Below are 52,003 nucleotides of genomic sequence, written 5' to 3' on the forward strand. Positions count from 1 at the left end.
TGGCTGCTGGAGTAGAAGCCGCAGAAAACGTTTATGGCGGTACTCTAGAGTCTTGGGTAATTATTGCTCGTCCCCATGAGAACGTTGAGGCGGTTCTGCCCATCGCTTACACCGCAGATGTTCAACAGTATCGGGAATCGGTAGAAAATCCGATTATCAGATCATCGAATTAAAGATAAATTCGGTGAATCACTAAGTTATCGGTTAGCGACAACTTATTAATTTGCTGAAATTTAGAAATCTAGAGTCCACAGTCATGACCGAAGAGGACGCGGAGAGTGGGAGACGCACAGACGCGGAGAGTCGCCCGTGTCCGACGTTTGAAGCAAATTGTTTCAAGCCCCCGACTACAGTCGTGGAGAAGAAAAAAGACATTCCTTGCTGGAATCCCCTGGCTTTAAACATGGGGTGTAAGAGCGTCCCCGTGTCCCCGTGTCTTCTTCAATAGGGACTCTAAATTCGTTGCCTAATTTAACAAATGTATAGTTTTGTAACTAGTGCAACCCTAAAGAATTACTTAAATACAGTGATCTGGATCACAATACACTAACGTCCTACTTATAGTAATATTCATATACTGAATTGATAAGGAGCTTCCTTGTTTCACCCAAATGACTTCTCACTATTATCGAGTGATTTATTGGATTCAAAAATCTAGAATTTTAGGTGTTGCTGAATCAGGGTATGATTTTACCTCACGCAGAGAGTAAGAGTTTGAGATATTGAATTTTGCAATTTCATACTTCAATTCAGCAAAGCCGAATTTTATTTAATTGCACTACTCAAGATCACTCTTCATGTTTATATCCAATTGTCAATCACATTGATACAGTCAATGCTTTGATAATTGTACTTTAACTTGCCAAATAATTTTTTTGAATAGTTGGTTTATATTGCCAAACAACTTCAGTTTCTTTATTGTCTACTAAATCTCAAAAAGTGTAAAGACATTCAATAAACAACTACAAAAACTTGAAACTTATATAGGTGAATGTGCGTCTGAGATTGTGTTGTATCCTTTTTACCTCCTGCTCAAACCTATGCTCTGTCAACATAGATCCTGATCTACTTTCAACACAATTCTATTCTTAATTACTCAAACATAAATTAAGAAAATTTGCAAGTTGACAAAACTAATGAAAATCCTGAAGAGAGGACGATGAGCAATAACTGGATGGGAAAGCAAAATACCTAAACAAGAAAAACCTGCATAAATTCAGTGTCCCAAGACGTAATTACACAGGGAACCTCAAAATTTCCAGATCAAGATTGTGAAATCAGAGACAACTATCAGTTAATAATTTAAGTCATTATAGGGGTTGTGATGCAGACTTTAAAACAGAGTTTCGAGGAATGCAATCTCATTATGAAAGAAGATGCGACAAACCTGGCAGAATATTGGCAACAACGACTGGCCAAGGAATGTCCAGAACAAAGTGAGGCTGCTAGACATAGTATTGTGCTTTGGCTTTTGGGAGTAGACTTAAATCGGTTTGATTTACTCAACCCCAAAGAATTGGAAATTGCCAAGCAAGCAATGGAATATAGATGGCGTATTTTACATCAGCGCTACTTAGGCATGGGACGAGAACGGGCTTATCGTCACCTTATTACCCGCTTAGGAAGTGTAATGACACTGAGAAATAAAATTCAGACTTGGGTTTCCCTGAGTCGTGATCGTCAGCGTAGTGTCATTGATGTATTGCAAGAAATACTACAAGAACTACTGCAAAATGATTCATATATGCAGCAGCAAATGTCTTGTATTGCAGAATTTACAACTGATAGAAGATTACAGGATACATTGCTCTTTGCTTCTATAGAAGAGTATTGTTTGCGACCAGTACGGAATCAACCCCTTTTAGTTTATCGCTTTGTCAACTATCTCCGTCGCACCCAGCGAGGTGGGTTAACACAAGTTCCAAGCAGTGACTTAATTAGACTAGTTTCAGACGAAGTTCTCACAGAAGATACTGATAATCCCCTGAACTTAGTCGATAGTCAAGCGATCGCCCAATATCAAGAAGCACAAAAATTAGAAGAACAACAGACACTACGTCAAGCTGTATACCAAGAATTTGAAAAATACTTGCTCCAAAATTTAGGAAAACAGGCAGTAGACTGGCTGCAACTGTATCTACAAGGCAAATCTCAAGAAGAGATTGCCAAAACACTGAATAAGCCGATTAAGGAAGTATATCGACTGCGTGAAAAAATTAGCTACCATGCTGTACGTGTTTTTGCTATCAAAGGTAAACCGGAACTTGTAGATAACTGGCTCTCAATTTCCTTGCCAGAAAACAACTTAGGGCTAACACAACACCAATGGCAACAACTGGATGAAAAATTAACTCCTCTGGAGAAGCAGATTCTGAATTTGCGGAGAGCAGGTAACTCTATAGAAGCCACAGCCCAACAGTTACAACTCAAAACTCATCAAGTCATGGGTGAATGGACTAAAGTCTATCTTGCAGCCCAAACTTTAAGAACTCAAGATTAGCTAAACACAGAACCACCAAGTAAACAAATAATGCCTATTCCAACATAAATGATGGGTATTACATTTGTAATAGATACAGATAAGCTATGACGAACAAGATGCAGTTATAAACTTGAGCTATCTGAAATTAACTAAGTGCAAATCTAGACCAAAAGCTAAACAGACTGACAAACCATAGTCATTTACCACAAAATAATTAATAATATATCTGTCAGTAAAAGTAGTGTTTTCGATCCAAATACATAATTGTTATGTTCTAATTAAGGCATTGAGAGCAAATAGTCATTTGTGTGCCAGCTTTGCTGCCTAAGTGAGCTTAAGTATGACACACTGCCAAAAATTGAAAAGTTACAGACTCAATTTTCCGCTTTTGAATTCATTCCTTGTGAATATTTCATGCAAACCGAGGTTTTTAGCGATATTTTCCCCTTGCTGAGTACAGCCAATCCACAAACATTGGAATGGTTACTCAACACCGCAGTTGAACATGAATACCCCTCTGGAAGAGCCGTTTTGATGGAAGATGCTTGGGGTAATGCAGTCTACTTCTTGGTTTCTGGTTGGGTAAAAATCCGGCGTACCAACGGCGATAATTCGGTGACAATAGCAATTTTAGGCCGGGGCGATTTCTTTGGAGAAATGGCGGTTTTAGATGAATCACCGCGCTCAACCGATGTTATTGCTCTTTCACCTGTAACATTACTAACTGTCTCCAGAGAACGTTTTATCCAAATTTTGTTTAAAGATCCACAGTTACATCATCGAATGCTGCAACTGATGGTAAGACGACTACGGCAAATTAATATACGCTTGCAAATGCGCTCTTCACCACCAGCGGTCAAACTCGCCCATACTTTAGTTCACTTGGGTGATAACTATGGTCAGAATTCGCCCGAAGGTAAAGAAATTTTTGACATTCCCTTGAAAGATTTGGCAGAAGTAACCGAAATAGGCATTGAAGAAACCACCAAAATTATGGAAAAGCTCCATGAAAAAGGATGGATAAAAATTGATCCTGTTAATAACTTTATTTATCTAGTCAACTTCAAACAACTACAGAATTTAGCTAATAAATTATAACCAGTACTGAATATTGAGGAGCCAGTATGTTAATTGACTTATTGACCATACCAATTTTAGATTTTATAGCAGGAGTCAGGAGTCAGGAGTCAGGAGTCAGGAGTCAGGAGTCAGGAGTCAGGAGTCAGGAGTCAGGAGTCAGGAGTCAGGAGTCAGGAGTCAGGAGTCAGGAGTCAGGAGTCAGGAGTCAGGAGTCAGGAGTCAGGAGTCAGGAGTCAGGAGTCAGGAGTCAGGAGTCAGGAGTCAGGAGTCAGGAGTCAGGAGTCAGGAGTCAGGAGTCAGGAGTCAGGAGTCAGGAGTCAGGAGTCAGGAGTCAGGAGTCAGGAGTCAGGAGTCAGGAGTCAGGAGTCAGGAGTCAGGAGTCAGGAGTCAGGAGTCAGGAGTCAGGAGTCAGGAGTCAGGAGTAAAACCCTCTTGTAGTGGGAGTTTCATTATCAATTGATGTCCTAACCACCCTGTCCACGGCTATAGATTTTAGATTTTAGATTAGTTTTTTCGGTATTCCTGCATTTAAGCAAGCTACAAGCCTCGCCGCAGTGAAAGCCGAAGAAATCTAAAATCGTCAATTTAAAATCCAAAATTGATTGACTAATAACTCAGGATTAGGCAGATAAAATGACTGAAGTAATAGCACCTCTTATCAGTACTCAAGTTCAGCAAGTGGGTAGGCAAATTCATTACTGGGTGGCAATGTCCCAACCAGAAAATCATTTATTTGAGGTGACTTTGCACGTTGTAGGCTACTCATCCCCAATTCTCGATTTGAAAATGCCAGTTTGGACACCAGGTTCTTATTTGGTGCGGGAATATGCCAAGAATTTACAAGATTTTGCTGCGTTTGCAGGACATCAACCTTTGCCGTGGCGCAAAATTAGTAAAAATCATTGGCAGATAGAAAAAGGTGATATTTCAGAAGTAACAGTGCGTTACCGCGTTTTTGCAAATGAGTTATCGGTACGCACAAATCACTTGGATGCTACTCACGGTTATTTCAATGGTGCAGCCCTGTTTTTGAGAATTCCTGGTTGGGAGGAGCTACCAATTTACGTTACTATTGTGCCACCACATCCAGAGTGGCAGGTAAGCACTGGTTTACCAACAATTGCTGAGGAAGCTAATACTTTTTTAGCTGCTGATTTTGATACTCTTGTTGATAGTCCTTTTGAGATTGGTAGCCATCAGTTATTTCACTTTCAGGTATTAGATAAACCTCATGAATTGGCAATCTGGGGAAAGGGAAATTTTAACCTACAGCAGATGGTTTCAGACTTTCAAAAAATTATTGAAGTCGAAGCCAAAATGTTTGGTGGTTTGCCATATGAACGATTTGTATTTTTACTACATTTATTTAACCAAGCTTATGGCGGTTTGGAACATAAAAATTCCTGCTCATTAATTTACCACCGCTTTGGTTTTCGCAATCAAGATAAATATGAGCGCTTTATTCAATTAGTTGCCCACGAATTCTTTCATTTGTGGAATGTGAAGCGAATTCGCCCCAAAGCATTAGAGGTTTTTGATTACGATCAAGAAAGTTATACACCTAGTTTGTGGTTTTGTGAAGGAACTACAAGTTACTATGATTTGGTGATTCCATTGCGGGCAGGAATTTATGATGTTAAATCATATTTAAATCATTTAAATCAGGAAATTACTAAATATTTAAAAATCCCAGGGCGGAAAGTACAACCTCTATCTGAGTCGAGTTTTGATGCTTGGATTAAACTTTACCGTCCAGATGCCAATAGTGGGAATTCCCAAATTTCATACTATTTAAAAGGAGAAATGGTATCGCTGTTGCTGGATTTGTTAATTCGTGATCTTCATCATAATCAGCTTTCTCTTGATGATGTCATGATGACAATGTGGGAGAAATTTGGCAAAGCAGAAATGGGTTATACTCCAGAACAATTACAGACTGTGATTGAATCTGTAGCCGGAATTGATTTATCTGATTTTTTTAAATCCTACATCGACGGATTGGATGATTTGCCATTTAATCAATATTTGCAGCCTTTTGGTTTGCAATTGATAGAAGAAAAAGATGACGAACCTTATTTTGGTGTGAAAATAACCACTGAAAATGGACGGGAAATTATTAAATTTGTTGAAATGGGTTCACCTGCAAATGTAGCGGGAATTGATGCTGGTGATGAGTTATTGGCGATTGATGGAATTAAGCTAGGTGCAAGTCAATTGAGCGAACGTCTCGCAGATTACCAAGCCAACGACACTCTTCAAGTTACAATTTTCCACCAAGATGAATTGCGTACCTATTCAGTGATTTTAGAACCAACACATTCTACTCGTTATCATTTGGTAGCTGTACAAAATTCTGATACTACTCAGCAAGCAAATTTTGTAGGTTGGTTAGGTGTACCTTTGACAAATATTCGGTAATATCAAAGAGAAAAATGTCTGAATCAGGATGATCTGGATGAAAGGATTAACAGGATAAAAAAATACAGATCATGAACTTAAATCTTATAAATCCTCAAATCTTATAAATCCTGATTCAGATGATTAATGCTCCAGAAAAAAGAATTTTTTGGTTATTTAATTTGACTTTTTAAAACACCTGGCTCGTGCTGAATAGGCAAAACATCTAAAATATCGGTTTGGGAACAATATTTGAGATCTTCTAAACATTGCAGACGTAACAATCGCTTACCGTGACTAGCTTGGTGAAATAATGCCAATAAGTCATTTTGCCACTGAGAATAAAGAGCGATCGCACTCGTGACTTCATCATTACCCGTTATTTCCTCTAGAGAAGAATTACTTTGTTGCCAAATGCTATGTGCGATCGCACCAGCACAAACTGTATCTTCTAAAGAAAAAGTACCTTCCCAACCAGAACCGACAATCCAGACTGTTTCCGGTTGCTTTTCTAGGAGAAATTGCACCACTGCGGCTCGGTTAATTAAAGCTGCTGCGAGAACAATCGGCGCATCTTGTATCCTTTTTAAGGCACGAGTACCATTAGTAGTACTAATAAACAAGCGCCTCCCTGCCACTAGTTCTGCTGTGCAATCTAAGGGTGAATTACCCAATTCAAAGCCAGCTACTTTCGCACCGCCACGTTCTCCAGCACGTAATCGTTTTTCGGCTGGCCATTTTTCGCTAACTTCCACCAGTTGGTCTAAATCGCTGAAGACTTGCACCGCTTCGCCTCCAGCCGCTAAAACTGTCGCCATCGTACTGGTAGCTCGCAGGACATCGACAGCGATCGCGCATTCTGGCGCTTCATCAGTTGGGGTTAATTCTGGAGTATGATATACAAATATCTTCACGCGCTGGATATACCTGCTTTATAAATACTGCGGTTATATTTTACCCGCTTGATGTCACCAAGTGTTTATACTAAACTTTATCTTTCCATCAATACATAAGTACTATAAAATTCCAAAAAGCCTATTTATCAAGGTTTTAGGCTTGGTATTGCATATTTTAATCTCAAAGATAGAAAAAACTAGAGGTTGTCTGATAGCTAACACCAAGCGCAAGCCAAATCATGATTTCCAGGATTTAGGGATGAACAGGATTTCCGGTTAATTACTAGTCAGTGTGAGCTTTTAACCATTGTTCCAAGTCGCTAATGTCCACAAAGTCTAATAATGCTTCTCCCAGGTCTTCTAGTTGTTCTATGGTGAGTTTGTTGATATTTTCGATGTAATTACTACTCAATTTTCCAAATCGCTTGGATAACTGACGTACCAGTAAGTTTGTTGCTTCTTCTTGCTTTGCTTCTTGATATACCCTTGTTTGCTTGATATCACTGACTAAAAACATCGCTTCAATCTCCTGACGGCTTAATTGCGAAAATTTGGACAATAAAACAGTCTCTAACAACTCTATAATACCTTGTCTCTCTCTGTCGTTGCTAATCTCTGTTTTTGTTCTTTGCATCAAGTTTTGAACTAATTCTGGTGCTTGGGTTTCTTTACTTACAATTAACTCAATTAATCCCATACCAATTGAACCTGATGGTATTTCATCTAAATAAATGCGTTTGATGCGACCACTATTTATTAACTCTTGCTGGTAAGTAGTTAATACTTCTACATCCAAACTGCGTTTCGCAAAAAGAGCTACTGCTTGCCAATCTTGCGCGGGTTTATATTGATTGAGATAAATGTTGATTTCTGTAATTAATTCCCAATAAAATTCTGGTTTATTTTGAAATTGCACTTCTACAAAATAGATGGGTTTTTCCAAACTATCTGGCATGAAAATCCCATCAAATCGAAAGGCTTTTTCTTTGACTTCTACAGATGTGAAATTATAGCCTTCAGCATTTTCTGTTGGTTGACCGAGTAGTTCAAATAAAAGGGTGTGGAAGGTGAGGAAGATTTGGTAGAATATCGTGTCTGTGTGCATTCTTTATAATTTGGATATTCCCTTATAAGTAGCTTGGCGCAATTAAATTAAATATAAAACCTCTCTCCAAACCTCTCCCCTACAAGGGGAGAGGCTTTGACGCCCACTTCCCTGGTAGGGAAGGGGGCTGGGGGGTTAGGTCTATCTTATATTTTTTAACGCCCACCTACTTAGCGGTTCTCGGTTGAGTGAGATACAAGAACCCCACCCCCAAACCCCCTCCCCGCAAGCGAGGTGGGGGCTATGATGTTTTATCTTATTCAAGTAAAAACTGCTATAATTACTTATTAGTCTGGGGTTTTAGGCGTATTCACAAATATAATAAAATAAATTATTTGAGCCAGTCAAGTCTTCGGTTTCCCTACCAAGCTAACTGGCTCGGTTTTATATTTGGATGCAGTCACCTACATCACTGGAATTGAGTCTGGACTCTCTGATGTACGCTCGATAAAATCCCTTTTATCAATTCTGACTGTAGAGAGTACTGGCGAGGAAGACCCGAACACAACACGAAAACCTATATCATGGTCTGAATCCTTAGCGCGATACCAGCAACGATTGGTAGAACGGCAATCGAAAGCATCGTAACACCAAGAACCGCCCCGTACGCTATGAGGAAGATTATCATGTTCATCTACGTTAGTTTCTCCCCAAACCTCATTACCATTGCTTTTTAAACGCTTTGGCTTTTGACTATAACTATCATGCCATCTATCTAAACACCACTCCCAGACATTACCGTGCATTTGATATAAATGCCATGAATTGGGGCTAAAGCTATTGACATCCACAGTGCATTCCCGATATTTGCCCTTTGGTGCGTCATCGTAGGAATTATTGCCGTCATAGTTGACTTGATTGGTGGTAATGTTATTCCCAAAGGCAAAGGGTGTGGTTGTACCTGCACGACAGGCATATTCCCATTCGGCTTCTGTAGGCAATCTGACGGCGCGTTTTGTTTGCTCAGATAGTTTTTGACAGAATGCCCGCGCTTCATACCAGGAAATGCCAACCACAGGCTGCATATCACCTTGAAACTTTCGGTCATATTTCTCCGAGGGGTTAGTTTTCATCACTGCTCGCCATTGGGCATTGGTGACGGTATATTTTCCCATCAAGAACTCTTGCAGATGGATTTCATGCTGTGGTGTAGACCAGTCTAACCATCGTTGCAAATTCTCAGGATCTACTCCATTTTTCAAGCCATTTTCTAGGGCTATTTCGCGCTCTTGTGGTGGTATTCCCATAGTAAACTTCCCTGCTGGCACACGCACCAGTTCTAGGGTTAGACCTTGACCTAAATCTACAGTCAATTCACGGGTTTTTGCTATTGCTGCTTTACGTCCCTGTTCGCCTTCTGAAGAACCTCTCTCCAAACCTCTCTCCTGCAAGGAGAGAGGCTTTGAATTCTCCCCATTCCCTTGTAGGGAAGGGGGTTGGGGGGTTAGGTTTTGCTTTGCTAATCGCTCAATTGCATTAAGTGCATCATCATCATCTCCAACTGCAGCTATAACACGCCTCCAATATTGACGAGCTAGAGAAAAATCTTTTATTACGAATTCAGCATTCAAGGCATCTTTTTTCAGAACATCAATATCAGTGAGGTTAGCAAACTTGGGCAGTAAAATATAATGCAGTTTTGTTGCAGGTTCTATGGCAGCATAGGGAGTCTGCGGATAGTTTTTATGCTTTTGGGTCAATTGGCGAACTTGATGGCACAAATAGTTATATAGTCGTTCAACAGTTGCACAGTTGCTTTCACCTTGAATTTGCAAACCATTGAGTAAAACATGGGTAAAAGCACCTTGTTGAATTTCTTCAATTTCGTAGGAAACCTGACTGGGACTACAGGAATAGAAGGTAATTACACCTTGCTGTTTTTCTTCACCAATTCCCAAACCACCACTTTTTTGACCTGTGCTGCGACAGGCATCAATAAACAATACGATATTTATTATCCGCACCACTCCGTCGCAAGCGTTCGGTTATGTAGTGTATGGGAATAGCTAAATTGGGAACAGTGCGAGGATTTCCATCTATCGGTAATAAATAATCTCGTCCTTCGTGGGGCATTCCGTGACCGCTAAAGTAAAACCAGAGGGTGTCTCCAGAGTTTAAAAAAGGTTCTGCAAAGCGATCGCCTAAAAACGAAATTAATGTACCGTAAGTTGGTTGAGTATCGAGTCCATGCTTGTCAGGTGGGGAATCATCAGAGAAAAAATATAAATTTTCTGGTTGTACACCTAAATCATGGGCAAAATAATTAGACACTCGTTCAGCATCACTTTTTGCGTACTGAAGGCGCTGAATTCGATTATATTTGTTAATACCAATGACAACGGCGCAATTTTTAGCCATATTGCGGTCAATTTTCTGGGGATTGGGGGGTTTGGGGCGATCGCTTAAATTTTAACTCTATTGCACCTTTACCAGCGGCTTTTACACCCGTACCCAGCAATTTAATTTCTCCTTCACTACTAATTTCTACTGTGAGGGTAATTTCGTCTAATTGGATTCCGGCTTGGGGTTGGACTTGCTTCTCGACATGGTTAAATAAATGACTGACGACACCCACAAATTGCGACATTTGCGTGGCTAACTTTCCGGCTTTTACACGATTTTCTTTGATCTCCTCATCCGCCACCTTAGGACTACCATAAGGATTACCATTGCCTGTAACAGCTTTCATCCCTTCTTTTGAGCGATCGTCAGAAGTGCTTGCGGTTACAATCCATAGCTCTTCGTCTTGCCAGTTTTTGTCTGTCATCTTACTTCCTCACACCTGCTTTGACAATTCTGGCACACAAGTGTGATTCGTCTAGCAAGTATCAATATTTTTCATGTCGGGATTTCCCCGCCCTCTATTCCCAAAAGTCCGCATTTAGCATTGCTTCAATATCGCGGCTAAACGGCCATGTATCAGGGAATTCACACTGTGGATAACTCCTGCGAACAATTTTGAGAGTATTTGCGTAAGCCTTATCAAATACTAGGGAAAAATAAGGTTTTAGGCTTGGTGATTCTGCTAATAAATCTTCTAAAGCAATTCTTTGCTTATCAATAGATTCCACCCATCCACGATAACAATCAGGCATATTTACATAATTCCGCTTCAGAATATGCTCCAAAAGTTCTCTAAGTCTACTTTCCAGTTCACGTTTGTCAGATCGCCCCAAATCCTCTATCTCCTCAATCAGATTCTCAAAATCTAACCCCTCAATGTCCTTATTCCGTAACTTATTGACTATATCTTCAATCCACAGTAAATAATCTTGTTCATATAAAGATACTGCAATCTGCGTCTGTGTCATTGCTTTATCTCCTTTGAGTGACCTAATTCAAACTTACAGCGATTTTAATCTCTCTGCACCTGGAGCGCCTTTGGTTGAGAAAAATGTGAAAATATAAAAGCAGATTCCCCCAAAATCATCAACATGGCTCCCTTACCCGATTATCGTCCTAAACAACTGTCTGTTGGTCCTTTAGAAGCAGAAATTCTCAGCATCGTCTGGGAACTGACTTCAGCAACAGTCAAAGATGTACACGATCGCATTCTGACAGATCCTAACCGCGAATTAGCTTATACTTCTGTAACTACTGTTCTGCGTCGCCTCACCGAAAAAGGCTGGCTGGCCTGTGATAAAAAAGGAAAAGCATTCTATTGGCGGCCATTGTTGACACAGCAACAGGCACAGATGATTAAAGCCCATGATCAATTACAGCGATTTTTGGCAGTGGGAAATCCTGATGTTGTTGCGGCCTTTGCTGATAGTTTAGATGAAGCTGCTAGTGAGCAAATAGAAGCGATCGCAAAACGCATTCAAGCAGCACGGGAAGCCAGAGGAGGAAAATAAAATTATGCATCTACTGATGATTGTTACTGCTGTAACCGTTGCTTGCTGCTTAAGATACTCTGGCCATATACCCCAAGGTAATTGGAATTTGCGGTGGGAGCGATCGCTATTTTTATTCCTATTTCCCCCCTTACTCATTTTCATGACAGCAATATCTGTAGTCTGCATGGGTACTCAAGGGACAATGGGCGGAATTTATACTGGTTCCTTCAGCTATCTACTGGCATTAATTTTTCTGGGATTTTTTAACATTTTGGGGATCAAATTGGCTTTCCTAGGTTGGAAATCTATTAAATCTGCCCGTGAATGTCCACAAGTAAATATAGCTGGTAAACAAGCCCGACTCCTGCAAACTAAGGCATTATTTGCCGGACAAATGGGTTTTTGGCAACCTGAATTAGTAGTTAGTCAGGGATTGCTACAAACACTCTCACCTGCCCATTTAGAAAGCGTCTTGGCACACGAGCAAGGACATTATCAGTACAGGGATACATTCTGGTTCTTTTGGCTGGGTTGGGTGCGTTCCTGCACCACTTGGTTGCCCAATACAGAACCTTTATGGCAGGAATTATTAGTTTTGCGAGAATTACGGGCTGATAGTTACGCCGCATCTCAAGTAGATCCCTTGGTATTAGCGGAATCATTGCTATTAGTGGTAAGTAACAACCCCGTAGGAGAAGAAGTTTGCTGTGCCGCTTTGGGTGCTTCAGATCGCTTAGAACAGAGAATAGAGGCTTTATTAACACCAGCAGAGGGAACTTCAGAAGCTCAATTACAATCCTGGCATATTTTTCTATTTGCTTTCCTACCCTTACTCACAGTAGTTTTTCATACTTGAAATACTTCTACTCTATTCTGTAGTAAACGTAATGGAGATGACTAAGCACTTTTCAGTCTATTCATCTTCATCCCCTGGAGGCCGTTCACTTAGACTTTGTTGCGCGTGCCACTCCAAAACAATGCGCTCCAACATTTCAGCTTGTGTACAGTTATTAACAGCTGCATAAAGCTTTATCAACTGTCTAACTTCAGGACTAATATGGTTTATCACTAATTGGTCGTCTTTTTTCATGTTTATCTGACTCCCATCGCGTCAGAATTGTAAATAATTCGTTATACTTATTAACATAACTTCGTAAAATCTAAAATTCATGCGCTACACCCCTCAATAAGGGAATGCCCTCAAACTCAATGGGTGTATGACTGCTTAAAAGTTAGATAGCCAGTATTGACCCCTTATTTTTCAGCCCAATTGGGCATAGGAGCCAGCGATGAATCAGCCCATAAAATTATCTTTAGAACAAGAATTTAGCCTCAGAATTTTTGCTGACCAAGTACACCAGATGTCTCGTGAACAAGCTCAGGCATTTCTACTCAAGCTGTACGAACAGATGATGATTCAGGAAACAAGCTACCAGCAATTGCTTAAGCATGAATGGAAACTCGATTCAGGAAGCATTTCTGGTTAGGGAACACCAAAAAATAAATTACCCAAAAATCAATCGTAGGGTGGGTTAGGACGGTAGTCCGTAACCCACCATTTCACTTCATAAATTGGGGAGAAGGTGGGAGTGACCCTCCCCAATCTCAAGCATTAATTACTTCTTGTTACTATTTGGTTACTGGTGCTTCAGTTGCTGACTTACCAACTAGCTTTTCAGTATTTTCGTCGCTTTCAAGAATACCGAACTCAATCAACAACTCTTCTAGTTCTTCCATTTCAATAGGTGTAGGAATAGTCAGATTTTTGTTGTTGATGATCTTTTTAGCCAATGTCCGATATTCATTACCCTGATCACTATCAGGTGCGTACTCGTTAACTGTCATCCGACGCAATTCTGCGTGTTGAACGATATTGTCACGAGGTACAAAGTGAATCATGTGGGTGTTCAAGCGTTTTGCCAGGGTTTCGATTAATTCGACTTCCCGGTCAACGTTACGGCTGTTACAAATCAAGCCACCTAAACGCACACCACCAGTGTGAGCATATTTTAAAACACCACGAGCAATGTTGTTAGCAGCGTACATCGCCATCATTTCACCAGATGTCACGATGTATATTTCTTGTGCTTTTCCCTCGCGAATGGGCATGGCGAAACCACCGCAAACAACGTCACCTAATACGTCGTAAGATACGAAATCTAAATCTTGGTAAGCACCGTTTTCTTCTAGGAAGTTAATAGCGGTGATAATACCACGACCAGCACAACCTACACCGGGTTCTGGACCACCAGATTCTACGCACTTAACACCACGGAAACCAGTCAATAGTACTTCACTAAGTTCTAAATCTTCAACAGCACCTCTTTCAGCAGCCAAGGAAAGAACGGTGGTTTGAGCCTTGGAGTGAAGCATCAAACGGGTAGAGTCAGCTTTAGGATCGCAACCTACGATCATGATGCGTTGACCCATTTCTGCCATAGCAGCAAGGGTGTTTTGAGAAGTGGTAGATTTACCAATACCACCTTTACCGTAGAAAGCAATTTGTCTAATATTGGAGTCAGTAGTCATGATGAGTTTATTCCTACAATTAGTTTTTTGATAGGTCTGAAGCTGGATTTGAGATATTTTTCAATTGCGTAACAGAAACTTTATAGCGATAGTTCAAGGAATATACTGCAAGTACTACCAAACGCAGATTCAGTTCCTTATTTTTAGAGAAAATCATGCTATTTGTAGCAGAATTTTCCTCAAACATAGGTGCTAGGAATTGATTGAGGAGAAATTTACATCTCCCAATTTAAAAGTCTTTAACAGCTTGAATTAAGCATGATCAGTTGTTGTCACAGCATCCTCATAGATTGCTCAAATCCGGAGATGTAGTTACAATAGGGATTCACCTTTATGCAGATTTTCCCCCTAAACCAACCAACCAACATTGCACTTTACTCTCAATGGTTGCTACAACTTCCACGATTTTGCCTGTTTCATCGCTACCAAAAACTTCTAATTCCCAAGTACTGAAAAACTGCTTTATTGGTACAGCTTTTAGATATTCCTTGACAATCACTAAATCTCACCGTGATTAATACAGGGGAATAAATCCCATTGTTGTACTAGTTCACAGTTAAAAATGCTTGTTCCTGCTGGCATTGAGTCGCTTACATTTCTGATTCCTATACATTTACCAGACATCCTCTAAGAGTCTTTCTTCCCAAACTCCAAGGCTAATCCCATCTGGTAGATAATGTTATCTAGTTAGCCAATTCTTATTGGCACATACTCAAAGGAATTCTGATTTACTTCAAGTTGTTACGAGGGTAACTTTTCTAATTCATCTGTTCTGATCTTTTCGGGCAGAAAAGATATATCGATTGAAGTGGATTTACCAGAACAAAAGAACTTGATTGAGTTAGACCTCAATTTCTACTTGAAGCTTTTTTGAACTTTGATTTTTTTGATTCCTATCCTCACAATAACATAGATATCGATATTTTATGAAACTAAAAATAAATTATTTTTCTAGGATATAAATATTCTCCTTAACACCTTTAATAATCATGACTTGGCATTTATAAAGTGCAAATTTTGCAAACATTTGATTAAATATAATTTGTGAAATCAGCTACTTTTACAATCAAGGTTTATTTAAAATAATAGAAACTAAGGTTTAAAAAAATTATATAATTCTGTTATTTTTGCATTCTCAAAAATTCATCTTCATCTCTCCTCCGTTCCCACAGCGTGCTGAAATACAGAGAGAAGCTTTGATTTTCTCTCCTTCCCTTGTGGGGGAATGTGGTTCAAATACATAAAAACTGCTGTAAAACAGTAAAGCTAGTACGGCTTTCTGGGAATTAAAAATTAAAAAAGCATAATATGTTTTTCAGGAATTTTGAATGGTTGGTTGACTTACGTCGTTGTGTTATAGCAACCGCCAAGGTGCTTAGGAAATTAACTGATAGCCCTACGCTGGGCTAAAGCCATTGATAAAACTTAGACACAAAAAGACTTTCAACCCTGTTACCTGTCACCTCTTATATAATAAAAACGGTTAATATCTCGACTTTATGAGAATAACAAAATTCAAAGCGAAAACTTCAATAAAAACTCTGCGTCACTGGTAAGTAACAACCCCGTAGGAGAAGAAGTTTGCTGTGCCGCTTTGGGTGCTTCAGATCGCTTAGAACAGAGAATAGAGGCTTTATTAACACCAGCAGAGGGAACTTCAGAAGCTCAATTACAATCCTGGCATATTTTTCTATTTGCTTTCCTACCCTTACTCACAGTAGTTTTTCATACTTGAAATACTTCTACTCTATTCTGTAGTAAACGTAATGGAGATGACTAAGCACTTTTCAGTCTATTCATCTTCATCCCCTGGAGGCCGTTCACTTAGACTTTGTTGCGCGTGCCACTCCAAAACAATGCGCTCCAACATTTCAGCTTGTGTACAGTTATTAACAGCTGCATAAAGCTTTATCAACTGTCTAACTTCAGGACTAATATGGTTTATCACTAATTGGTCGTCTTTTTTCATGTTTATCTGACTCCCATCGCGTCAGAATTGTAAATAATTCGTTATACTTATTAACATAACTTCGTAAAATCTAAAATTCATGCGCTACACCCCTCAATAAGGGAATGCCCTCAAACTCAATGGGTGTATGACTGCTTAAAAGTTAGATAGCCAGTATTGACCCCTTATTTTTCAGCCCAATTGGGCATAGGAGCCACTATCTATCTGAATAAAATTCAAAGACACGAAGTTGGAAATTTATGCTTTCTCCCTTCATGCCTTATCTTTTTATTCGTTTAAACTCCCCAGGCCGGATTCGAACCAGCGACCAATCGATTAACAGTCGATCGCTCTACCACTGAGCTACTGAGGAACGCTCTCAACGTTTTCTATATTAAACCCAAATTCAAATTAATGCAATAGGTTTTAGCAAAATTTTTTTGATTTTGTTGTGTGGTTGCTGAAATCCCTAATTTTTTACAGCCTGAAGTCGCTCCAGGAGAGCAATTGATAGATTTATAGAATAATCTTGTTTATAATCCCATCCGCAACTGAGCCAGACGCTCCCTTGCCTTAGCATCAATAGCATTGGCTAAAAATCGGCTCTTTGACTGTTTGCGTGTTTGGTACTTATGGCGCATCCGACAAACAGTCGTTTCTACTTCGCCACATAGTTGGTGTGCAGATAACCATTCAGCACCATACCCCTGTACCATTAACTGCTGCGCCCGATCTGATGTAGCAACAATTACGCGAGAAATTAAACACTGCGCTATTTGATGGCGCAAGGACGCACAGGATTTTTCAATATATGTGTCTGCGGTCTGCCCAAAATCCGTGTAATGAACTGTTAAAAAGTCTGTAATAGTTTCTCTGTTGCTGGCGGCATTTTGATATTGAGCATCAAATACTATTTGAGTTTCATAACCTTGAAAAGCGCTGTAATTTGTTATTGCTTCCACTAATTCCCCACGTGCTGCCTCCAGTCCGGCACCATCACGGGTTTTTTTTAAGCAAGGCCAAGCGCCTATAATGTTGTAGCCATCCACTAACAAAATGGATGGAATGATAGAACGGGGCATGGTTTTTAATCACAATTATCTAGAGTTAACAAAAATCATTCATAAGACTTATAGTAATTGAAGCATTCGATGTAACACTATGTTACACAAGATAAAAAATGCAGATTTATAGCAAAACTACACCTTAAGACAGAAGGCACAAATTATAACTTGCCTTTAAAAATCGGGCTTTTGAGAGTTTTTGAGTAGGGAATAAATAATTTTTACTCTTCTTCAACATCTCAGATGAAAAAACCCGATACCTTGACAGCAAGCTGTTTTCTGGCATCGAGTCATTCCTGATGATGGAGTTTGGGGTAAATATTATCAGAAAATATTGATATTAAGAACTTGCCAATAAAAAATTCGGACAATATTATTGTCAGAACCGTTATCCTAGCGGATGATTAACTATTTAGCTGTGATATTAAGCAGCTTGGTTGTCTGCTTTCATGAGACGCTGTTTGAGACGCTCGGCTTCACCAGAATCTACTAGAGAACCTTTTTCTAATAAGAAAGCACCATCACAGTAGTTCAACTCGTCTAAGCGATGAGTGACCCACAAAGCCGTAATTCCTCGACTTTTAACCAGACGACGAACACTAGCCACCAAGTCTAGTTGACTATCTGGATCTAGTAAAGCAGTGGGTTCATCTAATAATAGGACTTCACAGTGACGAGCGATCGCACCAGCAATTGCCACACGCTGTTTTTGTCCTCCAGAAAGAGCATAGATAGGACGACGTTGTAGAGACAGCAAATTTACCGCCTCTAAAGCCTCCTCAACCCTATTCCTCACCACAGCAGGAGGTAATTTTTCTTCCACCAATCCAAAAGCAACATCAGCACCAACAGTTGGCATAACTAATTGATGATCAGGATTTTGGAACACAAAGCCCACGGGAGGTAAAATACCAATTACACCAGACTGAGGAGCCAATAGACCGGCTATCAATCTCAGGAGAGTTGATTTACCACTACCATTTGTACCCAACAGCATCCAAAATTCTCCTTTGGGTACTTTGAGAGAGCAAGATGTAATTACTTGCTCCCCATTAGGCCAAATGAAGTTTAAATCCTTAACTTCGATGCCTACTGCCGACATTTGTACACCTTGCTTACTCAGTAGCTAGGGCAAAAAAGCCAGGCGCTCTAGTACCACCAACGGCTGTACCATCTTTCTGCACAATCTGTACCCCTGAAATTTCACTGGCACGGACAGCAATTTTCTTCTCTGTTTTGCCTTCGCACTTGAGTTCCACAATATCAGGGTTGCCAGAGCGCATAGCTGCCAAAATCAGCTGATAGACAGCTTCAGCATCCTCAGTAGACTTGCGTTGTACGGATATCGGGAAAGCAGTATTTTTGATGCTTAAGTCGATGGTAAACATTTAGAATTAATCACATTTCACTGTAGGACTAATTCTAGCGTCAGTTATCAATTATCAGCTATTATTCTGCAACCTACCCCCTCTGCTTCCCCACCTCTCAAATGGCAAATATTAATTTTTATGAAAAATACCCTGGAAAAATTAGAGATTTGCACCTATTATGATTAGAGAGCGTAAAAAATTGTAAACTGGATTAACAACCCAGTTAACTTTCTGCTTATAGGCGGTTATGACATAGCCCTCTATATACAGATAAAAACTCGTACTTATAAACTTTTGGAGATTCCTCTAATGACCATCGCAGTTGGACGCGCCCCGTCGAGAGGGTGGTTTGACGTATTAGACGACTGGTTAAAGCGCGATCGCTTCGTATTCGTAGGTTGGTCAGGAATATTATTATTCCCCTGCGCCTTCCTCGCACTAGGCGGTTGGCTAACCGGTACAACCTTCGTCACATCCTGGTATACCCACGGATTGGCATCCTCCTCCAACCGTTTTTAGTCTATCTATCTGAATAAAATTCAAAGACACGAAGTTGGAAATTTATGCTTTCTCCCTTCATGCCTTATCTTTTTATTCGTTTAAACTCCCCAGGCCGGATTCGAACCAGCGACCAATCGATTAACAGTCGATCGCTCTACCACTGAGCTACTGAGGAACGCTCTCAACGTTTTCTATATTAAACCCAAATTCAAATTAATGCAATAGGTTTTAGCAAAATTTTTTTGATTTTGTTGTGTGGTTGCTGAAATCCCTAATTTTTTACAGCCTGAAGTCGCTCCAGGAGAGCAATTGATAGATTTATAGAATAATCTTGTTTATAATCCCATCCGCAACTGAGCCAGACGCTCCCTTGCCTTAGCATCAATAGCATTGGCTAAAAATCGGCTCTTTGACTGTTTGCGTGTTTGGTACTTATGGCGCATCCGACAAACAGTCGTTTCTACTTCGCCACATAGTTGGTGTGCAGATAACCATTCAGCACCATACCCCTGTACCATTAACTGCTGCGCCCGATCTGATGTAGCAACAATTACGCGAGAAATTAAACACTGCGCTATTTGATGGCGCAAGGACGCACAGGATTTTTCAATATATGTGTCTGCGGTCTGCCCAAAATCCGTGTAATGAACTGTTAAAAAGTCTGTAATAGTTTCTCTGTTGCTGGCGGCATTTTGATATTGAGCATCAAATACTATTTGAGTTTCATAACCTTGAAAAGCGCTGTAATTTGTTATTGCTTCCACTAATTCCCCACGTGCTGCCTCCAGTCCGGCACCATACCACTTTTGCTTCTGAAAACCCCATCTATCGGATTGGTGGTGGTTCAGGTATTGCACTTAATGTGCCTTTTGGTCAAGGTGGCGGTATCCTCAAACCAAGTTCAGTGACATTGGGTTACTTGGCTTCTGAAGCTAATAACCCTGCTGCTGGTGCTGGGTTGTTTGATGGTAATTATGCGGCTTTAGGTCAGTTGAACTTTAGTGTAGGCAATCGTATTGCTTTAGCTGCTACCTACGTGCATAGTTATAATGGTGCAAATAGTACCTTGTTCGACTCAGGACTTGATAATGGCGCTGTCGTAGGTACATCACTATCTAATAATCTTAACAGCGCCAGTGCATCGTCTAGCAACTCCTACGGTGTTTCAGCAGCTTTCAGATACCAAAAACATTTTGCTAAACGAGGGTATCCGCGCTTGGATGGCTCCTCAAGATCAACCCCACGAACAATTTGTATTCCCTGAAGAAGTATTACCACGTGGTAACGCTCTGTAATGGCATGATGAATTAATTTAGCTTTAACATTCATCATTTTTCATTTACCCTCTACCAGTTGGTGGGGGTTTTTTTTATATTTATAATTTATATTTTCTATTGCCAAGCCAATTTCATGTGTTATAGTAGTTTAAGGTTACGAACCCGGAGCAAGATGCTCTGCAATTTTGAAATTAAGACCACTTAGGCAACAAGGAGGTGATGCCCATGATAGAAAGTAGTATAACCATGGGTCATCAGGTTGCAGTTAGCCGGCTGTGTGCCGGGGCTGTTCTCTAGAAGTTAGCCTTAGTTATCCTGAGATACTAAGTTAGCTCAATTCACTAGGCAAGCTTGGAGTTCCTTCCGGCAGTCTGGTTGCAACCTGAAGACCCGCTAGACCGCCCTAGGTTAGATCTTCTGATTTAATTTAGGGCGGATAGTTGTTTATGGGTAAATTTTGGTGTATTGACTAGCGTAGAGATGTCGGATCAGAAAGTTTTCACGTTAGCTTTTATTGTACAGCGCCATAAATTTAATCAGCCTTTCATAGTCATCTATTTATAGTTTGGGAAGCTACCTCTTCTAAGAATGTACGCATATCTCCTAAGAATAGACAAGAGACATCCGCACATATGCAACAGATATGTTTATATTTGTCCCATATCAAGCGTCTTGCGACTTTTCGATTACTCAGTTTCACCTGAGATGAAGTAGTACTCAAAGTATGAATTTTTTGATAATTATTTTGTGCTAAGTGTTTCCAGGTTTTTTCACTAAGTTAGCTTTTGGATCACGCAATATAGCGGTTCTCGGTTGAGTGAGATACAAGAACCCCACCCCCAACCCCCTAAGAGCAAGCGGGGAGGGGACTATGATGTATTTCATTCAAGTGCATACCGCTATAATTAAGCGCTACTTTATGATCATTGCAAGATTTGGAAGTGAACTACTTTTGGGAAAATATAGGTAAAAATGCTGAAATTTGCTGAAATTTGCCGAAAGATTAATAAAAAATTTGGCGGAACCTTCTGAGTCAGCCAGACATCTATATATAGAGGTGTCTGCCAACAAAGTCATAACTACACATGATGTAGAAAGATTTTAAGCTAACGGAAGTCAATTTCCATTTGACAGTTGTTTAATAGATTAAGCTTATCTTGCTCATCAGACTTAGATATACTATAATGACAACCTATGGTTAAAAGTTTGTACATAAGTTAATTACATGAATATTTAACGATTCGTTAATCAGTTATTAGCTTTGTAAAAACTAGAATTGTAGTAATGGCAGCTATGCTCATCCACAGGTTTCAGCAAGATGTCGCATTTCTGAGAAGTAGGTACGACTAAAACAGCTATCTATATAAGGTGTGAGGAGTAAAGGAAAAATGTCTAATCTCTTGTGGAAATCCCTGGTAGTTAGCCCAGCAGTTTTGGGTGCAACGTTATTACTTTCAGGAACAGCGATTGCAGCTTCAAATGCAACCACTGAAGTCTTAACAGTAGAAACACAAGCCGCAACAGAGGTTGTTCAACAGCCAGAAGTATTGGCTCAAGCAACCAAAGATACTCAAGTTTTAGATCAAGTTAATCGCTACAGCAACGAAGGTAAAAACCAATCTCAAGTAACATCAGTTTCTCAGTTTTCCGATGTTCAACCCACTGACTGGGCATTCCAAGCATTGCAGTCGTTGGTTGAGCGTTATGGTTGTATTGCAGGTTATCCCAATGGTACATATCGGGGTAATCGTGCTTTAACCCGTTATGAATTCGCTGCTGGCTTAAATGCTTGTTTAGATCGTGTGAATGAATTGATTGCCACAGCAACGGCTGACATGGTGACAAAACAAGATTTAGCAACTTTACAGCGGTTACAAGAAGAATTTTCCGCAGAATTGGCAACTCTACGCGGTCGTGTAGATACTTTAGAAGCACGCACAGCTGAGTTGGAAGCTAATCAGTTCTCTACTACCACCAAGTTGCAAGGTGAAGCTATTTTTGCTTACACTGACTCTTCCATAGCTAATGAAAATGGAGTTTTTCAAGATAGAGTCCGCTTGAACCTGCAAAGCAGCTTTACGGGTAGAGATATGTTGACTACCCGTCTAGGTGCGGGTAATTCAACAGGCTTGAGCTTAAGCACTGGTGGCGGTGCAGAAGGTAAACAAACCTTTGAAGTTGGTAGCACTGGTAATAACAATGTCACGCTAGATAAGCTGACTTATGAAGCTCCTATGGGGCCAGCACAGGTTTACATTGCAGCTAGTGGTGGACAACATAGCGATTATGCTGCTGTGAACAACCCCTACTTCTTCGATAAAACTGATGGTGGTAACGGTGCTTTAACCACTTTTGCTTCTGAAAACCCCATCTATCGGATTGGTGGTGGTTCAGGTATTGCACTTAATGTGCCTTTTGGTCAAGGTGGCGGTATCCTCAAACCAAGTTCAGTGACATTGGGTTACTTGGCTTCTGAAGCTAATAACCCTGCTGCTGGTGCTGGGTTGTTTGATGGTAATTATGCGGCTTTAGGTCAGTTGAACTTTAGTGTAGGCAATCGTATTGCTTTAGCTGCTACCTACGTGCATAGTTATAATGGTGCAAATAGTACCTTGTTCGACTCAGGACTTGATAATGGCGCTGTCGTAGGTACATCACTATCTAATAATCTTAACAGCGCCAGTGCATCGTCTAGCAACTCCTACGGTGTTTCAGCAGCTTTCAGACCTACCGACAAACTGTCTCTTAGTGGCTTTGTTTCATATCATGATGTCACAGGTTTCGGTACTGGTGATGATTATGAAGCTTGGAGCTACGGAGTTGGTATAGCATTACCTGACTTTGGTAAGAAAGGTAACGTCCTGGGTATTTTTGGTGGCGCTCAACCCTATTCCTTTAACAATAGTGGTACTAACTCTTCTGATATCCCATACCAAGTTGAAGGCTTCTACAAGTATCGCGTCTCCGATAACATTTCTGTTACTCCTGGTGTGATTTGGGTAACATCTCCCGGACAGAACAGCAACAACAATGATGCTTTTATCGGTACTCTGAGAACAACTTTCACCTTCTAAAAAGTTGATAATTTTCAGAAAATTTAGAAAACTATTTTTACCCGCTTTACGGCGGGTTTTTTTGTAGGAAAAAAGAACAAACCCCAGTGGTGAACCGGAGTATACTAGAAGAAGGGTGAAACGTGTTTGTGTAGCTCCTCTGAAAGAAGCATAGCATCTTGAATTGTTTACCCTTCATCCTTCAACTTTGATTTTTTATCCTTTATTGTTAAATTACTGCTTGTGGAACTATCTTGTAAATCAGAATACGCAATTCTTGCCTTATTAGAAATGGCAATTCATTACGAAAGCGGCGAACCAATGCAAATTCGACAAATTGCCGCGCAACAAAATATACCTGATCGATATTTGGAACAGCTGTTAGCTACCTTGCGGCGCGGAGGTATAGTCAAGAGTCTCCGGGGTTCAAAAGGCGGCTATTTTTTGGCGCGAGAACCTTGGAAAATTAGCGTTTTAGATATATTGGAATGTTTAGAAGGGTTAGATGTGCGCCCAGGTGAGGAAGATACTAATAACCCCAAAAGTACGGATAGTGCGATTGTAGACGAAATTTGGCTAGAAGCTCGTCAGGCAGCAAATTCAGTCCTGCAAAAACATTCGCTTCAGGATCTTTGTGAAAAGCGAAATGCAAGGCGGCAATTAGATATCATGTACTACATTTAAAGAAAGAAAAATTGATCATGCGGATTGCTCAGAATATTACAGAACTAATTGGACGGACACCTTTAGTACAATTAAACCGCATTCCCCAAGCAGAAGGATGTGTAGCGCAAATTGTCCTGAAACTAGAAAGTATGAATCCTTCTTCTTCAGTCAAAGATAGAATTGGGATCAGTATGATTAGTGCTGCTGAGGAGGAAGGACTGATTACTCCTGAGAAAACAATATTGGTAGAGCCGACATCTGGAAATACAGGAATTGCTTTGGCAATGACAGCGGCTGCTAAAGGGTATAGATTAATTTTGACTATGCCGGAAACTATGAGTGCCGAGCGACGGGCTATGTTGCGGGCTTATGGTGCTGAATTGGAACTCACACCAGGGATTGAAGGGATGAGTGGGGCAATTCGCAAAGCGCAGGAAATTGTGGATAGAACGCCTTATGCTTATATGTTGCAACAGTTCCGCAATCCGGCCAATGCCAAAATACATCGGCAAACTACAGCAGAGGAAATCTGGGAAGATACCGACGGCAAGGTAGATATGATTGTGGCTGGGGTGGGTACAGGTGGTACGATTACTGGTGTGGCTGAGGTGATTAAGGCACGGAAACCAAGTTTTCAAGCGATCGCAGTTGAACCAGCTAATAGCCCAGTGTTATCGGGCGGTAAACCGGGTCCCCACAAGGTTCAGGGCATTGGGGCAGGGTTTATTCCCCAAGTGTTAAAAGTAGAATTGATTGATGAAGTAATTACAGTTACGGATGAAGAAGCGATCGCTTATAGTCGGCGTTTAGCTAGAGAAGAAGGGCTATTATCTGGAATTTCCAGCGGTGCTGCACTCTGTGCTGCGATTCGTGTCGCCCAACGTCCAGAAAATCAGGGACGTTTAATAGTCATGATTCAACCGAGTTTTGGTGAGAGATATTTGAGTACACCATTATTCCAAGATTTAGAAGCAAAAGTTGCAAGTAGTATCAGCTAACGATACGTTAGATTAAATCAGTTAACCAATAACTGATGATTGATAACTGTTAACTGATCATGGTCGATTCTAACCACTACGAAACCCTAAAAGTTAATTCCAAAGCCAGCCAAGCGGAGATTAAACAAGCTTATCGTCGCTTGGTTAAGCTTTTTCATCCTGATACTAATCAGAAGACAGCAAATAACGAGCAAATTATTCTCATTAATGCGGCTTATGAGGTTTTAGGCGACACTCAAAATCGCCAGCACTATGACCAAAAACTGCGGCATAATTCTCAAAAATCAAGTATTCCTAAGCCAAAGCGCAATTCTGAGCAGAAACCTTATCAAACAACCAGGCCAACGGGAAGAGATGCTGATGAACAAGTCGAAGAATGGTTGCGCCGAGTTTATAAACCAGTCAATCGGATACTTTGTACCATTCTCAGTTCTCTAGAGGAACAACTTGAGGAATTAGCGGCAGATCCTTTTGATGATGAATTGTTAGACGAATTTCAGGATTATTTAGAATCTTGTCGAGAAGATTTGAAGGAAGCTCAAATTAGGTTTCGTTCTTTGCCGAATCCTGCTACTTTCGCAGCAGCAGCAGCGCACCTCTACTATTGTTTGAGTCAAGTTGCAGATGGAATAGAAGAGTTGGCGTATTTTCCGTTAAGTTATGATGATCGCTATTTGCATACAGGTAAAGAATTATTTAGAATAGCTAAAAGATTGCAGCGTGAAGCTCAAGAATCGGTGAGTTGAAAAATGTAGCAATATCAATTCTATAATTTATGTAAAAGTTCTTGATAACTAACAATTGCAGTATTTTCAAATTTTGTAATCACTAATAAATCTTGATCACCTGTAACTAAAAAATTTGCGTCACTATCTTTTGCTAGTGCTAAAAGATAATTATCTTTCGCATCCCGACAAATAAAAACTTCTGAGGTTATATTTATAAATACACCAATAGTTCGTAAAAGTTTAATTAATTCATTGACTTTGTTAGACGGAAAATATTTTTGCAACTTAGAGGATGTTTGAAAAGTTGCAAATTATACTCTAAACCCCTCTCCAAACCTCTCCCCCACAGGGAGAGAGGCTTTGATTCTTACTCCCCTTCCCTGGTAGGGAAGGGGTTGGGGGTTAGGTTCTGAGACTTTTGATGTTACCAAAAATACTTTTAAAACATCCTCTTAGGACGTTGAGTTACTAAAGTAATTTCTTCTAATATTTGTTCAGAAATTACTACTAGAATTTTTTCTGCAACTAAAAGGTTTTTTAAATCTTTCAGTTCTTTACCAATCAAAAAACTAATCTTACTCCCCTTCCCTAATATCAATTCTATAATTTATGTAAAAGTTCTTGATAACTAACAATTGCAGTATTTTCAAATTTTGTAATCACTAATAAATCTTGATCACCTGTAACTAAAAAATTTGCGTCACTATCTTTTGCTAGTGCTAAAAGATAATTATCTTTCGCATCCCGACAAATAAAAACTTCTGAGGTTATATTTATAAATACACCAATAGTTCGTAAAAGTTTAATTAATTCATTGACTTTGTTAGACGGAAAATATTTTTGCAACTTAGAGGATGTTTGAAAAGTTGCAAATTATACTCTAAACCCCTCTCCAAACCTCTCCCCCACAGGGAGAGAGGCTTTGATTCTTACTCCCCTTCCCTGGTAGGGAAGGGGTTGGGGGTTAGGTTTTGAGACTTTTGATGTTACCAAAAATACTTTTAAAACATCCTCTTAGGACGTTGAGTTACTAAAGTAATTTCTTCTAATATTTGTTCAGAAATTACTACTAGAATTTTTTCTGCAACTAAAAGGTTTTTTAAATCTTTCAGTTCTTTACCAATCAAAAAACTAATCCAAAGATTAGTATCAATAATTATCTTACACTGCTTTGTTTTCTGTCATAAATTTGAGAGCGGACAATTTCAACTTCTTCAGTAATTTCTGCTAATGATAATTCATCAGTTTGAAATACTTCCAATAACTTTGTTAATTTATGATTCAATGTTTCTTTTTCTAGTTTTTTGCTAAGTAATAATTTTTCAGAATCAGAGAGTTGTTTAACTAGAGTCAGAATTTGCTCAAATGTCAATGGTAGTTGATAGATATTTTGTAGCATAGTATTAATTCTCCTATTTTGATCAAATTAACCACCAATTAAAAATCACTAAAATCGATATTTACTATGAGTTTTTGATAACCGATATTTTTATTATCTATAAAATCTACCAAATCTACAATAAAATTGTCATAAGTATAACTTTTAGAATCACCCAGAATACAGATTCGATATGAAGATTCAGCCCACCCTGTATAATACTCTTCATCAATAGGGGTAGGGTGATCCCAATGTATAAATTCGTGCTTTGTAAGCAATCTAATTTCTCCATCAATATCACTGTATCTACAGATTCTTTTCAGTCTGTCTTCATTAAAACGATAATAAAATTTACCTCCATGTGCTTCTTCCAAAGAATTTTCATCCCTCCTTTCAAGAAGAAACGCATAAAATTCTCGTGTTATACGAGGTAACTTGGCAAGTTCCTTAGCTAGAAAATCAAACGCCTGTTGTATATCATCCATTGAGTAATAATCTCCTCCAAATTTATTTATGTGATATTCATAATAAACTTTCAGTGCATTTTCATTAAAATTCGGTTTTGCTATTGGCTCAACATAGTTTTTGATACTTGTAGAAAATTCACCTTCTTGATTTGGTATCTCTAACTCTATTTTAACCCTGACAACTTCTTGTTTTATATACTGATGAATAGCTTGTAATTTATCGAGAGGAAGTTCAATAGCTTTTTTACAAAGCGTGTTTATATCCCAAATATTTTCTTCTTTAAAATTGAATTTCCCCCATAGTTCTTCGTCTTCGGTGTAACTTTTTTGCTTGTAACCAATTATTAATATAAAAATCTTATTGTATACTGTTATCTTATTATCTAAAACAGTCTTCAGAGTATTATTAATCTTAGTCGATGTTTTTTCTGATGTAATTTGAAATGCTTTATTGTTTACAGAATCACCTAAATCTAATCCAGGCGCGTTACTTCTTTCATTATTGAGATTTTCTAAGTGTATACCAAGCAGTATATTCAATATTTCTTTAAAGAAATCCTCAAGATATTTATTTAGGTCTGTTAAGCCTAGTTTGCACCTGTTATCAACTTGATTAGCAATATTTGCTAGTTCATCTATTATTTCACCTATAAAATAACCTCTAGTAATCACGTATTGCTCCTCACTCTTCTTTACAAAGCCAATAAATAATTTTACGGTTGTTTTAATTCTAATAGATAACTTTAATGTATTGTTACACACAAGTGGAGCTATCTACTTAGATGATTATTATACGGAAATCTTATGAATATTCCCCATTTCACCGACCACTAAGCAACCAAATTGGTTTACACTGGTAACAGTGAAAGATTAAGAAATTTTAAGCTCTGTTCCCAGTGTAATCATGCAATGTATTGTAAATCGCCGCGCTCAGTTTTCGGCAAGCCATCGGTATTGGTTGCCAGAACTGAGTGAAAACGAAAATGTTGAAAAATTTGGTCTTTGCTCAAAATTTCCCAGTCACGGACATAACTATGTTTTATTTATTTCCCTCGCTGGGGAACTAGATGAGTATGGTATGGTGCTGAACTTGTCTGATGTAAAACAAGTAATTAAGCGGGAAGTTACCAGTCAACTAGATTTTTCTTATCTCAATGATGTGTGGACAGAATTTCAACAAACTCTCCCCACCACAGAAAATATTGCGCGGGTGATTTGGGAACGTCTCGCACCCCACTTACCTTTAGTCCGCGTGCAGTTATTTGAACATCCTGAACTTTGGGCAGATTATATGGGCAACGGCATGGAAGCATATTTAAGTATTAGCACTCACTTTAGCGCAGCGCACAGACTCGCTCATCCTGACTTGAGTTTAGAAGAGAATACAGAGATTTATGGTAAGTGCGCTCGTGTGAATGGACATGGACATAACTACCATTTAGAAGTCACTGTGAAAGGAGAAATTGATCCTCGCACGGGTATGACTGTAGATTTAGGTGCGTTGAATCAAGTGATTGAAGATTATGTACTACAACCATTTGATCACACTTTCTTAAACAAAGATATTGCTTTCTTTGCCAAAGTTGTGCCAACAGCTGAGAATATCGCACTTTATATTAGTAACGTATTGCGATCGCCTATTCAAGAGCTAGGAGCCAAGCTTTATAAGGTCAAACTCATCGAAAGCCCCAATAATTCCTGCGAAATTTACGCTGCTGATACAGAATCGACATCTGTTAGTGCAGCAATAAGTCAACCAGTATTAGCAAGAGTTTAACTAATTCGTAATTCGTAATTCGTAATAGTGCTTCCAGCAGGCTACACCAACGTAATTTTTGGGCTTAATTTTCCAAATATTGGAGACGCACTTGCGTTGGTCTATAGGTGGCTTTTTTACCAAAGCGACTAAAAAGTCTTTAGGAATTACAAATTACAGCGGATTCGTTTTTTATAAGGTACATCATAGCCCCCTCATCGCTTGCGGGGAGGGGGTTGGGGTTCTTGTACCTCATGACACCGGGAAGTGCTGTATCAATTACGAATTATTTTAAAATATTGACCATTAGAAAGTAATATCACAAGTCATTTGCATAAAAATCTCCTAGTATTTTCCTAACCTTAAAAAATACCGACGACCGGCTAAATATCGTAAATAGCGATAAATTAACCAAGACAAAAGTCCTAACAAAACATTGAGCAATGTTTGTTTAAGTATCCACGATAAAATATCAGCCTGAAATAAAAGCTCTAACCTTGAAGGACTAAGTTTTCTGGCTAAAATAAACAACCCAAAAATAGCATTTCCACCTAACAAAAGAATAAACAATATTAAAGTTCTTTGCCAATAACGAGCCAGGGGTGTGTAACTAGAAATTAATAAACAAAATTAGCAAATTTAACAGAGGTGGGGCAGCATGAGTTCTGCGGTAGTAAAACCACAAAAACAGCAGCGGTGGAATGACTGCCCACAGTGGTAAAAATAAATTAGCCACTCACCTGAGCAATTACAGTCCGGTGACGGGGACTGTTGCTAGTAATATTTGGAGTATGGAAACCTGCCTCTACTAAAGCTTTCTCAATATCTAAGCTGAAATATTCATCTAAATAAGGTTCGGTACTTTTGAGCAAAGTTAGGATATATGTTGGCATTTTCTTGTAAATTTCCGATTTGGGGTTCATGTCCATAATTGCTAAATGCCCACCTGGACGCAAAACACGCTTTGCTTCTGCAAAAATCTTTCTGGTTGCTGACTGCGGTAATTCATGACACATGAGAAAAATGGAAACTAAATCAAATGATCGATCTGGTAATCCTGTAGATTCAGCAGCACCATGAACCCAGTTAATTTTAGCTTGACGTTGTTCGGCGCGATAGTTAGCAACTGCTAAAAAATAAGGAGATAAGTCTAAACCGGTAATTTTGGCTTGGGGATAAACTGCCTGTAAAGCAAAAGTACTCATGCCCACACTACAACCCAAATCTAAAATGTCTTTTGGTGGTTGGGAAATGCAACTAGCGACGATGTTATGGTAGCTTTGGCGTAGTTTCTCATCACCTTGGGCTTCGGTATCTTGCCAAATCTTAGCGTGGACGGCATGAGCAGCGGATTCTACTTCAAATGCAGCTTGCCAACTGAGATTTCCCTTTTCGTAAGCGTGGAATGAGGTAATGTAATAGTCTGGATAGGTTAGCTGAGAATTTTGGACTTGAGCTAAATCAGTTACCCAATCACGTGCTTGCAGTTTTTCTACTTCTTTTGTCCAAAACACGCCAATTTTCTCAGCGCGTTTAATCATCATTTGTCTGGCTTGGTGTTTGGCAAGGTTCGCTAAAGGCTTAATTGCTAAGATGCCGTTTACCAAGCGAGAAGGTAAATCTGGAGTAGTTGTGACAGTAGTAGTCATAAATGAATTTCTATTTATTAGAAGAGTCTTTTTAACTTATGACATATTTGTTGGACGTGAGTCTAGAAGAAGATTTACTTCTACAGTAAGAGGATGTTTGAAAAGTTTATGGCTAATGCCACGCTATGCTATCGGCGAATATAATAGAGCCTACGGCTCCCGTAAGGAAGTCCCGGTGGTAGAACAGCAATCATCACACCACCTATCCAAGGTTGTATGTCTGTTTCGTAAGAAATGTTACTATTATTGAATAGCTCTTTATTGAGATCTCCTAGACTTTTTGCCACTAGCTGTTGCGCTTGTGGAGTGCCAAACTGCTGTAACTTCTGCCAAGATTGTGTATCAGTATTGATATAAGTTACTATTAAGGTATTGGATGGTACTACTTTAGCGCTGCCCAAAGGACTGGAGCTATATCCAGAGGGAGCTTTTAAATACATATAAACAGCTAGACTACCTACCACGACTATAGCAGTGCCAATCGCAGGAACTAAAAATTTTGATTTACTTTCAGGCATTGTAATTATCCTCTTTTGATCCAATGATGATCAGGTAGTTACAACAGTAATTGTCAGATTTTGGGATTTTTATGACTAATTTAGCGAGTATTTACTGATAAAATTAGTATTTATACACAATACTAATTTGTAGTGACTCTAAAAAAGACTTCACCAGAGTGAGGAGTGAATCCGCAAATGGTATTTTAGTTGATCTCCAAAAAAATAGTCAGACTCTCAGCCACAAGTTTTTCTAAATTAGAGGAATAATAGTATTTGTACTCAATGAAAATAGATTACGGTGTGGTATAAGAGACTCTTCGATGATATAAATCTGAAAAATATTCAGATGACATCAAGAGATAGAGACTTGGGATCAAAATGAGAAGATTGATTCAAATCATCCCATCCCCAAGAACAATCCTGATCAAATAATCATGTTGATTGGGGATATCCACGTGCAATTGCTATTTGTATGAAAGTTTCAGGATTACAAGGTCAGTAATAATCAATGTTGAAGTCTTATTTTGATACAGAGAATAACGGACATAAATCTTTTGAATTACCAGGGGCTAAACCACACTACAACCCGGATAGACCGGGACAAGTCGAGCATATTTTTCTAGACCTAAATTTGGATATTCCGTACCAAAGTTACTACGGTAATTGTAGCATTCGGCTATTGCCAATCCGCAATAATATTGAGAGTTTGACCTTGGATGCCGTAAACCTGAATATCCAATCTGTGCAGGTAGACGAAGTCCTACAAAAGTTTGAATATGACGGAGAAAAGCTTTCTATTCAACTTTCTCAACCAACTCAGATAGGTAATAGACTATTAATTGCGATCGCTTACTCTGTAGAAAAACCCCAACGAGGGATTTACTTTATTCAACCAGACAAACACTACCCGCATAAGCCTACCCAAGTCTGGACTCAGGGAGAAGACGAAGACTCTCGGTATTGGTTTCCCTGCTTTGACTATCCAGGACAGCTATCAACTTCAGAAATTCGTGTCCGTGTCCCCAAACACCTCATTGCAATTTCCAACGGTGAACTGATTGATACAGCAGTTGATGGTGATGACAAAATTTACCATTGGTCACAGCAGCAAGTTCATCCTACTTACTTAATGACATTAGCAGTAGGTAACTTTGCAGAAATTAGAGATGAGTGGAAAGGTAAACCTGTTACCTATTATGTCGAAAAAGAACGGGAAGCAGATGCTAAACGCAGCATGGGTAAAACTCCCCGCATGATCGAATTTTTGAGCGAAAAGTATGGTTATTCCTATGCTTTCCCCAAATATGCCCAAGTTTGTGTGGATGACTTCATTTTTGGAGGAATGGAAAACACTTCAACCACCCTGTTAACTGACCGATGTTTACTAGATGAACGTGCAGTATTAGATAACCGCAACACAGAAAGCTTAGTTGTCCATGAACTAGCACACCAATGGTTTGGGGATTTAGTAGTAATTAAACATTGGTCTCATGCTTGGATTAAGGAAGGAATGGCTTCCTATTCTGAAGTTATGTGGACAGAACATGAATATGGTGAACAGGATGCAGCATATTATCGCTTACTGGAAGCACGTAGTTATTTAAGCGAAGATAGCAGTCGCTACCGTCGGCCAATGGTAACTCATGTTTACCGGGAAGCAATTGAACTTTATGATCGACACATTTACGAAAAAGGATCTTGTGTTTATCACATGATTCGCACAGAATTGGGAGATGACTTGTTTTGGCCAGCTATTCAAATATTTGTTCAAGATAATGCTCACAAAACTGTAGAAACAATAGACTTACTAAGGTCAATTGAAAAAGCAACTGGACATAATCTCACTTTCCTTTTTGACCAGTATGTTTATCGTGGTGGTCATCCCGATTTTAAAGTTGCTTACTCTTGGGATGGTGATGCTAATTTAGCCAAGGTGACTGTTACTCAAACCCAAGCAAGTGATGACAATAAAGATTTATTTGACTTAAGAATTCCCATCGGTTTTGGTTATACTCAGCCAGAATCAGCACTGAAAACTTTCACCGTGCGCGTGAATGAACGAGAACAAAGTTTCTATTTTCCATTAACACAAAAGCCAGATTTTATCAGCTTTGATGTAGGCAATAATTACCTGAAAACTGTAGATTTAGAATATCCAGTCCCGGAACTAAAAGCACAGTTACAATTTGATCCTAATCCTGTTTCTCGCATCTATGCAGCCGAAGCTTTGGCTAAAAAAGGCGCATTAGAAGCTACTAAAGCACTATCAGCAGCTTTACAAAATGATCCGTTTTGGGGTGTGCGGGTAGAAGTAGCTAAACAATTAGCAGAAATTAAATTAGATCAAGCCTTTGATGGTTTAGTTTCTGGTTTGCAAGATCAAAGTCCTTATGTCCGCCGTGCTGTGATAGAGTCTCTATCTCAAATAAAAACCCATACAAGTTATAAAGCTGTTAAAGGTTTTGTTCAAGATGGTGATGCCAGTTACTATGTGGAAGCTGCTGCTTGTCGGACTATTGGGGCAATAGCGGCTGCTAATTTGGAAGATAAACCCCATGAAGAAAAAGTTATCAAGCTGCTGAAAACTGTTTTAGAAGAAAAAGCAGGTTGGAATGAAGTTGTACGCAGTGGTGCAATTGCTGGTTTAGCAGAATTTAAAACCTCAGAAGCTGCTTTGAATTTGCTGATTGAATACACTAAACTCGGCATTTCCCAACCGTTACGTCTAACAACAATTCGCAATTTAGGCAAAATTTCTGTTGGTCAAACTCCTACTAATATAGAACGGATTTTAGATCGATTAGCAGAAATAGCTAGAGAGACTTTCTTTTTAACCCAAATGGCAGTAGTGTCAGCATTGGGACAAATGGAAACCCCGAAAGCGATCGCTATTTTGCAATCTTTAGCCAATCAAACGGCAGATGGACGAGTGCGTCGTTATGCTGAAGAGGAAGTAACCAAAGTCCAAAAGAATATTGGCCCAGAAAAAAGCTTGCGTCAAATGCGTGAAGAACTAAACCAAATCAAACAACAAAATCAGGAACTAAAAAGCCGGTTAGAAAATTTGGAAGCAAAATCAAAGTCAAGTTAAGCTGTTGGACATTTAACTTGCAGATTACCTAAGAATAAAAATCTTGTGGGATGGGCATCTTGCCTGTCCTAATTACAGCGGTTTCCGCTCTTATGAGGTACATCTTAGCCCCCTCATCGCTTGCTCTTAGGGGGTTGAGGGTGGGGTTCTTGTACCTCATAACATTGGGAAGTGCTGTAAATTATCAATGAATACAAACTGATGTTTATCTTGATGGTTTTTATCTAAGTAAACGAAAAAATCTATTTAAACTTCGTATTCTTTGACACTCAGTACTAATTAGCACAATTAATACGGCTTTTATCTTTTTGATTGTGGAGTATAAATTCTATATGATGGGCTTTTCCAGTAATCACCATTAAACTACTGAGTTTGTAACTATAAAAATTAGCACAATAGTAATTGTCAATATTTATTATTTATTTATGAAGAATGATTAAGAAATCATAAAATACTTCAGATATTAGATAAATATTTGTAGTTTTATAAAGTATAATTAAGGAAAAGATAAACAAATCTAGGCAGTCGAGATAGTCTTAGTCTGCCTCATAAAGTACCTAGAAATAGGCAAAGCTTAATTCTTTCTTGTGGCTAAAACCGAAAGAAGCTCCACACTTTACCCGGAACGGTAGATGAGGGGATAAGTTTACAATGGGGCTGAATGCTATCTGCTGCATAGGTGAAAAAAGCTAACACTAAAAATGCATAGCAATTAGTGTTGGCAATAGTCACATCAAAACCTAACAGTATCCTTGATGAGCAACCAGCTTGTGAGTCAGGAGATATACAATAGTGTAAATTTCCCAGTGGAAGAGGCAATAAAGGCGTGGGTCAGTATCAACCTGCTCAACTAAGGCAGTATAATCAAGAAGCGATCGCTCGTTACTATAGTTACCGTCCCTGGTTAGCTTGGGGCAGATTCCTGAGAATCATCCTCTCTTTTGCAGGCTTTATCCTCAGTCTCAAATGGGATGAATGGCAAAATCAAGTTGAGCAGAACAAGGGTAAACGAGCTACCCAGTTGCGAGAACTGCTCACTAATCTTGGACCTACTTTTATTAAAGTTGGTCAAGCCCTTTCCACCAGGCCTGATTTAATCCGCAAAGATTTTTTAGCAGAATTGGTGAAGTTGCAAGATCAGTTACCACCTTTCGATAATGCCTTGGCTTACCACATTATTGAAAGTGAACTGGACAGGCCAATTCAAGAAGTATTTAGCGAACTTTCACGCAATCCTGTAGCAGCAGCCAGTTTAGGTCAAGTTTATCGAGGTCGTTTAATTAGTGGTGAAGAAGTAGCTGTGAAGGTACAACGCCCTAACCTACATCCCGTAATTACAAAAGACTTGTACTTAATGCGCTGGGCAGCAGGTTGGCTGGCACCTTGGCTACCTCTCAATCTCGGTCACGACTTGAGATTAATTGTAGACGAGTTTGGGACAAAACTATTTGAAGAAATTGATTACATTAACGAAGGTCGAAACGCAGAAAAATTTGCTAGTAACTTCGATAATGATCCTCAAGTCAAAATTCCCTCTATTTATTGGCGTTATACCAGTAATCATGTTTTAACTCTGGAATGGATCAACGGCTTTAAACTAACAGATACCCAACGCATTCGCGCCGCAGGTTTAGATCCACAAACAATTATCCAGATAGGTGTTACCTCTGGATTGCAGCAATTGTTAGAACACGGCTTTTTCCATGCAGATCCCCATCCAGGTAATTTGTTTGCTGTCCCCGATGGTCGGATGGCTTACATAGATTTTGGCATGATGGATCAGTTAGAGGAAAGCACCAAAGAAACATTGGTAGATGCACTAGTGCATCTTGTAAATAAAGATTACACCGACTTAGCTGAAGACTTTGTGAAACTGGGCTTTTTGGCTCCAGATACAAATATTTCCCCAATTGTGCCAGCATTAGAAGCTGTGCTGGGAAATGCAATTGGCAAAAATGTCAAGGATTTTAATTTCAAAACTATTACTGATGAATTCTCGGAATTGATGTATGAATATCCTTTCCGAGTACCTGCCAAGTTTGCTTTAATTATTCGTTCCCTGGTGACACAGGAAGGTATTGCTCTTAGCCTCAACCCAAATTTTAAAATTGTTGAAGTAGGTTATCCCTACATAGCACGGCGGTTGCTAACTGGGGAATCTCCAGCATTGAGACGGCGGTTACTCAATGTGTTGTTTAAAAATGGTAAATTCCAATGGCAGCGGCTAGAAAATTTAATTTCCATTGCTCGCACTGATGAAGAATTTGATGTCTTACCTACAGCGAAAATGGGGTTACAATTCCTACTATCTGAAGAAGGTAAATTCCTCCGTCGTCAGTTGGTTCTTGCTCTCACTGAAGATGACCGTTTGCACACAGAAGAAATGCAGAGGCTGTGGAATTTAGTCAAAGATGACTTACCTCCGAATCGCTTATTAGAGGTAGCGGTAGGTATTTTGACAGAATTATCTAGGGAAGGCGTAGCTGCTATTTTGCCAAACGCTACATCCTTTGCTGCCTTTACTATCAACCAGTCACCAAGTAAAAATTAATTTAATAACAATCAGGAGTTTTCATGTACTATTACCCTTTACAACCGCCATATTTCTTACTTTTGGTGGGATTTCTCACAGCATTAACTTCTGGTTTAGCATTGTCGGGAACTTTGAAAGTAATTGTGCAGAAATGGCCAAGTGTTCCCCAAGAACCTATAAAATCTCGCTCCTCCTTAAAACAATTATTTGTGCCATTTATGGGCATCACTGGAGGTGTTTGTTTATTTATGTCTTCTGGGTTAGAAATCTTTGGCTTTCCATCTCCTTTAGCTTTAGGAATTGGTTTACCTCTGAGTTTACTGACTTGTGTATTTGTTTGGTTGCAGTTGGGAAGTTTGCTGGAGTTTGCTAGAAGTCGGGGAATGCAATCTCTAGATTTAGATTCTTGGTCGTAAGTAAATTCTATTCGTCTATTCGCTAAAATTATGGTTATCTTTTGGTATTGATGGCTGAAAACCAGATATCAATAATCTGCGGTTAATGGTAAAAGGGAAAAGGTTTGAATTTACCTCTTAACTTTTACCACATAATATTTTAGCTTAACCTTATTAAAGTTGTTTATGAAAATGCGAAAACTCTTAACCATAATATGCAAATATAGAGGTATGCACTTGAATGAAATACATCATAGTCCCCTCATCGCTTGCGGGGTTCTTGTATCTCACTCAACTGAGAACCGCTATAGAATAGAATAGAAATATTGTTTGCATATATGATTTTTTTCATTGACTAATTCTATCCTTGAAGTTACGATATTTTAGCTTCAAGCTATTAAATTTTGCCTGTAAAAAAACTGCACTATTGCGCTGTAACTGGGTAAAATAACTGGGACGGTAAAAAGATTGAGGACGTTGTTCTGGTGATTTTAAATATCGATAGTGTAAAAATACGTCTTGGTAAGCAAGATTAATATCTTCACCAGCACACAGTTTAGTAAACTCTGAAGCAGATATACTCATATAATGAAGATATGTTAAACGCCTTCCTTTGTCATAAAGAACCTTATCTATCGCATCAAATGTAGAACTCCAATGGTTACCTGTTGTTTGCGCTGATTCATGATAAGCAAAGTTATAGAAGGAAATTCCGCTCCGCAGTACCATGTAATTAAATAAAGATTGGTCTGGACCTCCCAAAGCCATAACATCTGATTCTCCAGTTTGTAATTTATCTAGAAAATCATCTAAGTTTGCCTGAGAAAAAATATGTTTCTTAGCACCAAACCAACCAGCACAAAATATATGCGATGGTATTTTTTCGGCAGAAAAAACCTTACGTATTAAATCGGGTGAACCATCAAAAATGTATTTCAAATCTGACTTATATTGAAAATCATTAGCTACCCAATCGTAGTCATTCAATTTCTCGTATATATAATCTATGGGGCCCATTAACAGGGTATCAGCATCAAAATAAATAAATTTTTCAAAATCACCTTCTAAAGCGCACAGTTTACGATGCATTGGTAAACGATAGAGTTCTGACAATCCCAATTCTCTCCATTTTTTTTGCGCCCTGGGATAATTTTTCCATACTTTAGTAGCAAAGTTATCCCAGAAATTAATGGCATCAGAATCATCAAATAAGGTGACATTATCTCTCATAGCAATCTCTGCTTTCACCTTATCTAACCTATCATCATAGGGAATAACACAAACAGGAATTTCTCTACCAGCATTAGCTTCAATACTGTTAAGTAAAGCTACTAATTGGTCATAAACCACATCATTTGCTAAGGTGTAAATACCATTAACCATAACAATACTCCTCAATATTAAATTCGGTTAGTAATAAAAGGAAATAAGCTACGAGTGAGTTTAGGAATAAAGGCTAATTTGCCCTCATGTAGATAACGATAATGTTGCCACAATTGCCAGTAAGGACTACCAGGTTTCATTTTTATACCAGCCCAATGCAAATATTTTAGTCGTTTACCTTTGTCATAAAGGATATAATCTTGTTCTTGGAAATTACGAGAACCTCCCCAACTACCCGGCCCACCACCAGGAATTTTGACGAGATTACCGCGTTTAGCAATTAACTTGAGAACAAGATAATTCAAAATGGGTTGGTCTGTGACTCCTTCTGTAAAATCAAAATATTCTCGATGTGCCGCACATTCACGCAATGTGGCATCCATTTCTTCTTGACTGATAACACCCTGGCTCGAACCCCAAAAGCCACTATTAAAAACATCTTCTATTTGAGCATCTGTAAAAATTTGTTGCTCTTTTATCAGAGGAGAAAAGATATTTCTTAATTTGTCATTGGCATGATGATAATCACAACAGAAGAAATCTACTTCTGCAAGTTTGTCTAAGTTATCAGCGATTTTTTCAAAAACGACAATATCAGTATCAATATAAATAAACTCATCTAAAGGACCAAACCATGCTACTAACTTTCGCATTTTATTAGGTAAAGCCAAGAAATCCCGATCAAAAATCTCACCTATGCGTTGTGTGAATTTTTCAATTAATTCTAAATCAGGGAAAATTTTTACTTGGTGTAATGTAGCCAGGGTATCAGCTACTTTGTGGTAGTTATCATTAAAAGGGATAAGATACACTGTTACTTCCTGGTCATAATAACGAATGCTATTCAGTAAGGCAATAGCATTTTCAATAACTTTGTCATTAGCAACGATATAAATTCCTCGACTCATAAATTATCCTTTAATTAAGTTGAATTTTCGCAAAGCCCTATTTAATAAACTCGGTGGTTTATTTATATAAGGCCGAGGGGGATGTTTAAATACTGGACGTTTTTCTGGTTCATGCAGATAACGATAGTAGAGAAATAAATCTCGATAGGGAAATTCAATATTTTCGCCTGCACATACAGCTTGATTAATATTAGGAGGAACGCCTATATAATGAATGTATGTCAGCCGAATACCTTTGTCATAGAGAATATGATTTTTTTCTAAAAATTGTTTTGATGTGATAGAGGAACCGGCAATTTGTTCATTTGGTAGTTTTAGGGCAAAGTTATAAATAGAAAGTCCACACCTCATCACCATGTAATTAAGTAAGGGTTGTTCTCCTGCTCCTTCATAAAATATTTCTCTTTCACCGCTATTGATTTGAGATATTAACCAATTTCTTGTTTCGGCGTTAAAAGTTCCACGTTTAGCACCATAAAATCCTGAACAAAATATTTCTGTATCTATACGTTTCTGATCAAATATTTGTAGTAATTTAGGAGATTTTGGATTGTAAATTTTACTGATATCCTTAAATTGGAAATCATAAACAATAAAATCATAACTGTCCAATTTTTCAAACACCGGTGTTAAAGAATCCATCACCAAAGTGTCAGCATCAAGGTAGATAAATTTATCGAATGGACCATCAAAAGCACAAAAGCGACGATGTGCGCCATAGAGACGGAATTTACTGCTATCTAATTTTTCTGGTGCTGCTGCCAGCATAAATTCATCCCAGCGTTGAATTGATTCTTGATCATCGTAAAGAAATACATTAGGACGTTTACCTATTTCCTCAGAAATGCGTTGGGTTTGATGATCAAAGGGATAAATGCAAACAGGTATTTTCGAGCCTAAAATAGCATCAATACTGTTGAGCAAAGCTACTAATTGGTCGAAAACATAATCATTAGCAAGTGTACAAATGCCTTTCATAATTTATGAGTGTTTAGTAACGAATTCTGACAACCAATTGAGCAAATTTAGTTTGTGTAAAATAATTTGTCTAGCTTCGGCGATGGCATCTTTAGCAGCATACCACGCATCAGCAGTGGAAGTTACTTCTTGGATATAAGCAATACCTTTTTCATCTAAACTAGGCAACCGCAAAAAGCTACCTGGTGGTAATAATTTATCTGCGGCTCCTCCACCATAATAAATTGGTAAACACCAAGCTAGTAAACTATCCCAAAGTTTCTCACTTACATACCAATTATTGTCAGCATAGTTTTCAACTGCTAAATTATAGTAATATGGTGCCATACCAAACCACTTATTACCAAGTTCTCCAGAAGTTTTTACCCATTTTTGTAATCCACGTCCATAGAAATCAATTTGCATACCGCTAGATTGTAAAGATTGCAAAAAGTCTAAACGCTGACGATGGTTAGCTGTGCGATTAATTCCTGATGTAATCCAACTACAGGTAGAAAATTTTTGCGGACATGGCATTTCATTCAAATCCTTAAAGGAATTGGAGTGATACCAAATCGCAGGCATATAATCGGGAGTGGGAGCAAAATCATCAGGACCAGAAACATAGCCGCAATAATTTTTAGCTTGTTGATAATTACGCTTATTTATTTCTACGATCTCATCTAAAGGTGGTTCTCTCAATAAATAAATAATCCGTTCTTTGCTAACACCACGTAGTAAATTATCAATATTTAATTGTGGTTTTTTTTGTTTTTTCTGTAACCGATCTAACAAAGATAATGGAGGTGAAGGTTGGGGGAAATTGAACTGATACATTAGCAGAAACTCTGGGTTTTCTGCTAATGCTTGCATTTTTATATTACCCCAAGTACCAAATGGATGAGGGGTTTGTTGCCATAGCCAATCGGCTCTGGATTCTAGAGCGCCATAGCTGCTAATCATTCCTACTGTTTTCATCATTTAATTGGTTAACTCATGATTAGTGGATGTATATCTTATTAGAATCATTAATAGTTTCAAACTTTAATGCTTTCTTCAAATTTTTCTAAGTTACTGAGAAGATAAATAGCTGATTCATGTGCTTCATTAAGTAGTTGATTTTGTCCTTCGGTAGAGTCTGTCAAGTTATCGGCTAATGTGCGGAGACAGGCAAATATAGGACTCAGACAGGAGCGAAATTCATCAAACATATAACTAAAGTTTTGATAATAAGTAGTAATATTACTATGATTTTGTTCGGCAATAGATACTAATTGTCCCTTGATTTGTCGATTAATTACATCATCGAAAACATCAACAGTATTGAGAATTCTCCAGGCTGATTTGTAGGATTGTTCAAGTAACTCTTGACGCTCTTGAGAATCATCTACCAGATCATCAAGTAACAAACCTAGCAACCCAATCATGGAGTTTAGTTGTGTGCGAATTTCATAAGATATGTGAAGCAAGCTTTGATTCCGTTTTTCGGGACTGTCAGATTTACTGGCAAATTGCATAGAGTATAGGCGTGAATAGTAGCCCTCTTTTTTGAGCAGTTGTTCATGAGTTCCTACCTCTACGACGGAGCCTTGATCCAACACGGCAATTTGATCAGCTTTGCGGACTGTTGAAAGTCGATGAGCAATTACTAACGTGGTGCGATTCTGACTCAGTTCATCAAGAGCAGATTGTACCAACCGTTCCGAAACAGTATCTAAGGCACTAGTAGCTTCATCTAAAATTAGAATTTCTGGATCTTGAACTAATGCGCGTGCGATCGCTAATCTTTGCCTTTGTCCACCTGATAACATTACTCCTCGATCGCCTATTAGGGTATCAAATTGTTGGGGTAATTTGCTAATAAATTCATAGGCATTAGCCCGCTTTGCGGCTGTAATAATTTCCTCTTCTGTGGCTTCTGGTTTAGCATAGGCAATGTTATTACGTACCGAATCATTAAAAAGAAAGGTGTCTTGACTGACAATTCCCATATGCTTTCGCACAGAGGTTAAATCAAACTCTCGTAAATCGATGTCATCAAAGGTAATACAGCCACTAGTCGGATCATAAAATCTTGGTAAAAGGTCTGCTAAGGTGGATTTACCAGCCCCAGAACCGCCTACCAATGCTAAAGTTGTGCCACAAGGTAAATCTAAAGTTACATCTTTGAGTACTTGTTTTTCATTGCTAGTATAGGCAAAAGAGATAGATTGAAATTTAACTCCTTGGCGTAATGTTTTGTAGGGAAGTTTACCGTTACCCATGAACGGCTTATTTTCTAGCCTTAAAAATTCACTTACCATATTTACACTGGTAGAAATGCTGGCAAAGTTGCTCCTAATAGTATTTAATTGAGAAATTAATGGTAGCAATCGCAACAACACTAATAAATATGTCAGAAGTACAGTAGAAACAGCATTAATTTTATCCGCAAATAAAGTCCTACTTAAGAAAACAATCATCACTAAACAAGTGACTCCCATAAATTCGCTCAGGGGAGCGATCGCTTCTGAATTAATTTGAGCTTGAAAATCTGCTTTTTCACGAATTCTAATTAAATTTTTAATGCGGTCATATTCTCTAGTTTCGTTACCTGTTGATTTAACTAACCTAATTCCACTCAGAGTTTCTAGTATGGCGATTGAATATGCTTTGGACATCTCACTAAGTTGTTTACCAAACTTTTTAGAACGAGCAATGAGATGTTGATTAAGCAAGGTCACTACCGACATTAAAGCCGTTGCGGCAATTGTTAGTTGCCAGGAAATTGACAATAATAAACCTACAAAAACTAAAATTGTAATTGATAGGGTAGTTAACTTGATTGTATTACTTATTGCAGTAGAAGCACGAATCATTTCTCCGCCTAAACGGTTAATTAAGTCGCCTACTTTCATTTTTGTATAATAATCTATATCAACATTTAGTAATATACTCAGTCCAGCTTCTCGCATATCAGATGTGATCATCCGGTTCAAAGAACTTGATGTTAATGAACTACTATAGGAAGCCAAATTCTTTAAAGCAATTGTGCCTATTATCGCCCCTGCCATGAGTCCAATTTGGTAATTTACTGGCACATTGTCAAACGGATTCATTATTACTTTGAGAATACCTGGAGCGCCTTGAAAATTTACTTCTTGTCCTACTATTCTTAAAATAACTGGCACAATTAGCGCTGTGCTTATACCATTAAATAAAGCTCCAGAAAATCCTAATAATATTGTTAATACAATTAATCTTGGATAAGGTTTGGCAAATTTTAGTAGTAGTTTTCTGGTAGACATTGGGTGTAATTATATTAATAATACGGTCATTTATAACACAAATTAAGTAGATATTAATTCTTTTGAATTCATTATCTTTTATCTCTATTTACAAGTTAGCGATGACTGACTCAAGGATAGAAGACATGGAATTAATACTATATTTTGCTACACATCTTTCTCTGGCTTTGAGCGCACGCTGATTAGCTGCATCTAAATCCTCAAATATCAATTTAATTTTTTCTGCAAGTTGTGTAGGTGATTCAGGATCAACCAAATAACCAGTTTCATCTAAAATTTCGGGAATATCTCCCACACGTGTTGCTAATACAGGTTTAGCCATAGCCATTCCATCTGTTAGCTTTAGGGGAAATTGAGCTAAAGCTGCGGTTGTATTTCTTTGTGGAACAATGATTACGTGGGCGGCTGCAACAATTTTAGGCATTTCTGTAGCTGGATATTTTGGTAGTTTTATAATCCAACGTCCCCATTTTTCTGAGAGTTTAGCATCATAGTCATCATAAGGGCTTCCACCTACAATGACGAGTTTTAAATCTGGTTCATTAAGAAGTTCAAGTGCTATTAACACGTCTTCCACACCTTTATATGGTCTGGGTGCGCCAGGAAACATTAATATTCTATACCCTGATAGTCCATAGTAGACTCTACTTTTTTCTGGATCATAGTGATTGGGATTAAACAGTTCTGTATCTTTTCCATTAGGTAAGTATACGCCACCAAACCGCTCTTGTAAAAATTTGGTATGAATTGTAACAGCGTTTGCTTTGCGAGTCATTCCTTCCATTATTTTTAAATAAAGCGGATTATCTGGTTGTCTCAAAGCACCATCCGGTTTTAAAATATCCCGATAAAGCTGTTTTGGGGAAACCTTGTATTGCCATTTTTCACCACCATACCAACTTAATTCCCAGTCGTCTATATCTAAAATTATCGGTTGATTAGTTTTTAATTTTTGCAGCAATGCTAAACCAAAAGTTGTAGGTTTTGGCCTCATAGCATAAATAATATCCCCATCAAGTTTTTTCAAAAGCTGAGAAGCTGATATGAGAAATTGGGGGTAGTTATAGCCCTGGAAGTGAGTAACTATAATTTCTGATTTCGGAATCACTGCTCCTTCTTTTCCAAATACAAATCCTAATATTTCTACTTGATGATTAAGTTGTTGCAGGGCTTTTGCTAACAGAAAGGAACGGACAGATCCACCTCCCCACCTTCCTGCTCCAGCACTCGATAAATCACTAACAACTATAGAAACTTTCAATTTTGGTATTCTCTCTTCTCAGTACAAAATTTTTGATATATTTCTAATCGTAAATATCCTGTTTATAGTTATGATTCCTCTCAAGGAACATTCTTATAAAAATATTTAGCATTTTGATAATTATGGTAATTTCCTTGGCGAAGATTTACTCCCATAACTATGTCAGTTTGGTTGCAAATATTGAAAATACCTAATAATATATTTGCTTGATATTTTAGTACTAATTGGAAATAGGTACGTATTTTATCTCTATGGTTGCGAATATTGGAGATATCTTTCATAAACATATAAATACTATCATGGCTATCCTGGGTAGTATTGCATAACTAAGAAGGTATGATTTTATATTCTACCAGACATTGTTTTATTTGTATTTAAAGCGACGATAATTATTTGAAATTTTGTGTGAAGTTATGTACTTATTAGGACAATGAGTTAAGTTCAGTATTAACTTTTACTAAATAGAGGGCAAAAAAATGCAAGTAATCCGTCTTGAGGCACTTTCTGACAACTATATATTTTTGCTACACGATTCACAGCAAAACATTGCTGCGGTTGTTGATCCAGCAGAGCCTGAACCTGTTTTACAGCAACTAGCACAACTTAAAGCTGAGTTGGTAGCAATTTTTAACACACATCATCATCAAGATCATGTGGGCGCTAATCAGCAGTTAATGCAAGAATTCCCCCAATTAGTAGTTTATGGTGGAATCGAAGATCGGGGAAGGATTCCTGGACAGCAGGTATTTTTGGAGCAAGGCGATCGCGTACAATTTAGCGATCGCACTGCTGAAGTATTTTTTGTTCCCGGACATACCCGCGCTCACATCGCTTACTACTTCCCACCAGTCACAGCCCTGGAGACAGGGGAATTATTCTGCGGTGATACTCTGTTCGCTGGCGGTTGCGGTCGTTTATTTGAAGGGACACCAGCCCAAATGGTAGAATCCTTAAGTAAACTTCGAGCTTTACCTGATAATACTCGTGTTTGGTGCGCCCACGAATACACCTTAAGCAATTTGCGATTTGCTCTTACCGTTGATAGCGATAACAGCGATTTACAAAAACGTTTCGATCAAGTCAAGGCTCTGCGCGATCGCCAAGAAGCTACAATTCCCTCACTACTAGAAATCGAAAAGCTTACCAATCCCTTTTTGCGTTGGGATAAACCATCATTACAATTAGCTGCAAACAGCAATGAGCCAATTCAAACCTTTGCGCGTATTCGCGGAATGAAAGACAAATTTTAGTAATTAGCCAGCAGTGAAGAATAATTTGTTCGCAAACCACCGTAATTTCCTGCTAGAATTCTTTGATGCCAACAGGTTTTTAATGTTTTTGGCTTTTTAGTATTGCGATCGCCCCCTGCATTTCGCTACGATCTGTAAGCTTTGGGGTTTTGGCAAAGTCGCTTGGGGTCAAGCTACACTCATGTGAGCTATCCTACTAACACCCAAATTAATCATATTTTACAGGAAAAACGCAAGAAGATGGCGAAACGTGTGCAGTTAGTTTTAAATCAAGATATTACCAAGCTGGGAAAATCCGGCGACTTAGTTGACGTAGCTCCCGGCTATGCGCGTAATTATCTGATTCCCCAAAAATTGGCAACTCATGCCACCCCTGGTATTCTCAAACAAGTAGAACGCCGCCGCGAAAAAGAACGTCAGTTGCAATTAGAACTGAGAGCGCAAGCCGAAGAGCAAAAAGCAGCTATAGAAAAAGCTGGTAGCTTGAAAATTGCCAAGCAAGTTGGTGAAAACGAAGCTATCTTTGGTACAGTTACAACCCAAGATATCGCCGAAGCAATTCAAGCGGCTACTGGTCAAGAATTAGATCGGCGTGGTATCACAATTCCTGATATTAATCACTTGGGTACTTACAAAGCTGAAATTAAGCTGCATTCTGAAGTAACAGTACAAATTGACATTGAAGTAGTTCCTAGCTAATTAATGCTTGCTTTGTCACCACAGATGAGTTATCTGTGGTTATCCTTTTTTACGGTTGAGGCGAGGAATAAGTAGGAATTAAGATAGCCTCAAAAGCCTCCAACCGTAGATTTTGGATTGCAAGGTTGTATTGTTAAACCCTGCTTAACAATCTAAAATCGCTTATGGCTGAAGAATTGAATTTTCAAAGTAATGCTAGTAATCGCCTCCCACCCCAAAACATCGAAGCTGAAGAAGCGATTTTGGGGGGAATCTTACTAGATCAAGAAGCAATTACTCGAGTTAGCGATCGCCTCTTTCCCGAAGCTTTTTACATTAGCGCTCACAGAGAGATATATCAAGCAGCGCTGCGTCTTCACGCTCAAGGTAAACCCACAGACTTACTTTCCCTTACCAGTTGGCTAACTGATAACGACAAACTTACACTCATCGGTGGTAGAAATAAATTAGCAACTTTAGTAGATCGCACAGTTTCAGCGGTTAACATTGATGCTTTGGCAGGATTAGTAGTTGAAAAATACCTGCGACGGCAATTAATTAAAGCTGGTAATGAAATTGTCCATCTTGGTTTTGAGACAGAAACCGAATTACCCATCGTTCTTGACCAAGCAGAACAGAAAGTTTTTGGCGTTACTCAAGAAAAACCCCAATCAGGTTTAGTTCACATTTCTGATACCCTGATTAATACCTTTCAAGAAGTAGAAAAACGACATGAAGGCATCGCTTTACCAGGTATCCCCTGCGGTTTTTATGATTTAGATGCTATGACCACTGGTTTTCAGCGCTCTGATTTAATTATCGTCGCTGGTAGACCATCAATGGGTAAATGCCTGAGTTATGACTCAGAAATCGTCTTAGCAGATGGACAAATTTCCACAATTGAAGAATTGTATCAGCAACGGCAAGGTTCATTATTAACATTAAATGATGATTGGAAATTGACCTTTACCCAACCATCTGCATTTGTAGATGATGGAATTAAACCAGTTTTCCGAGTCACAACTCGCTTGGGTCGGGCAATTGAAACTACAATTACTCACCCATTTTTAACTATTAAAGGTTGGCAGAGGTTGGAAAATCTCCAAGTTGGAAATAAGATTGCCATCCCTCGGAAAATAGATGTGTTTGGTACAGAAACTATCCGCGAGTGTGAAGTCAAATTATTAGGATATTTAATTGGTGATGGTGGTTTAACTAATAGCACTCCTAGATTTACAAACAGTAATCCATTACTGCAAACAGAGTTTTCCCAAGCAGTAACTGAATTTGGTGGTTTGTCAGTAAGATGGGAAGATTCCCAAGGACAACGGACACCTTCATTATGTGTTCGCGGAGATTTGGAATTTATTGCTACTCAAAGACAGCTTTTTGCGGAAAGCCTCAAAATTGCTATTAGTTCTCGTTCATTATCTGCTAAAAAATTGAGCGATGAACTAGGAGTAACTCCATCTTTACTTTGTATGTGGCAGAAAGCAGAGTGCGTACCCGATGATGACACTTTTCAGCTATTGTGTAAAACTCTGGGAATGGAGTTAGAAGAATTTGCACCTCATAGATTTGCTAGTATCAGCAAATCGAGTAAAAATGCTTTGACAATTTGGTTACAAAAATTAGGTTTATGGGGTAAAAATGCTCATGCTAAAACTATTCCATCAATTGTCTTTAAATTAGAAAAATCACAATTATCATTGTTTCTAAATCGTCTCTTTTCTACTGATGGTTGGGCTACTTTACTTAATAGTGGTCAATCACAATTAGGTTATTGTACAGTCAGCGAAAAACTAGCAAGACAAATTCAACATCTGTTATTAAGATTTGGAATTATTGCTGGTTTGAAAAAACGGTCTGTAAAATATAATAGTACTCGTAGACCAGCATGGCAATTAGATATTACTGATGCTTTATCTATCAAAAACTTCATTGCAGAAATTGGCATTTTTGGCAAAGAAGCAGCATTAGCAAAAGTTACAGAAGCAATATATCAAAAAAGATATCAAACCAATCGTGACTTAATACCTGTAGAGATTTGGGAACAGATAGCAGTAGCTAAAGGTAGCGAAACTTGGAGTAGTTTAGCTCAACGGGCTGGGATTAAAAGCTATACAAATATCCATGTCGGTAAGCGGGCATTAAAACGGGAAAGATTATGGATTTTAGCCACTGCTTTAGATAATTTACCACTTCAGCAATTAGCAAATAGTGATGTATATTGGGATGAAATAATTTCTATTGAACCAGTTGGTAACAAACAAGTTTATGATTTAACAATTCCCGAAACACACAACTTTATTGCTAATGATATTTGTGTTCACAATACGGCATTTTGCCTGAACTTAGCACACAATATCGCCTCTGGTTACAAATTACCAGTCGCTGTTTTTAGTTTGGAAATGTCCAAAGAACAACTAGTACAGCGACTATTAGCCAGTGAAGCAGGAATCGAAACTAGTTATTTACGCAGTGGACGCATCAGTCAAACCCAGTGGGAACCTTTAAGTCGTGCAATTGGTAATCTTTCCGATATGCCAATTTTTATTGACGACACCGCCAATATCACAGTTACGCAAATGCGGAGTCAAGCGCGACGACTTCAAGCAGAACAAAATATGCAATTGGGATTAATTGTGATTGATTACTTGCAATTAATGGAAGGAGGCGGTGATAATCGGGTTCAGGAATTATCCAGAATTACGCGATCGCTCAAAGGTTTAGCCCGTGAATTATCTGTACCAATTATAGCCCTATCTCAGTTAAGTCGAGGCGTAGAATCTCGGACCAACAAACGCCCGATGTTATCTGATTTACGCGAATCGGGTTCGATTGAACAAGACGCGGATTTAGTAATCATGCTTTACCGTGATGAATATTATACCCCAGATACCCCAGATCGGGGAATAGCCGAAGTAATAGTGGCTAAACACCGTAACGGACCAACAGGTACAGTTAAACTTTTATTTGATCCGCAGTTTACAAAGTTTAAAAACCTAGCTCGACCAAATAATTATTAATTGGGAATGGGGAAAAAGTTTTACCAGTCCCCAGTTCCTAGTTATTACTCAATACCCAGTAATTCTACATCAAAAAGCAAAGTAGCATTAGGTGGAATGACTCCACCAGCACCCTGCGGACCATAACCTAACTCTGGAGGGATGATTAGCTGACGGCGATCGCCTACTTTCATCGTACTCAGTCCTTCGTCCCAACCTTTGATTACCTGTCCGATCCCAATTTTAAACTTGAAGGGTTGGCGGCGATCGCGTGAACTATCAAACTGCTGACCATTTTCTAACGTACCAACATAATGAACCTTAACAGTTTGTCCTTTTTGAGGAGTCGCTCCCTCTTCATCCCCCTTTGCTAACTCAACATATTTCAGTCCAGAGGGAGTAGCTACGACATTCGCTTCCGACATAGTATTGCTCGCTATCAGATTATTGTTTTCTTCCATTACCGTAGTAGATGCTGGTAGAGTTTGAGTCAATTGAGACGCAGTCGCAATATTTTTAGAATCGCCAACTTGTGCTAGTATCAAAGCTCCAACACATACCAGCATAAACACAACGCTAAGTAAAATTCCTTTCAAAATTAGCACTCCCTATATAGGTAGTTTAGTAATCAGATTACCAACATCACAAAAATCAGTTTAAATCAGAAACGGGCTACCTAACGCCAAAGCTTATTTTCCAAATCTCGCACTTGACGCTCTAAACGGTCTATTCTTCCTCGTAATTCATCTACCTCTGACTGACGAGCTACCCCCAAATCTTGCATCATGTTTCGCATTTGTCTTTGCATTTGCACGTCCCAGTTACCTTGCTCTGACTTTAATTGCTCTACAATGTCATCCATCACCGATTTGGCTTGCTCAGGATTTAACTTACCATCCTTCACCAGTTCCTCGCTTACTTCCTTGAGTTTGTCTGCTACCAAAGAGGTTGTGCCAAGACCCAGCATCATAATTTGTTGCAACCAGTTGTTGCTGTCCATACTATCTTCCTGTTAATTGTTTCTAACTAGCAGACCTTTACTCCTTACTCTACCCAACACAGCTATGCTGGAAGCTTAGTGATTCTAGCCTACAGATCTATTTTGGCAAATTTGGAAACATAAGAGATTAAAAGATGTAGTTGTGGAAATGCTAAACCCAGATTTCTCAGCTACAACGCACTAAAATTTTTTAATCGCTGACACCTCCTAAATTTACGAAAAAACGTCCCATGTCACAGGCTGTGGTTTTTCACATACAGCCGGAGTCAGGAGTAAAACCTGCTTGATACTTGATTCTTTGACTAAAATTTTGTACTTCATTATTTACCAGAAATCTGCTGTATCTATGAAAATTAGACTAAAACACAAGCAGACTTTGGGTTATGGCAGATTTAGCGGTAATAATCCTGAAAAATCTGGGATTGGCTTCACATATTGGGACATTAACCTATTTTTAGGGTGGGTTATGGGGGAGATGTGTCTCCCTATGAATGATATTATCCCTTACCGGACAAGGCTTGTGTCTTCGTCTATCTAAATCTATATATAGAAGTTCAAAAAAAGTTTATTGA

47 protein-coding genes, 2 tRNA genes and 7 pseudogenes are annotated in these 52,003 nt (G+C 38.7%); 24 read left to right on the forward strand and 32 right to left on the reverse strand.

Translation table 11 applies throughout. The features are described from left to right. From A9Y75_RS15985 to A9Y75_RS16005, 5 genes and pseudogenes are all read left to right on the forward strand, one after another. Positions 1–173: pseudogene (locus A9Y75_RS15985) on the forward strand (carbon dioxide-concentrating protein CcmK); the annotation flags it as partial. Positions 174–1,312: 1,139 nt separating this feature from the next. Then, a complete protein-coding gene (locus A9Y75_RS15990; protein ID WP_071190519.1) occupies positions 1,313–2,500 on the forward strand; it encodes a HetZ-related protein 2 in 1,188 nt (395 codons plus the stop codon). A gap of 396 nt (positions 2,501–2,896) precedes the next feature. Next, entirely contained in the window at positions 2,897–3,580 is a 684-nt protein-coding gene (locus A9Y75_RS15995) for a Crp/Fnr family transcriptional regulator (protein WP_071190520.1), read from the forward strand. A gap of 26 nt (positions 3,581–3,606) precedes the next feature. After that, positions 3,607–3,987 carry a hypothetical protein gene (locus tag A9Y75_RS27685; RefSeq protein WP_177176208.1) on the forward strand — a complete coding sequence of 127 codons (381 nt, stop codon included), beginning with the start codon at positions 3,607–3,609 and terminating at the stop codon, positions 3,985–3,987. Between the two features lie 208 nt (positions 3,988–4,195). After that, positions 4,196–5,980, forward strand: a complete 1,785-nt coding sequence (locus tag A9Y75_RS16005; protein ID WP_071190521.1) for a M61 family metallopeptidase — start codon at positions 4,196–4,198, stop codon at positions 5,978–5,980. A gap of 152 nt (positions 5,981–6,132) precedes the next feature. Here A9Y75_RS16005 and A9Y75_RS16010 read toward each other — a convergent pair whose 3' ends face one another. The 6 genes from A9Y75_RS16010 to A9Y75_RS16035 all read right to left on the reverse strand — a co-directional run bounded on the left by A9Y75_RS16010 (position 6,133) and on the right by A9Y75_RS16035 (position 11,271). Next, positions 6,133–6,873, reverse strand: a complete 741-nt coding sequence (locus A9Y75_RS16010; protein WP_071190522.1) for a 2-phosphosulfolactate phosphatase family protein — start codon at positions 6,871–6,873, stop codon at positions 6,133–6,135. 265 nt (positions 6,874–7,138) lie between these two features. Continuing rightward, positions 7,139–7,960: a DUF2887 domain-containing protein gene (locus tag A9Y75_RS16015; protein WP_071190523.1), complete on the reverse strand. Its 822-nt coding sequence runs from the start codon at positions 7,958–7,960 to the stop codon at positions 7,139–7,141. Between the two features lie 404 nt (positions 7,961–8,364). Next, the gene (locus A9Y75_RS30200) at positions 8,365–9,924 is read right to left on the reverse strand and encodes an SUMF1/EgtB/PvdO family nonheme iron enzyme (protein ID WP_269086305.1); all 1,560 of its coding nucleotides are present in this window, start codon (positions 9,922–9,924) and stop codon (positions 8,365–8,367) included. Beyond that, on the reverse strand, positions 9,893–10,318 hold the full coding sequence (locus A9Y75_RS29710; RefSeq protein ID WP_071190525.1) for a caspase family protein: 426 nt from the start codon (positions 10,316–10,318) through the stop codon (positions 9,893–9,895). The genes A9Y75_RS30200 and A9Y75_RS29710 overlap by 32 nt, the downstream gene beginning before the upstream one ends. A gap of 7 nt (positions 10,319–10,325) precedes the next feature. Continuing rightward, positions 10,326–10,727 (reverse strand): hypothetical protein, encoded by a 402-nt coding sequence (locus A9Y75_RS16030; protein WP_071190526.1) that lies wholly within the window; start codon positions 10,725–10,727, stop codon positions 10,326–10,328. A 94-nt stretch (positions 10,728–10,821) separates the two neighbouring features. Further along, complete coding sequence (locus tag A9Y75_RS16035; RefSeq protein WP_071190527.1) at positions 10,822–11,271, reverse strand: DUF29 domain-containing protein; 450 nt, start codon at positions 11,269–11,271, stop codon at positions 10,822–10,824. 123 nt (positions 11,272–11,394) lie between these two features. Here A9Y75_RS16035 and A9Y75_RS16040 point away from each other — a divergent pair, with 123 nt between their 5' ends. Further along, positions 11,395–11,814 carry a BlaI/MecI/CopY family transcriptional regulator gene (locus A9Y75_RS16040; RefSeq protein ID WP_071190528.1) on the forward strand — a complete coding sequence of 140 codons (420 nt, stop codon included), beginning with the start codon at positions 11,395–11,397 and terminating at the stop codon, positions 11,812–11,814. Between the two features lie 4 nt (positions 11,815–11,818). After that, positions 11,819–12,652, forward strand: coding sequence for a M56 family metallopeptidase (locus tag A9Y75_RS16045; RefSeq protein WP_071190529.1), 834 nt, complete (start codon positions 11,819–11,821; stop codon positions 12,650–12,652). A 57-nt stretch (positions 12,653–12,709) separates the two neighbouring features. Here A9Y75_RS16045 and A9Y75_RS28565 read toward each other — a convergent pair whose 3' ends face one another. Then, positions 12,710–12,886 carry a hypothetical protein gene (locus A9Y75_RS28565; RefSeq protein ID WP_177176209.1) on the reverse strand — a complete coding sequence of 59 codons (177 nt, stop codon included), beginning with the start codon at positions 12,884–12,886 and terminating at the stop codon, positions 12,710–12,712. A 199-nt stretch (positions 12,887–13,085) separates the two neighbouring features. Between A9Y75_RS28565 and A9Y75_RS16050 the strand changes: the two genes are divergently transcribed. Continuing rightward, entirely contained in the window at positions 13,086–13,283 is a 198-nt protein-coding gene (locus tag A9Y75_RS16050) for an NblA/ycf18 family protein (protein WP_071190530.1), read from the forward strand. A 142-nt stretch (positions 13,284–13,425) separates the two neighbouring features. On the opposite strand, the gene nifH is transcribed toward A9Y75_RS16050, so the two are convergent. Together nifH and A9Y75_RS28570 are read right to left on the reverse strand one after the other, a co-directional pair. Beyond that, positions 13,426–14,325 (reverse strand): nitrogenase iron protein, encoded by a 900-nt coding sequence (gene nifH / locus A9Y75_RS16055; RefSeq protein ID WP_071190531.1) that lies wholly within the window; start codon positions 14,323–14,325, stop codon positions 13,426–13,428. A gap of 331 nt (positions 14,326–14,656) precedes the next feature. Next, positions 14,657–14,824 carry a hypothetical protein gene (locus A9Y75_RS28570; protein WP_177176210.1) on the reverse strand — a complete coding sequence of 56 codons (168 nt, stop codon included), beginning with the start codon at positions 14,822–14,824 and terminating at the stop codon, positions 14,657–14,659. Between the two features lie 1,050 nt (positions 14,825–15,874). Here A9Y75_RS28570 and A9Y75_RS29715 point away from each other — a divergent pair. Further along, positions 15,875–16,060: pseudogene (locus A9Y75_RS29715) on the forward strand (M56 family peptidase); the annotation flags it as partial. A gap of 57 nt (positions 16,061–16,117) precedes the next feature. Here A9Y75_RS29715 and A9Y75_RS28575 read toward each other — a convergent pair. From A9Y75_RS28575 to A9Y75_RS16075, 5 genes are all read right to left on the reverse strand, one after another. Further along, complete coding sequence (locus A9Y75_RS28575; RefSeq protein ID WP_177176209.1) at positions 16,118–16,294, reverse strand: hypothetical protein; 177 nt, start codon at positions 16,292–16,294, stop codon at positions 16,118–16,120. Between the two features lie 280 nt (positions 16,295–16,574). Further along, positions 16,575–16,646 (reverse strand) — tRNA-Asn (locus A9Y75_RS16060). A 160-nt stretch (positions 16,647–16,806) separates the two neighbouring features. Continuing rightward, positions 16,807–17,355 carry an NYN domain-containing protein gene (locus A9Y75_RS16065; RefSeq protein ID WP_071190532.1) on the reverse strand — a complete coding sequence of 183 codons (549 nt, stop codon included), beginning with the start codon at positions 17,353–17,355 and terminating at the stop codon, positions 16,807–16,809. A gap of 406 nt (positions 17,356–17,761) precedes the next feature. Continuing rightward, positions 17,762–18,439 carry an ABC transporter ATP-binding protein gene (locus A9Y75_RS16070; protein ID WP_071190533.1) on the reverse strand — a complete coding sequence of 226 codons (678 nt, stop codon included), beginning with the start codon at positions 18,437–18,439 and terminating at the stop codon, positions 17,762–17,764. A gap of 13 nt (positions 18,440–18,452) precedes the next feature. Continuing rightward, positions 18,453–18,725, reverse strand: coding sequence for a hypothetical protein (locus A9Y75_RS16075; RefSeq protein WP_071190534.1), 273 nt, complete (start codon positions 18,723–18,725; stop codon positions 18,453–18,455). A gap of 291 nt (positions 18,726–19,016) precedes the next feature. Here A9Y75_RS16075 and A9Y75_RS26635 point away from each other — a divergent pair. Further along, positions 19,017–19,211, forward strand: a pseudogene (locus A9Y75_RS26635) (photosystem II D2 protein (photosystem q(a) protein)); the annotation flags it as partial. A gap of 100 nt (positions 19,212–19,311) precedes the next feature. Here the strand turns inward: A9Y75_RS26635 and A9Y75_RS16080 are convergent. Both A9Y75_RS16080 and A9Y75_RS16085 read right to left on the reverse strand, forming a co-directional pair. Beyond that, positions 19,312–19,383: transfer RNA gene (locus A9Y75_RS16080), tRNA-Asn, on the reverse strand. A 160-nt stretch (positions 19,384–19,543) separates the two neighbouring features. After that, positions 19,544–20,002, reverse strand: a pseudogene (locus A9Y75_RS16085) (NYN domain-containing protein); the annotation flags it as partial. 5 nt (positions 20,003–20,007) lie between these two features. On the opposite strand from A9Y75_RS16085, the pseudogene A9Y75_RS16090 reads away from it, so the two are divergent. The 6 genes and pseudogenes from A9Y75_RS16090 to A9Y75_RS16110 all read left to right on the forward strand — a co-directional run. Then, positions 20,008–20,388, forward strand: a pseudogene (locus tag A9Y75_RS16090) (carbohydrate porin); the annotation flags it as partial. 1 nt (position 20,389) lies between these two features. Further along, positions 20,390–20,503: pseudogene (locus A9Y75_RS26640) on the forward strand (photosystem II D2 protein (photosystem q(a) protein)); the annotation flags it as partial. A gap of 1,370 nt (positions 20,504–21,873) precedes the next feature. Beyond that, complete coding sequence (locus A9Y75_RS16095) at positions 21,874–23,559, forward strand: iron uptake porin (protein WP_071190536.1); 1,686 nt, start codon at positions 21,874–21,876, stop codon at positions 23,557–23,559. 222 nt (positions 23,560–23,781) lie between these two features. Beyond that, positions 23,782–24,222, forward strand: a complete 441-nt coding sequence (locus A9Y75_RS16100) for an Rrf2 family transcriptional regulator (protein ID WP_071190537.1) — start codon at positions 23,782–23,784, stop codon at positions 24,220–24,222. 17 nt (positions 24,223–24,239) lie between these two features. Then, positions 24,240–25,202, forward strand: a complete 963-nt coding sequence (gene cysK, locus A9Y75_RS16105; protein WP_071190538.1) for a cysteine synthase A — start codon at positions 24,240–24,242, stop codon at positions 25,200–25,202. 59 nt (positions 25,203–25,261) lie between these two features. Further along, positions 25,262–25,948: a J domain-containing protein gene (locus A9Y75_RS16110; RefSeq protein WP_071190539.1), complete on the forward strand. Its 687-nt coding sequence runs from the start codon at positions 25,262–25,264 to the stop codon at positions 25,946–25,948. A 20-nt stretch (positions 25,949–25,968) separates the two neighbouring features. Here A9Y75_RS16110 and A9Y75_RS16115 read toward each other — a convergent pair whose 3' ends face one another. The 5 genes from A9Y75_RS16115 to A9Y75_RS16135 all read right to left on the reverse strand — a co-directional run bounded on the left by A9Y75_RS16115 (position 25,969) and on the right by A9Y75_RS16135 (position 28,537). Then, positions 25,969–26,214, reverse strand: a complete 246-nt coding sequence (locus tag A9Y75_RS16115; protein ID WP_236721430.1) for a putative toxin-antitoxin system toxin component, PIN family — start codon at positions 26,212–26,214, stop codon at positions 25,969–25,971. A 316-nt stretch (positions 26,215–26,530) separates the two neighbouring features. After that, a complete protein-coding gene (locus A9Y75_RS16120) occupies positions 26,531–26,776 on the reverse strand; it encodes a putative toxin-antitoxin system toxin component, PIN family (RefSeq protein ID WP_236721430.1) in 246 nt (81 codons plus the stop codon). A 155-nt stretch (positions 26,777–26,931) separates the two neighbouring features. Further along, complete coding sequence (locus tag A9Y75_RS16125) at positions 26,932–27,057, reverse strand: hypothetical protein (RefSeq protein ID WP_236721431.1); 126 nt, start codon at positions 27,055–27,057, stop codon at positions 26,932–26,934. Between the two features lie 29 nt (positions 27,058–27,086). Further along, on the reverse strand, positions 27,087–27,329 hold the full coding sequence (locus A9Y75_RS16130) for a hypothetical protein (RefSeq protein ID WP_071190540.1): 243 nt from the start codon (positions 27,327–27,329) through the stop codon (positions 27,087–27,089). Positions 27,330–27,367: 38 nt separating this feature from the next. Then, positions 27,368–28,537 carry an SMEK domain-containing protein gene (locus tag A9Y75_RS16135; RefSeq protein WP_071190541.1) on the reverse strand — a complete coding sequence of 390 codons (1,170 nt, stop codon included), beginning with the start codon at positions 28,535–28,537 and terminating at the stop codon, positions 27,368–27,370. Positions 28,538–28,679: 142 nt separating this feature from the next. On the opposite strand from A9Y75_RS16135, the gene A9Y75_RS16140 reads away from it, so the two are divergent. Further along, the gene (locus A9Y75_RS16140) at positions 28,680–29,552 is read left to right on the forward strand and encodes a 6-carboxytetrahydropterin synthase (protein ID WP_071190542.1); all 873 of its coding nucleotides are present in this window, start codon (positions 28,680–28,682) and stop codon (positions 29,550–29,552) included. Between the two features lie 324 nt (positions 29,553–29,876). Here A9Y75_RS16140 and A9Y75_RS28580 read toward each other — a convergent pair whose 3' ends face one another. The 3 genes and pseudogenes from A9Y75_RS28580 to A9Y75_RS16155 form a co-directional block, all read right to left on the reverse strand. After that, positions 29,877–30,101, reverse strand: a complete 225-nt coding sequence (locus A9Y75_RS28580; RefSeq protein ID WP_071190543.1) for a hypothetical protein — start codon at positions 30,099–30,101, stop codon at positions 29,877–29,879. Positions 30,102–30,259: 158 nt separating this feature from the next. Then, a complete protein-coding gene (locus A9Y75_RS16150) occupies positions 30,260–31,180 on the reverse strand; it encodes a class I SAM-dependent methyltransferase (protein WP_071190544.1) in 921 nt (306 codons plus the stop codon). 173 nt (positions 31,181–31,353) lie between these two features. Further along, positions 31,354–31,698: pseudogene (locus A9Y75_RS16155) on the reverse strand (DUF3352 domain-containing protein); the annotation flags it as partial. A gap of 490 nt (positions 31,699–32,188) precedes the next feature. On the opposite strand from A9Y75_RS16155, the gene A9Y75_RS16160 reads away from it, so the two are divergent. The 3 genes from A9Y75_RS16160 to A9Y75_RS16170 all read left to right on the forward strand — a co-directional run bounded on the left by A9Y75_RS16160 (position 32,189) and on the right by A9Y75_RS16170 (position 37,720). Next, positions 32,189–34,771, forward strand: a complete 2,583-nt coding sequence (locus A9Y75_RS16160; protein WP_071190546.1) for a M1 family metallopeptidase — start codon at positions 32,189–32,191, stop codon at positions 34,769–34,771. An 826-nt stretch (positions 34,772–35,597) separates the two neighbouring features. Next, positions 35,598–37,322 carry an AarF/ABC1/UbiB kinase family protein gene (locus A9Y75_RS16165; protein WP_071190547.1) on the forward strand — a complete coding sequence of 575 codons (1,725 nt, stop codon included), beginning with the start codon at positions 35,598–35,600 and terminating at the stop codon, positions 37,320–37,322. A gap of 23 nt (positions 37,323–37,345) precedes the next feature. After that, positions 37,346–37,720, forward strand: coding sequence for a hypothetical protein (locus A9Y75_RS16170; protein WP_071190548.1), 375 nt, complete (start codon positions 37,346–37,348; stop codon positions 37,718–37,720). A gap of 327 nt (positions 37,721–38,047) precedes the next feature. On the opposite strand, the gene A9Y75_RS16175 is transcribed toward A9Y75_RS16170, so the two are convergent. The 6 genes from A9Y75_RS16175 to A9Y75_RS16200 form a co-directional block, all read right to left on the reverse strand. Next, on the reverse strand, positions 38,048–39,082 hold the full coding sequence (locus tag A9Y75_RS16175; RefSeq protein WP_071190549.1) for an Npun_R2821/Npun_R2822 family protein: 1,035 nt from the start codon (positions 39,080–39,082) through the stop codon (positions 38,048–38,050). 17 nt (positions 39,083–39,099) lie between these two features. After that, complete coding sequence (locus A9Y75_RS16180; RefSeq protein ID WP_071190550.1) at positions 39,100–39,990, reverse strand: Npun_R2821/Npun_R2822 family protein; 891 nt, start codon at positions 39,988–39,990, stop codon at positions 39,100–39,102. 3 nt (positions 39,991–39,993) lie between these two features. Further along, positions 39,994–40,968 carry an Npun_R2821/Npun_R2822 family protein gene (locus A9Y75_RS16185; protein WP_071190551.1) on the reverse strand — a complete coding sequence of 325 codons (975 nt, stop codon included), beginning with the start codon at positions 40,966–40,968 and terminating at the stop codon, positions 39,994–39,996. Positions 40,969–40,971: 3 nt separating this feature from the next. After that, on the reverse strand, positions 40,972–41,925 hold the full coding sequence (locus tag A9Y75_RS16190) for a glycosyltransferase family 10 (RefSeq protein WP_071190552.1): 954 nt from the start codon (positions 41,923–41,925) through the stop codon (positions 40,972–40,974). Positions 41,926–41,984: 59 nt separating this feature from the next. Beyond that, complete coding sequence (locus tag A9Y75_RS16195) at positions 41,985–44,234, reverse strand: ABC transporter ATP-binding protein (protein ID WP_071190553.1); 2,250 nt, start codon at positions 44,232–44,234, stop codon at positions 41,985–41,987. Between the two features lie 88 nt (positions 44,235–44,322). Then, on the reverse strand, positions 44,323–45,495 hold the full coding sequence (locus A9Y75_RS16200) for a glycosyltransferase family 4 protein (RefSeq protein WP_177176211.1): 1,173 nt from the start codon (positions 45,493–45,495) through the stop codon (positions 44,323–44,325). A gap of 476 nt (positions 45,496–45,971) precedes the next feature. Here A9Y75_RS16200 and gloB point away from each other — a divergent pair, with 476 nt between their 5' ends. From gloB to dnaB, 3 genes are all read left to right on the forward strand, one after another. Further along, a complete protein-coding gene (gloB, locus tag A9Y75_RS16210) occupies positions 45,972–46,745 on the forward strand; it encodes a hydroxyacylglutathione hydrolase (RefSeq protein WP_071190556.1) in 774 nt (257 codons plus the stop codon). Positions 46,746–46,985: 240 nt separating this feature from the next. Further along, positions 46,986–47,444, forward strand: a complete 459-nt coding sequence (gene rplI / locus A9Y75_RS16215; RefSeq protein ID WP_071190593.1) for a 50S ribosomal protein L9 — start codon at positions 46,986–46,988, stop codon at positions 47,442–47,444. A 164-nt stretch (positions 47,445–47,608) separates the two neighbouring features. Then, positions 47,609–50,452: a replicative DNA helicase gene (gene dnaB / locus A9Y75_RS16220; protein WP_071190557.1), complete on the forward strand. Its 2,844-nt coding sequence runs from the start codon at positions 47,609–47,611 to the stop codon at positions 50,450–50,452. Positions 50,453–50,496: 44 nt separating this feature from the next. Here the strand turns inward: dnaB and A9Y75_RS16225 are convergent, their stop codons facing one another. Continuing rightward, positions 50,497–51,027, reverse strand: a complete 531-nt coding sequence (locus tag A9Y75_RS16225) for an FKBP-type peptidyl-prolyl cis-trans isomerase (RefSeq protein WP_177176212.1) — start codon at positions 51,025–51,027, stop codon at positions 50,497–50,499. An 80-nt stretch (positions 51,028–51,107) separates the two neighbouring features. Next, complete coding sequence (locus tag A9Y75_RS16230; RefSeq protein WP_071190559.1) at positions 51,108–51,431, reverse strand: phasin family protein; 324 nt, start codon at positions 51,429–51,431, stop codon at positions 51,108–51,110. 346 nt (positions 51,432–51,777) lie between these two features. Here A9Y75_RS16230 and A9Y75_RS27710 point away from each other — a divergent pair, with 346 nt between their 5' ends. Next, positions 51,778–51,969 (forward strand): hypothetical protein, encoded by a 192-nt coding sequence (locus A9Y75_RS27710; RefSeq protein ID WP_143046429.1) that lies wholly within the window; start codon positions 51,778–51,780, stop codon positions 51,967–51,969. The last annotated feature ends 34 nt before the right edge of the window (positions 51,970–52,003 follow it).

The organism is Trichormus sp. NMC-1, assembly GCF_001858025.1.
Classification (GTDB): Bacteria; Cyanobacteriota; Cyanobacteriia; order Cyanobacteriales; family Nostocaceae; genus Anabaena.

Excerpts from the sequence above, each read along its gene's own strand:
- A9Y75_RS15995 (WP_071190520.1), top strand. The coding sequence starts at position 2,897 with ATGCAAACCGAGGTTTTTAGCGATATTTTCCCCTTGCTGAGTACAGCC.
- A9Y75_RS27685 (WP_177176208.1), top strand. The coding sequence starts at position 3,607 with ATGTTAATTGACTTATTGACCATACCAATTTTAGATTTTATAGCAGGA.
- A9Y75_RS16005 (WP_071190521.1), top strand. The coding sequence starts at position 4,196 with ATGACTGAAGTAATAGCACCTCTTATCAGTACTCAAGTTCAGCAAGTG.
- A9Y75_RS16015 (WP_071190523.1), bottom strand. The coding sequence starts at position 7,960 with ATGCACACAGACACGATATTCTACCAAATCTTCCTCACCTTCCACACC.
- A9Y75_RS29710 (WP_071190525.1), bottom strand. The coding sequence starts at position 10,318 with ATGGCTAAAAATTGCGCCGTTGTCATTGGTATTAACAAATATAATCGA.
- A9Y75_RS16030 (WP_071190526.1), bottom strand. The coding sequence starts at position 10,727 with ATGACAGACAAAAACTGGCAAGACGAAGAGCTATGGATTGTAACCGCA.
- A9Y75_RS16035 (WP_071190527.1), bottom strand. The coding sequence starts at position 11,271 with ATGACACAGACGCAGATTGCAGTATCTTTATATGAACAAGATTATTTA.
- A9Y75_RS16040 (WP_071190528.1), top strand. The coding sequence starts at position 11,395 with ATGGCTCCCTTACCCGATTATCGTCCTAAACAACTGTCTGTTGGTCCT.
- A9Y75_RS16045 (WP_071190529.1), top strand. The coding sequence starts at position 11,819 with ATGCATCTACTGATGATTGTTACTGCTGTAACCGTTGCTTGCTGCTTA.
- A9Y75_RS28565 (WP_177176209.1), bottom strand. The coding sequence starts at position 12,886 with ATGAAAAAAGACGACCAATTAGTGATAAACCATATTAGTCCTGAAGTT.
- A9Y75_RS16050 (WP_071190530.1), top strand. The coding sequence starts at position 13,086 with ATGAATCAGCCCATAAAATTATCTTTAGAACAAGAATTTAGCCTCAGA.
- nifH (WP_071190531.1), bottom strand. The coding sequence starts at position 14,325 with ATGACTACTGACTCCAATATTAGACAAATTGCTTTCTACGGTAAAGGT.
- A9Y75_RS28575 (WP_177176209.1), bottom strand. The coding sequence starts at position 16,294 with ATGAAAAAAGACGACCAATTAGTGATAAACCATATTAGTCCTGAAGTT.
- A9Y75_RS16065 (WP_071190532.1), bottom strand. The coding sequence starts at position 17,355 with ATGCCCCGTTCTATCATTCCATCCATTTTGTTAGTGGATGGCTACAAC.
- A9Y75_RS16070 (WP_071190533.1), bottom strand. The coding sequence starts at position 18,439 with ATGTCGGCAGTAGGCATCGAAGTTAAGGATTTAAACTTCATTTGGCCT.
- A9Y75_RS16075 (WP_071190534.1), bottom strand. The coding sequence starts at position 18,725 with ATGTTTACCATCGACTTAAGCATCAAAAATACTGCTTTCCCGATATCC.
- A9Y75_RS16095 (WP_071190536.1), top strand. The coding sequence starts at position 21,874 with ATGTCTAATCTCTTGTGGAAATCCCTGGTAGTTAGCCCAGCAGTTTTG.
- cysK (WP_071190538.1), top strand. The coding sequence starts at position 24,240 with ATGCGGATTGCTCAGAATATTACAGAACTAATTGGACGGACACCTTTA.
- A9Y75_RS16110 (WP_071190539.1), top strand. The coding sequence starts at position 25,262 with ATGGTCGATTCTAACCACTACGAAACCCTAAAAGTTAATTCCAAAGCC.
- A9Y75_RS16130 (WP_071190540.1), bottom strand. The coding sequence starts at position 27,329 with ATGCTACAAAATATCTATCAACTACCATTGACATTTGAGCAAATTCTG.
- A9Y75_RS16140 (WP_071190542.1), top strand. The coding sequence starts at position 28,680 with ATGCAATGTATTGTAAATCGCCGCGCTCAGTTTTCGGCAAGCCATCGG.
- A9Y75_RS16150 (WP_071190544.1), bottom strand. The coding sequence starts at position 31,180 with ATGACTACTACTGTCACAACTACTCCAGATTTACCTTCTCGCTTGGTA.
- A9Y75_RS16160 (WP_071190546.1), top strand. The coding sequence starts at position 32,189 with ATGTTGAAGTCTTATTTTGATACAGAGAATAACGGACATAAATCTTTT.
- A9Y75_RS16170 (WP_071190548.1), top strand. The coding sequence starts at position 37,346 with ATGTACTATTACCCTTTACAACCGCCATATTTCTTACTTTTGGTGGGA.
- A9Y75_RS16175 (WP_071190549.1), bottom strand. The coding sequence starts at position 39,082 with ATGGTTAATGGTATTTACACCTTAGCAAATGATGTGGTTTATGACCAA.
- A9Y75_RS16180 (WP_071190550.1), bottom strand. The coding sequence starts at position 39,990 with ATGAGTCGAGGAATTTATATCGTTGCTAATGACAAAGTTATTGAAAAT.
- A9Y75_RS16185 (WP_071190551.1), bottom strand. The coding sequence starts at position 40,968 with ATGAAAGGCATTTGTACACTTGCTAATGATTATGTTTTCGACCAATTA.
- A9Y75_RS16190 (WP_071190552.1), bottom strand. The coding sequence starts at position 41,925 with ATGAAAACAGTAGGAATGATTAGCAGCTATGGCGCTCTAGAATCCAGA.
- A9Y75_RS16195 (WP_071190553.1), bottom strand. The coding sequence starts at position 44,234 with ATGTCTACCAGAAAACTACTACTAAAATTTGCCAAACCTTATCCAAGA.
- gloB (WP_071190556.1), top strand. The coding sequence starts at position 45,972 with ATGCAAGTAATCCGTCTTGAGGCACTTTCTGACAACTATATATTTTTG.
- rplI (WP_071190593.1), top strand. The coding sequence starts at position 46,986 with ATGGCGAAACGTGTGCAGTTAGTTTTAAATCAAGATATTACCAAGCTG.
- dnaB (WP_071190557.1), top strand. The coding sequence starts at position 47,609 with ATGGCTGAAGAATTGAATTTTCAAAGTAATGCTAGTAATCGCCTCCCA.
- A9Y75_RS16230 (WP_071190559.1), bottom strand. The coding sequence starts at position 51,431 with ATGGACAGCAACAACTGGTTGCAACAAATTATGATGCTGGGTCTTGGC.
- A9Y75_RS27710 (WP_143046429.1), top strand. The coding sequence starts at position 51,778 with ATGAAAATTAGACTAAAACACAAGCAGACTTTGGGTTATGGCAGATTT.